This is a genomic window from Terrisporobacter hibernicus, assembly GCF_020809405.1.
In the GTDB taxonomy this organism is placed as follows: domain Bacteria; phylum Bacillota; class Clostridia; order Peptostreptococcales; family Peptostreptococcaceae; genus Terrisporobacter; species Terrisporobacter petrolearius.
Genome location: NZ_CP081135.1, coordinates 2,479,874 through 2,537,544, shown reverse-complemented (window position 1 = coordinate 2,537,544; position 57,671 = coordinate 2,479,874). Strand labels below are relative to the sequence as shown.

Here is a 57,671-nt window from a genome sequence, read left to right as displayed (position 1 = left end):
ATTTTTAAATTTATAATAATCTCCCTCTTCATCAAAGATAGGATTATTATTCACCGCCTCAATATAAGACTCTCCTATAATTTTTGCAATCTGCTTTTTCATAAGAGACGTTGATCCTGGAAGCATAGGTATAGCTCCTATATTAACTTTTTCAATACTATTGTAAAATTTATGTTCTTTGAACTTTTCTTCGTCACTACAAGGAAACATGACATAGGCTCCAAATGTACTGTACTTAAAATAGTCTTCTTTTTTATTTTCACTGACAATGGAATCTCTATATCTATGCATAACATTTATATCATCTTCCATCGGGCCTATTTGTCCATTATTGTCTACAAAAATCCTATATTTTGCATCAAAAATATAAACTCTATCCTTTGTTTTATCACCTTTCATGCAGATAACAGTATCTGGTCTTTGGTTTGTAGTAGGGAGTCCATAATATGCCTTATTGTACCAAAGTTCTAGTTTATTTCCCAAGAAATTTTCATAAATTAACTTTGACTGTTTATTATGTGCCACAGATAAGGTCAATCCATTGGAATTTACTTCTATCAATGAAGAGTTTTTAGGCTTATATCCTAGCTCTTTTATGATTGAATGTATTTTTAAATAACACCAAATTTCATATAAATTCCATAATTTTTTATTACTTATTTCATGTAAGCCTTCATAAATATCCAGTCCCTTTGACAGTAGATTATAATAAAAATAAACTTCTTTATAACCACTAGCCATTTTGAAAACTAGTGTCATAGATTCTTTATTTTTTATATCACTAATATCTCTAAAAAATCCATTTAGGTGATTGTTTAACTTATTTTCATACTTTGATAAAATTTCATAAGAAACATGATTTTTATTATACTTGTGAGCTATAGTATTTTTAGTTTCTCTAATTTTAATAAGTATTCTTTTTATCATATATTTTACATATTGATTTTCATAAATATCTAAAGTAGTTCTCTTTTTCACTTCTATAACATTTTGAGACTTATTTTTTCTAAGATATTTAATAGTTTCTTTTACATCAATTCTCTTACTTTTATTTCTATGCTTTAACTGAAACTCTTCAATTACATTATGCTTTGGATGCTTCTCAATCCTTCTAATAGACTTGTCCAAATTATCATAGATATTATGAAGAATAGCTATAAATTCAACACCTGTTTGCTTCTTAACATCAACAATATTAACTTTTGAAAAAGTCTTATCTAAATAATCAAATACCAAGGACTCAACTTCTTTATTAATATCCTCTAGTATGGCATTATAATCATTCATATAGTCTAACTTTGTGGGAAATACCTGTATTGTAAAAGACAACACATCTTTATTGTTTTTCCTTATATTAAAAGTAGAATAACCTATATCCCCATTAAACTTAAAAGATCCAAAGGCATTTCTCCCTCTGTAAGATATGTTTTCTCTTATTTCCTTACTATGATGATAAATTTCAAATTTCTCATTTGTGTTATTTTCTAAATATAGATTATAAATACCATCTTCAAAAAAACTTGGCATCATGAAATTACTCTGATTTTCTTCCAGTTCATTATAGCTATTTATTGTGTAAACTTTTAAGTTATCTAAATCAGTACTTACAGTAATTTGACCACTAATATTTTTATTGTTGTTGGTAGCATTATACTTTTTATTTTGGCTATTCCCATCAATAAACACTGTAAAATCAGACGTGTTTATTTGCAAAATATCATTTTTAATACCAGTAACTTGCATATCCATCATAATTGTATCCTTTTAGCATATATACTATTTTCTCAGCACTTTTTCTATATCTAACATTAGCAGACTGTAGGTAATTTTCTGCTTCCTCTATGTCAGAATCATTTAAGATTTCTTTTTCACAGATAAAGTTGAATAGATTTATTAAAATCTCTTTTATTGAATTTTCACTACCATTTATAGCTGGTAATACTTTTTGCATGATTTGATAGTCAAAAGCAACATCTTCAGATAATAAATCTACTTTTTTGTTTTCTATCATATAGAAGAGAATTTCATCTCTTACTCTGTATGCAAACTGCTTTTGAGACTTACTTAAAATATTATTAATCTCAATAATTTTTCTATTTATCTCTTTAGCATAATTCCTATATTGGGGCTCTATATCAACAGTTTTTAAGTAATTAGATTTTAGAAAGTCATTATAGATCTCAGATATTTCTTCAACTTCCTCACTTTCATTCTCAAATAAACTTTCTAAGCTTACATCTGAGAACTCAATTGTATTGGCTCTGTCTAAGACTTTTCTACTAAATTGAAATGTGGTATCATCCATGTTTACAGTTCCTATTAAATAAAGGTTTTCTGGAAGTTTTAACCTATCTTCATCTTCTATCTCATAGTCGTAGATTAGGCTATCAGTTACTATAATGTCTTCCTCTTTTCTTCTGCTCTCTATAACACTTAGGTAGTCGCTTAGATAGTACTCTACCCTTGCCAGATTCATTTCATCTAGACATATGAAGTAAGGCTTGTCCAAGTGCTGTGAGGCTTCTTCTATGATTTGTGTTAGCTTTCCTTTTATAAACTTACTTTCTAGGTTTTTGTAGCCTATTAATTCTGTACTGTCGTTCCAGTCAGGTCGTACGCTTATCATGTTGTATTGGTTGTTTTCCACTGTCGCTCCTAGAGCCTGAGCAAAGAGTCTTACTATTTTTGATTTTCCTGTACCACTTATTCCTGCTAGTATTACGAAAGGTTTTGTTTTTAGGGATAGATAAAAGTTAGAAATTAGTTCGCTTGAATAGATATAACCACAAGAAGCTATATAGTTTTCTATATATTTCATTATAAATTTTATATCTTGATCTAATTTCATAGTATTACTACCTTTATTTTTTATATGTCTGCATGTACAACTTTTAACCGTTCTTCCATCTAGTTTTTGACTATATATTTTCCCTCCAACTTCATATTCGAATATTGCACCACAATCTAAGCATTTTGCTTTTGCTGGATTAGATGGGCCGTTCCATTCAATAAATTCTATATTATTGCTACATTTTCTGGCTTTTAATTCTGCTTCTTCCTTAGTTACTTTCATTTTTCCTAATCTCTTTCATTATTAATTAATTTTTTGTACTATACTTAAATAAATTCTATCCTAAATTTATTTTCTTCCAAAAGTATTAGTTTCACTTTTGGTGGGTTATTTTTTCCCCATCTACCTTTATTATTTTTAATTAACCATTTTCCTATTTCTTTATTAATTATTTCACTGCATCCACCCCAAAAAGATCTTTTATTAATATTAACTTCAATAAAATTCTCTTCTCCTTCAAGAAGTATCTGTAAATATGTCCATTCTTTTTTTATGTATTTATCTCTATCTCTTTCATCAATTTTTATACCGTATCCAGCACCCGTTTCGTAATATTTACCATTATTCCATATAGTTCCTTTCATTATTCAATCCCACCTTTTATTAAATATAGTATTTTAATAAAATTAATAAGGCAACAATAAATATAAATCTTACCGTTGCCTTATTAATTTAATATTAAACATATTTTAAATTATTCAGTTCCTGTTTCATATCTCGTAGTATTTCATTATATCTACTTGTAACCACTCTTTCATAATACTGTTCATCAGACTCATCTTCTTTTTTATTATAATTAATATGAATTGGTGAAGGTATACAATGACCATATATAGATAACTGTCCTACATATTTAAAATATTCACTTTCATTTTTATCACTTATTATATTATTTGATATATTTGTAATTAATGTTCTATTCAGTGGCGAATTTAATATAAAACCTTGTTTTGATCTAATATCCTTCGATGATTGACCTATTTTTGTAGCCCCGCCTAATGGACATATATGATGATCCTGTACTTCTAATTTAATCTCTTTGTTTTTATTCTGAGATTTATAAGTTTTACCTGCAGCTATATCCCATGCATTTAAAATTAATGATTCTTCTAAAAAGTCTTTTGGTTGTTTACTTAATATATACTGTAGAATTCCATCATACATTGCATTAGGAATCTTACAGCTTAAACTCTTATATATTAAAGTATTCAAATCGGAATATTCCCCGGCATTTAATACATTTTTCTCTCTGTTTTTAAATGGATTTTTATCAGTTGTTATAAATGTATGAAGTTGTTTTATATCCTCAATGCATTGTTCGTTTTGATTTGCTCTATATGATCCTCCAAATAGAGAACTCCAATACCAATATTCTATTTTATTAATAACTCTATGATCATTCCAATATTCATCATTACGCAATATGTATGCGATTGGTAAAATCATTAACTCATATGGTAGTTTCGATTCTTTTATAATACCACATCTATACTGTAACAATGCACATGCTCTTAATAACGATTCTATTGTAATGTTTGTATTTGTATTAATTTTTTCATAATTAATATCTAAAATTTTATTTTTCTTAATATATTCTAAGGTTATTTGATCAATACCATTTTCATATTCAAAATATGAAAATATTGATAATAAATTTAGATATTGATTTTTAGTAAAATTGCATAACTCATTATCTTTGTTTAATTCCATATTTTTAGCAGTCCATTTATTACTATTTATACTATATAGTCCATTTGTTATAGAATTTGGAATATACATTTCCTTATTTATCTTTTTTAATATTCTATCAGTTAATGATTCTAAACCTTGATTATGAGCAGCTTTAGCTACTACTAAATCATATGTTGATAAAGCTGTTCCACCTTTATTAACTCTCTCAAATGTATAAATAGCTCTACTCATTTCTTCTTTTACCAATTGAATTATTGGTATTTCTTTTTCATTTATTTTATTTAAGAACTTTATAATGTCAGTTATCCAATCAATCTTTAAACTATTCCATAATTCACTTATTTCTTCATCATCACTATAATCTGGTATTACATCTCTAATATCTAGTTTTTTATCCTCAACTTCACTCATTAGCTCAGCTATTCTAGCATCAGCAATTTTTGTTAATGTTTTATAATGTAATGTAGAGCTTTCTTTTTCACCAGTTTTCATAATAATAGAATACAAAGCTACTTTTCCATCCATTGCTGCTTGATTACTAATAATATTTTTTCTTGCACTTACTTTTACATCGTTATTTTCATACCATTGATCTTTTTTATATTCTGGATGATACCATTTATCATAATCATTTTTATTTAATACTTTATATTCAACAAAATTAGATATTTCACTAGGTGTATAATTCAATAACTGTAAACTATCAAACTTTAGTTTTTTCCATCCAAATATATCTGACTCATTTTCTTTTGGTATAATCCTTAGAAACCATCTAGTTCGTAATTTAGGGTATAAACTATTAAATGTGCTTTCCCATGCATCAGGCTTGTCAAAAAAATCTATAAACATACTTTTAATTGTTGATAACCTTTGTTGTCCATCCAATAAATATAATGTGGAATCTCTTTTTCTCTCTTCAAATGGTTGCCTAACACATAATTCCTTTGTTGCAAAATATCCGCTTTCCCCATTTAGTATCAATAAACTACCTACAGGTATATCATATAAAATTGATACTAGTAATTCTTTTTGATTGTCTGGCCTTTCCCATACATATTCCCTTTGAAAGTTAGGAAGTAAAAGTTCATTTTCTTGGCTCTTCATTATTAAATCTTTAATAGTTGCTTTTGTATATTCCATATATCCCCCAATATATTGTGATTTTTAGTTTTTAATACTATTTATTTTCATATATAAACCCATTTAATAATCTTAAACATTCAGCTTTTTTATCTTCTGAAAGATCTGTAAATATGCTAACAATGCTCTCTATTTGTAAGTTGTTTACTCTATCTTCAATTTCTAATTTAAATTCATGATATAAACTTATTGTTTTTTCAGTAAGATACTCTGGAATACCTCTAGTCTCTTTGATCCATGAGAAACACTTTTCAGAAGTCCAATTTTCAATTTCACGTTGATCAAAGCTCAAATGCATATCTTTCCATTTTTTATTAAGTTTTTCAATTTTTTCTTGAATATCTTTTATATAACCATTTATTATATCTATAACACTCAATATCTGATCTTCCTCATATTCAATATATTTATCTTTTAATAATTCTGCGTCCTTTATTCTTTCATTAAGGCTTGATATCATTTCTATATCTTTTATATCATTTAAAATATTTTGTATGACTTCACCTGTACATTCAATATCAGCTCTGTCAGTTTCTCTTAATTTTTTTTCTAAAAGAGTTTTTATATCGACTAGAAGGTTATTCGCGTCCCTTATATTTTTTAATTCCAATGATCTATCTATAATATCCATAATACTATCTTGAATTTTATTAATGTATTTTTTAATTTCTTCTAACTTTATATTTATAGCAACTACAAAAGATTCTTTATCTCCTCTAACTATATAATTATTATCATTTATGGTATTAATATATTGTTTACCTTCTTTATCCCATGCTAGTAATTGTTCTTGAGAAGTATACTCACCTGGCTTTATTGTACCTAGAAACTTTTTAATATCCTCTTCCATTGACTGTCTCTTAGCTATTAGTTTTAAACTTTCTAACTCTTCCTCTAGATTTGTTCTAGTTTTTCTAGCCAGTTCTAAATATCCTAATTTATCTAAATCTTTTCTTAGGTTATTCATCCATCCTTCATATTTTGTCATTTGTCCGACACTTCTACATTTAGCTGTTGATAAGAATTTTTCATATCTAAATTCTATAAATTCTCTTCCTTTAGCTGCTAATTTATCAAATGTATCCATTTGCTTTTGATTATATTTATAAGGTAGTCCCTCTTCTATAATATTAGATTTTTCTTCACATTCTAATATTATAGGAGTTATATATTTAAAGTCTAGCTCCTCTATTCCTCTTTCTATGCTACCTTTCATTTTTGCTATTTCTCTTTCAACTTTGTTGTAAACTTGTTCTCCTTGGTTAACTATTCTTCTACAAGCTTCAACCTTTGCCTCAAATAGCTCTGGTGGCTCTTCCTCTGATAATAATGCCTCTAATTCTTTTTTAAGGACAATACAGTTACTTATATCTACATTCTTTTGTATCTTTTCACATATTAATTGGTATCTTAATAAATACTGATCTAAGTCAATTTTTTCTATTTTTGTATTTCTTAAATATTTGAAATCAAGTGTTTTTTCCTTATAGAAATTAGATGCCCAATCTATAGTTTTTATAGCTTTTCCATCTTGGAACACTTTAATCTCTATACTTTTAAATATAATATATACCGCTATAGCCAATGAGAATGAATAGTCATTTAATCCATAAGGTGCTTGTACATATTTTAAATATAAATCATATAACCTTACACTATCGTTAACTTCTAAATAACTGTCTATCTCGTCAAATAGGCTTTTTAGCTTAATATTTTGTGGTATAGTTATTTGATAATCATTATCTAGTACTCCCCATCCAAGTAATTTATTTTGTAAAACTATAGATAGTCTATTCTGTACCTCTTTATTTTGTATTTGGATCCATTGATAATTTAATTGATTTGATAATATGCCTTTTGATAATGTTGCGTGTATTTTTTTTGCTGACGCAACACTTTTTTTATCAAATCCATCAAATGGAAATGAAATAACCTTATTGTAAAGTGTATTAAATTTATTCCCACATAGTTGTTTTAATCTCATTAATGATTTTTCTACTCCAGAATGGCCTATTATCATTCTCCCTTTTATCATAGTTTCAAAAGAATTCTTTAATCCTTCCTCTGTTTTATTTATGAATGGATTTATAAATTTTGAAAATTTTATTTTTTCTTCTTCTGTAAATTTAGGTATTATACTCATATCTACTAACAGGTCAAAGAATTGATTATCTACATCATCTAATAAAACCCATACTATAGGATAGTTGTTTAATTTAAAACTAGAATATAGTTCTCTTAATTTATTAGTGCTATCTAAACCATAACTAGGATTATTATATATATAGATTAACCTTCCTTTAGGTTTATCTGGTGAAGTTGAGTTTTGTATATCTTTTATTAGGTTATCTACAAATACCTTATCAATTCTTTTAGCTGTAACTATATCTTGCTCATATAGCCACTCATTAGTTTTTATATTATTCTTTTGACCAAAATCAGTTTGAAAATTAGAGTTTAGACTAAGTTTCTCCTTTATATCATTGTTAAGAAGTATTTCTACATCAGGATTATTTATTGATAATTTTTTCTTCTTTGTAAACCTTTTAAAATCATTTATACCAGTTGCATCTTCTATAAAGTCAAACGTATTATTTTTTTCATCATATTCTATTACACCATAACTACGTTCTAATTCTTGTAATGCAGATTCAATAATATCAATTTTTATTCCTGTTACATATTTTAATGCTACTAATACGTCTTCTCTGTTAACTGTTTTGAACTTTCCTAATTTAAGTATTAATATCCCTGCTAGAACATCAATTTCTAATTTTGATAATTTTTCACTATATCTTATATATATCTTGTCATAAAGAGTGCAGTTTTCACTTTTTTGCCTTCCTTCATTTTCAGCTAATAATAACTCTTTAAAGAATTCACTCTTTATTATCTCAATTGGCATAACTTTTGGTAGTTCACCTAATTCCGTTAATTCCTTATTTTCAACAAGTTCAAAAGTTCCCAATAAAAAGTTTATTGCTGATCTTTGTTGATACCAATCAGATAGATAATTAAGCATCCAAGTACTAAGTGGACTAAATGGATATATTCCTTTCAAGATAACACCGTCAAATTTCTCCCAATTATTCCATACGCCTCTTGATTTTGATGACGGTAACCATTGAGATAAATTTTCAAACAATAATTTATTTTCTTGCAAATTTTTTTCTTTATTAAAACTATTTAATATATATTTATCATGCAAATGATTATCTTTTACCTTTATTAAATTTGCAAATATTGTTTCTAAATTAGATGACAAGTATATCTTTTCTCCAGCCTCGTACCTACCTATATATCTACTTATATTAGATGTTTTATTAACTCTAGATAAATATGTCTTTAAATCTGATTGTATAAATCCTACAAATACTATATTATTATTGCTATCCTGAACTACTTCAAATATTTGTTGTAAAGCTGAGTCACCTGCTCTATTTGGATAGTCTGAAGCATATTCTATATATCTACCAAACTCATCAAATAGTATTAATACTTTATTAAATGGGGCATTATCTCCACACATTTTATCAACAAGTTTACCTAAGACATCTGCTGAAGATACACCTTCATCCCATCTTATATAACTTCCTGTAACATAGTTGTATACTTCATTTATACAGTCAAATACTTCGTCCTTATATATATTTTCAAGTAAGTAATTTTTCAAATTAAGTACATTTATATTTAATTTCTTTGACTCTTCTTTAAACTCACTTTCAAAATTATCAAAGTTACGCTCTACAAATAATTGAGCAATGTTATATGCTTTAGTATATTCAGAGAACATTTCTTCACCATATCCATAACGTTTTAATACTCTCTTAGCTGTACTAAGTATTTCGTAGTTCAAATTAAAATCTTTCATCCCATTTAATACTATTACTAAATTAGGCTTAGTCGTTTTAGATTTTATACTATTTGCTATATTAATATCTGCTGAGCTTATATTTCTTAATATTTTATTATACGCTATACCATCTTGATTGCTAGAAAATAGTTTTCCTAAAGTTACTGCTAAATGTGACTTACCAGTACCATATCCAGCAATTGTTAGTAATATAGGATTTCCTTCTTCATCATACAATCTATTTGAAATCATTTCTGCATAACTACATGTATCCATCAACTTATGAGATTTAAATTCTACATCATCTTCTGTTACTCCAAAAAAATTAGGTCCATGAAATATGAAGTTTTCAGATATAATATCTGATTTTTCTTCACTATAATACCAATCTGTTTGAACTGCTCCACCAAAAACCACATCTTTTTTTAGAGATAGAATATCTTTAATCTTTGCCATTTTACCTACTCTCCCCACTAAGGATTATATTAACAACGAATATATACTATCAATTATATCTTCACTGTTTTTATTTATTATTATTGTTATTGGATTTAATTGTCTATTTAGATTTATTATGCTCAAATCATTTAGTTTTTCTAGTACCAATATAGACACTTCCTCATCCCATATGAATCCTTTTCCCCAAGAAATATCTTGTAATACTTCGTTTATAGTAAATTCTTTTCTTGTGTTATCTAATTTTTCTAATTCACTTATCAATGTATATGCATAAACATATATATTTTCATCATTATAAATATTTTTATTAAGCTTTATAATATTATCTTCTTGTTGTTCTTCTATATTAGCAAATTTTAAAGTTGCCATAGATTTTTCACTATTATAACAACTTCTAAAAGCTGTCAGTTTTATCTGTATTCCAAATTCTTCATACAAATCTTTTGTAATTAAACTTTCTTTTATCTCATTTCCATATCTTTCAGGAATTTCTCGAATTATCTTATTCCACATTATTGCTCCACAAGACTTAGACGTTAAAAAATAATTGCAAATAAGCTTGCTAATATCCTCTAAAAAATAAGGATCTTCACTTAATATTGTTCTTCCTAAATTAGTAGATTTAATTTTGTATCTTGCACTTTCCTTTTCAACATCTATTACATTCATAAACTTTGCATAATGTATGTGTGGCTCAACTTTCCCACTGCTAGTACCTGTTGGTATTCCAGTAATCTCCGATATTTCTTCTTTAGTTAAACCTTCATATTGGTCAGCTATTTGAATTATTTTCGCTATATATTCAAAATCAGGACAAAAAGATGCATGAAAATTTAGATTAGTACTTTGTTTTTTATCCATATATTTATCTCCACCTATCTTTTTAATACCCCCCTTGTTATGTAAACAAAGGGGGTATTGTTTTTTATTGTTTTACTTAACAATTTATATAGTCAATTATATCTTGAACTTCAAATTCATCAATAAAAGGTGATTTTGTTCTTATCAATGCAGAGGATTCTGCTGTTTTAACTAACATGTCTCCCTTACCCAGTAATGACTCAGCACCTTTTGTGTCAATAATTAAACTTGAAGCTGTAGAATCAGCTACTCTAAGAGCGATTCTTGCAGTTAAATTATTCCTTATTGTAGTAGTTATGATGTCTGCTCTAGGAGTTTGAGTACATATAATCATATGAATTCCTGCTGCTCTTGCTTTTTGAGATAATTGTTTAATTGCATGTTCTAGTTTATCTCTTACTTCCTTACTTTCTTCAATCATAGCTCCATATTCATCAAACACCATTAAGATTCTTTTTTCTTTAATCTCTGGATTTTTTTTATTGTAATCCGCTATATTTTTAACTTTATTTTGTCTAAATAATTTGTATCTTCTCTCCATTTCATCAACAAGATCCTGCAGTAACTGTACAGCTTCACTAGATTCTGTAGCTATGTGATTGTTTTTTGTATAAGGGCTTTCTTCAAACAATGTTAACTCAACTTGTTTTGGATCCACTAAGATCATCTCAACTTGATCAGGAGTATATATAGACATAATAGAAGCTAGCATTGAGTTTAAAAGTACACTCTTACCACTACCTGTTTGCCCAGCTATAAGTAAATGAGGTGTATTTGAATCACTCATGTCTATCACATTTGGGTTACCTAATATATCCTCTCCTAATGTAACATAAAACTTGTCACTATATTCCTCATACTCACTGCTTATTCTGTTAACTTTCTCTAATATATCACCCATTCTTATCATTTGTCTTTGGGATCTTACTATGTCTATGTTTACATATCCATCAGCTATAAATATAAAAGGCTTTTCATTTATTCCTAACCATAACTTCATATCTTCTGCATATTTTTCAATTTGATTAAAATCAACACCCATTCCTAAAGTTACTCTTATTCTAACTATATCAGGTCCTATAATATAATCATGTGGCATTATTTTTATTTTTTTTACTTCTAATCTATTTTTTAATTCACTAATTTTGATTTTAATACTTTTTTCTTCTTCCTCTGTTGATTTCTTATCTGATTTTTCAAGTAAATCAATTATTTGTGGATTTATTAATAATCCATTTTTATTGTGATTATTTTTGTTACCTATGTATTCTGGTTCTTGTCCTGGTCCTGGTTTTGGTTCTTTTAATTGTATATTTTCCCCAGGCTCTAAGTGATTAGTTTTCTCAACTTTATTATTTGTATGTTCTTTATTTATTTCTGTCTTACTACCATCAAATATTTTATTATCTTTTTCTAATTCTGCGTTATTACCTTCTTTGGATACACATTCTTCCGAACTTAAGCTAGGTACTAACATTTTTTTCACAGAGCTTTTACCAAAACTCTTGATGCATATATGATATTCATCTTCATTACAAAATTCTTCATCATACAAGTTCTCAGTTTCCGTATCTAACCAGTAAGTATACACATTATTTTCATAATGTATATTAAAGTTTCCTTCATTTATTAAGTCTAAGTTATCTACAATAAGTTTTAAATCATCATCATTTGTAATCTTATTATTGTAAGCTAAGATTCTATATAATTGATTAAACCAGAATCTCTTATCTACTGATTCACTGTCTCTACTCCATATTTTATTAAGTCTCTCATATCCCTCTATAACTTGATCTTTTGCCTTATTAACATGACTTAGATTTTCATTAGCTAATTTACATTCAATTATCTTAATATTTATATTTAACTCATTACTTTGATAAGAATTTGATTTTTTAGGAATTTCTACCAGTATGAAATCTGGTCTTAAACTTCCATTTTTATTTTTATCTAAATCTAATTGATTATCAAATAAATGGCTATGTGAATCTAAACTAATTATTTTTCTTATATAATAATTTTCATTATAAGAGTCGTTAAATATATTCTCAAAATTAGATGTCAATAAGTATGCTAAGAAGTTATTTATAGATTCATCGTTTGGATTGATTGCTTTTAAAATTTCGCTACCATCCAAATATCTTGCATTTGAAATACAATTTTCTGCTACTTCATTTATCTCACTAACTGTCCAGTTATTAAATTTAAGTCTTAACCTTTTTTTTAAAAAATTCTTTAAATCATCAAGATGACTTTTATTTGTTGATATAGCAGTATTCATTTCTCCAAAGTAACCATTACCTGTTGTAAATCCAATTATTTTATTATTTCGAAGGGATAATATTTGGGTATCTATATTTTCATCAAGCATAACTACCCAATTAGATTTTTCATGTAATACTTCTATCAATTCTTCTATTTTATTAGTTAATTCTACTTTTTTAACTACTCTATAACTTGCATCTTTAGCTATTGATGTCTGGACATAAGTAATAAGCTGAGCAAAGTTCATTTCACATTCAAACTGATTTTGACTTATGCAAACTTTTCTTTCTCTTTCTTCATTACAAGGTATTGGTAAATATACCGATGGGTATCTATTTTCTAGCGTTCTCTTAATATCTGCATTATTTATAGGGTCAGGACATATTTCTTTTAAATTTAAAATATCACTTACAAACATTAAATCTAAATCTACAATATTATCACTTAAATAATCATTAACATTAGTTATATTAGATACATCTAAATACTTTAGATATACTTTCACATCAACTCTATCATCTTCTGTAAACTTATTTTCAAGCCAAAACTTAATATAGTTCTTACCTGAACATGTATAATCTTCACTATATATAAATAAATTAATTTTACACTTATGATTATATTTTTCTAACTTTGAAATTACATCATGTAACCCTGTAATTATTATTTTATAGTCATTACAGTTAATAAACCCTACAGTTATACCATCTATTTTAGAAGGATATGTGTTTAAATAATCCCCTATAGTTTTTGATATGTATGATGAAATCGGATTACTTTGAATAATTTCTGAAGAATCTTCTTCAACTTCAAAATCTACTTTAACCGTTGAGCTTCTATAATTTTCAGTTGATTCTCCATACAACGAGTAAAACCCATAAGTCGATTTACAATCGACATATTTATTTGCATTCCCAACCATCATACTTGCACCTGATGTTATTGTTGATAGTTGATCATAACGGTCAAATTTATTTGTTACTAATCTCTTATTTATACATTTTGACGAATTACAAATATCACTATACATTTCTGCAAATCCATTTGCTAAGTAAGAATATCTAGTAGTAACCTTCTCTAACATTACAGGATGATACATAGGCATCATTGCCCCAATTATTGTATTAGAGTAAATTTGATCATTATTATGAATCATAAATGATTTAGAAAATGTATTAGCAAAATCATTATTTTTATGAGAACTTAAATCATTTATAATGCTTGGCATAGCCTTATTATATGCCATTATAAATTCACCTGCTAAAAGTTCCTGTTGGTTCTCGTTAAAGATTGTACTAAACAGACCATTTGTATAAATCTTATTCATTAATTTATTAAATTTTTTACCAACTTGTTCTACCATTATATAGGACTCTGTAGTTGATAGTTTTTTGTATTCTTCAAGTATATTCTTATAATTTATCTCTAAGTCTTTTATGGAATAAATAAATTCAGCTTCATTTTTAACTTCAAACGCTGAGTTTAACTTATGTGCAACTCCTATTGGTAAAAAGCTTTCTTGTTGTACTAGTTTTTCAAAAGAACCATATAAGAAATTAAGTGTATATATCCATAAATCAGTTTCTAGTATATTCCATTCGTATTCAAATTTATGAATTACATCTCCCACCTCTTCTGAACATAATGTATATTCCATTGAGATTTTAGATTTTTGTTCACCAGGTTTTGAACTTTTTAGTATACCTGAATTAATTAACTCTTTTGTATTTTTCAAATCAAAAGCATATATTTTATCTCCATCTATATTAAAAGAGTAAATTTCAGCTGATACATCACTATTAAATCTATTTATTAAGTTTTCTATATCTCCTAAAAATCTACACATTGATTTCCACTTAGTTTTTAGTTCATCCTTTTCAGCACTATCTGTTTTTGTATTAGCTAATCTTATTTTATTAACATTTATTTTAAATTTATCTATATTAAGTCTTTGTTCTTCACTTAAGCTACCTAATTCTATCAGTATAGGTAAAAACAGTGCTCTAAATGGATCTCCATATATCTTAGGTGTACTAGGATTCACTGTAGTTTTACCTACTTTCGAATTCATAATATCATTCAAAGTATTAAAATCACATTGTAACAACTTATCTTTTACTAAATTTAATTCTATTCCTTGTATATATTTTTTTAGATCTTCAATAACATCTTCATAGGAATTATATCCTGGAAATCTTAAATTAAATTCATTTTCTATTTCATATCTATTAAGATTATAGTAATTTTCAGCATCATCTTCTAATTTATTTAATTTTTTGTCAGTTTGAAATTTTGTAACTGAAGTCCTAAGAGCAAATTTATATGCTTTTTCTAGAATGTCTATTTTTTTATTTTCTTTGATAATATCCAACTTACTTAAAATTCCCTGTATATTAGGTATACTCCACCATGAATATAAGTTTTCAAATATTTCATTCACCAAGTCTAAAAATTTAATGTTTTTTGATAAATCATCAATAAAGTTGCTTAACTTTAATAAATCTTTTTGAACTATTTTAAATATATTTTTATATATATTATTAATTATTTTTGAATCTTCTTCATCTAACTTTATAGATGCAAGTTTAAATAATTGAGTATAGTTATCCTTAACAAATGATTCTACCACTTCCGGGTTAATTGTATAAAAATCTTCCAATCCACCTTGATCTTCTACTGCCTCTGTTCCCATTAAAAATATTACTGTATGATTATCTTGTAAGTTATTTGTGCTGAAATTTAAATTTCTCCATTTAGTAAGTCTTTCATCCTTAGAAATATAATCATTCTTTTTCATTTTTTCTAAAACTGATATATAGTTAGCATTAGTTTCCCAATACTTATACTTTTCATCAGATAATTTACCTATAAATCTAGTATTACATTCATTAAATTTAACGCTAAAGTATTCACATAGCTCTAAATATATTTGTGGCGTAACCATATTTTCTATTTTAATAAGTGTAAAGTTATCATTTCTGTTTATCTCTTTTTCAATTAATCCCCTAATTACTTGAACATACGACTGCATCTACTAATTCCTCCACTTTTTTATAAGGATTTTCAACTATCGACATTGCATCTGAAAGCTCTCTTAAAAATCCATTTTTTCTTAATAGATTTTGGAACTCTATTAAATTATAATTTAAGAATGAGACATCTTTAACATTACTTAAGTTATTATCATTTATATATTGGTAATACTCTTCCGCTCCTATTACAATACCAAAATGTTCATATAACTTTTTCAAAAATCTTTTTAGTGTTATTTTTGTTTCGGGCTCAACTAGTGATAATACTAAAAATCTTATTATCGAGTCATTCATAGCAAACCTCATATTTTCGCCTCTCAAAGGTATTACTAATCCAGTATCCTTACCTATTTTTCTTAATAACTTAAATGAATCTTCATTTGCTTTTTTCAATTTAGATAAATCTGATTTTTGTTTTTTATCTCTTCCCATTCCTATATCTACATTTCCAACTTCTTTATTCTTTAATAGTACCTTTGAAATAGATAATTCCATACAATCTTCAATATTTTTATATTCCTCAACAGCTAATTTCTTAATTTTATTATCTGTAGCTGATGTAGAAGGCACATGAATTAACCACATTGGATTACATTCTTCTACTTCATCTACTATACATTTAGATGATTCTACCATCATTCTTAATACTTGTACTACTATAGCCGTATTAAGTAAATCTATTTTTTCAAATTCTGAAGTTTCACTTATTAATAAATTATTTAATTCTTCTACTGTATATCTACTTCTTCTTTCATATCGTTTTGTTATCCATTTAGAATCAATTTCCTCTTGTAACTCTAATTCAATGTCTTTATTGCTATCTATATGACTTTTCAAAGTATCATACCATTTACTGTTAATCCAACTTGATATTACAGACATTTGAGGATAAGAGTTTATTAACCTGTTTATATTATTTTGTATATTATTTTTTAGCTTTTCATTATCTTTTAAGCCCTGCATTAAATGCAAATAATATACTTCCCCTCCTCTTGCCATAAAGTTATGTTCTTTAAATTCAAATCCACTATCTATTCCTCTGTCTACTTTTAAACTAAATTTGTTTTTATTTTCTTCCTCTGATTGTGTGAAATTTAAATTTTCTCTTTGTGATTTTTTCCCCATTGCTTCTGGAAAAATAGTTTCTTTGCATATTGGCATCATAGATTGAGCAAACCAACCTCTATTTTTAGTAACTGCCGAAAAACCGTAAAATAATTCTTGTATTATGTCTAAAATATCATCTTGATGATAATTTTTAGTTTTTATACTTTTTTTCAACTCGCTTCTTAGTTTTTCATAAGCATCTTTGTCCACATCAAACCTATTATCTAGTTTACTATTTTCAAAAAATATAAATCTTTTTAAACCTATATGAGGATTAACTTTGTATCCTAAAAATTTATTGTCATCATAATCAAACTTATCAAATCCACTTTCCCCATTTTGTTCCCCTATAAACATTAATAAAAATTCTAGCAGGTATTCTGGTACTGTTTGATCTTTTTTTATTCTTCTACCATATGTTTGAATTTGCAGGTTCTGCTTTATAAATGAATCTTTCTCATTCAACTTAATTTCCGGAAATATTTGTTGTATATTATTCATGAGCTCTCCCCCCCCTATCGTATTTCCATTTCATCATCTTCAATAATAAAGTTGATCTTATCTACACTATCTTTCTTTATTACTAACAATTTTATTTTTGGATTATTTTCACACTCATCTTCTTTATTATTTCTGTAATTTTTCAATAGTTTTGCCTTTAAATTATTTAAACCAAAAGTAAAACTAGGATTTAAACTCGTAAAAACTTCACCTTCACTTATTCTCATAAAATACTGATACATCTGGTATGTTAAACTTACTAAACTTTTACACATCTTAAATTTTATTTTAATTTCATATTGTTCAGTATTTTCTTTAAATGGTGAATATTTTAATTCATTTTTTATATTTATATCATCTTTAGGAACTTCTCCAAGTATTAATTGTACATTTTGTATATCATCTAGCTCCTTTTTAACCGTTAAGTATAAATTTTCTTGGTTTTTAGGATAAACTCCGACAAAAGTCTTATATAATCCTTCAAAGACAATATCTTCTAATCTAGCCTTTTCTTTATTAGATATTTTACTTTTTTTTCTTAATTTATAATAAGTATTAAATGCCTCTGAAAATACTTCATTCTTAAGTTTTTCAAACTCAACATCATCTAATTTACTAAATAATATATAAAATCTTCTTAATGATCTTCTTAACTTAGTTGCATTTTCACTGTTTATACCTAAATCTGATTGATGTGATTTTAATTGTTCTTCTAACACAAATTTTATTTTCTCATCAAACATATCGAAATCTTCACGAACAAATAATTGATAATCAGCAAATAATGCATTTTCATCCATTGCCACTTTGTTTAACTCTTTGATCGCTTTTATATTTAAACTTTCATTTATTCTCTTTACACCTTTGTAACCAAATAGTAGGTTTGGAAATGCGTAATCAAATACAGCATCATTTTTATATATAATACTTTTATTAATTTCCTCACAACTTAAGTTACCTGTTAGTGCAAATGATAAATGAGATAACATTTGTCTAATCGTTAATCTTGATTCATTTTCTTTAAACCAAACATAAATTTGTTCTAATATTACTGTAATTCTATCTAAATTTTCACTACATGTATAATAGTTGAATGCAATTGGACATTTAGTCTTAACCTCACAATTTTTACATTTTTCCCATAGTTCACTTTGTAATAAATTGTAAAGTATTTCTTTTACCAGGTATGTATTGTCTATATTAGCCATATTTACTGCTATAAAGCTACACTCTTCATCATCTATATTAACTTTAATAGGGTTAAGGCTGTTATTATCAAGTTCATTTAATATATTTACCTCTAAAGTTTCTGAATCTACTTCATCCATAATATTATCAAACGTGTTTATTAAAGGACCTGTATTAGAAATAAGCAAAGAAGAAACTCCTTTGTTTGGATACTTCAAAAATTTTTTAAGCATTTCTTTTTGTTTTTCTTCGTTTAATTCACTCATGTCTTTTACATAAAACAATTTATTGTTGTATAGTTCACTTTCACTAAGTGATTTTTTCCCACTATCAAAGTAGCCTAATTGATTTAATATTTGAATTAATATACTTGTCTTTCCATCTCCTGCATGTCCTGTTAAAATAACTGCTTTTGCATTTTCATTAAATAGCCTTTCGTATAGTACTTCCCCTAGTTTTCTATCTATTTTTATTTTGTCATAATATTTACTTAGTACTTGAGATTCGGCTAAAGCATTCTTATTACTACTATTAGCATTATTCATTGAATTAAGATATTCTATAAAATCATTTCCTATTTTACCCATATACATCAATTTCCCCCTTTAATTGCTATATTTCACATTCTAATTCACTTAGAGCTTCATCTAATTTTTCTATATCTTCTTCTGTTGTAAAATACCCTATACTAACCCTTATTGTTCCTTCCTCTCCACTATTGCTTATCTCATGTGCTAAAGGTGCGCAGTGCAAACCACTTCTCAATGCAATATTATACTCATCTGATAAAACTTGCGCCATTGAATCTACTGGATACCCCCTAAACTTAAACGAAACTATACCTATATGATTCTTACAAGGTATATAACTTTCAATAAAATCATATTTTTTTATAACTTGTACTAATTTTTCTGTAAGCTCAACTTCCCTATTTCTGATATTTTCTCTACCTATTTTTTGGTTCCATAATAATGCTTTATATAGACCAAATACTGAAAGTATATTCATACTTCCAGCTTCGTATCTTGTTGGTAAGCCTTTAGGCATATCCATATTAGCAGATTCAGTACCTGTTCCACCAAATATATATGGTTTTAATTCTATATTTTTGTTCATTATAAATCCTGCAATACCAAATGGTGCATATAATGTTTTATGACCTGCAAAAACAATAAAGTCAAATTTAAATCTAGTTAAATCTATCTCTTCTACACCTAATGATTGCGATGCATCTATAACATAAATAGGGTTGTATTTTTTAGATATTTCATACATTTCATTTATATCCGTAATATATCCAAATACATTACTAACATGGTTCACTATTATTAAATCTGGTTTATCTTTAGAAAAATCATATTTAATTTTTTCTATATCATAGCTCCACTTATCACTATTAAATTCTAAAAAATTTATTTTAACATCTTTATTTTTTGATACTTCATGAAGAGTTCTTAAAACTGCATTATGCTCAAATTTAGTAATATAAATGTTCTTTATATTACTATAATCAAGTCCAAACAATATTTGATTTAAAGCTATTGTTGATGAAGGCTCAAATATTGTTTCATATTCATATGTTGCATTTGCTAATTCTTTTATCATACATCTTGTTGATGTAACTATTCCATCTACATTTTCTGATGAATTACTTTTATTCCTTCCAACGTTAATACCTAATGTTTTATACATTTCAACCATATAGTTATATACTTCATTCGGTTTTGGAAATGTCGTAGCTGCATTATCTAAATATACACCGTCCATATTTTTCTCCTTACTTAAATGTGCTTTAATAATTCTAAGATAATATATTGTTTTTCTTCTCCTGAAACATATGATGAATAATCTTCTAATGTTTCTTTTAAATCTTCAAATAACATTTCTGCTCTATTACTTAATTCAATTTCTTGAGTTGCTGCAATTTCAAATTGACTTTGTAACTCATCATTTTGTTCATGAAACTCATCTATATCTTTTTTTAATTCTTTTAACTTTGATATAAATATTGTTGGAGTATCGTCATTCCAATCAGAAACATATATACCTAATAAACAATTAGATAATTTATTTAAATATGCTCCTAAATTATTTAAATCTTTATGATTATCTATCACATCTAGTAAGGATGTCATTAGATTATTTGTATATATACGATTTGCACTTAATCCATCTTTCCAATTACTTAAGCCGTTATTTACTGATACTTCCTCTTTTAAGTTGAATATTCGCTTTATATCTTTTTCTATATTCAAGCATACACTGTTTGTTAAATTATCTATTTTGCACTTAGTTACACTTAGTTTTTCTATTAATTCTTTGTAGCTATTAGTTTCAAAAATCATTAATAATTCTTCAAATAAGAATTTAATAGAATTTTCATTTAATGTTCTTAATTTATTTTTCAATTTAACATCAGCTTTTGATAGTTTTTCGTATTTTTCATCTCCTAAATAAACTCTTTTCGTATTTCTAGCATATTTGCTTAGATATAAAAACCATCTTTTTATGGCAATTATAATGTAGTTTAAGCTATCATATCTTTTATCATTTTCGTTAATGTACTCACTAAATATCTCTTGCAACTCATTTAAATACACTTCTTTTTCATGTGTAAATTCTTCTAATCTAATGCTATATTTTTCTGGGTTTTTATCTATATTTATTAATGTTTCAGAATTTAGTACTACTTCATTTCCATAATTAAATATAGATAAATATTTTTTATATTTGCTAAGTGAGTAAGCTAGTATTAAAGGTATAACACCTTTTTTCACCCCAAATTTTTCTGACTTAGATGTCATTAGTTCATAAAGTGATGACATATTTAATTCTGTGTTTAAAGCCTTTTTAATTTCTTTATCTATTTTTATTAACAAATAAGTAAAATTATCTGCTGGATTTTTGTCTAATACATTATAATCAAGTAAGTATGTTTCATCATTAACTTTACTTAAACCAACTCCAACTTTTAAAACTGCTCTCATTATTGTAGCTTCTAAACTACCTTTTCTAAATACAATTTCTTTACGTTCTGCATATTGAATAATTTGATCGATAACTTTAGTTCTTGAGCTAAGAACCACACTAGATGGCTCTGTCTTATTAATCATCTCATTATTTATAATAGGTGTTCTTTCATACACATTATCCATAATTTTAGAAACTAACTTTGATAAATCTCTCTTATTGTTTATTTTTTTTAATTTGTTTTGATAGTAAACTTCATTATTGTATCTCATTTGTAGTATTTTATTTAAATAATTAACTACATTATTCTCATATTGAGCTTCTAGTGAGTCAATTTCTGATTTTATAGTTGAATATAAATCTTTTTTGCTTTTTATTAACTTAATTGCATATAAATCTTTTATAATTTCTAGTTTTGGGCTATCAATAACATTTTTTATAAATATTACATCTAAGCTTTCATCTATACTTATAGGATTTTCAGTAATATATACTATTCCATCAGATGGTTCCTCATTTAAATCTTGTATTATATAATTGTTATTTTTATCTGAGCCTATAAATTTAATTTTAAAATAACGAATTATACAATTTCTATCATTATGACTTTTACTTTCAATAAATAAATTTTTGAAGTTATCATTTAAAAATTTATTTATATCAATACGTTTATTATTCTCTTTTATATTTTGAATTTCATTAAATACTTCAATATCATTGTTACTTGAAATATCGATAGCATCGCTTAGCTTTCTATGAATTAAATGATTTTCTTTTATAAGCTTTATTAATACTTCTTCACCTTTTTCTCCATATAATTGTTTTATTGACCTTATACCTGGCTTAAGTAGTGAGAAGTTATTTATCATTTGAATTATAGCTATAGATTTAATTACTTTAATTTCTAATTCGTCTTCTATATTTTGTAATACTATGTTTGTTCTTTTTAAAATTTTGTATATTTCATCACCTTTTCCAAGATTCTCAATACCCTCTTCAAAGAAATCAAATATTGCATCTAGCTTAACTTCTTCATTATGATTCGTAACATAATCTATAAGAGTATTGTTTTCATTTTTACATAAGAATGTAAATAATGTTCTTTCATTTTGTGCTACCCTTTCTGATATTCTTGGTAAACAGTATGATGCTATTGGATGTAGAGGATATGCTCCATTAATTATCCATTCTTTGTACTCTTCATCTGTTAAGTCTGTAAATAATCTTCTTAAATCATAATTATCAATTAGATTCATAAAATAATTCATATTAATAGATTTATATTTATTCCATTTTTTTTCGTCTTTTTTTATTGCATAAGATATTATCTCATATTGCTGATTAGAAAAATCATTATAATTTATCTCATCAAATCTTCCTTCTATACCCCTCCAATTATCAACATTACTTTTGTCTGCCTTATCAGTGTATTGTCCAATTGATTTATGAGATATCAACATCATTACAACTTTAGTATCATCTTTACTTCTATTACAAAACTCTGCAAAATCTTGTAATAGTTTGATATCTAGTACGTCATTTTTAGATACTAGATATTCAATATATTTTGAGAACTCATCATATAAAATAAATATCCCTTTGTATCCTTTTTCCTTTATTTTTTCACAAGTTTTTTCATATATTTTTATTGGGTGAATATCCATGTATGGTTTAAACTCTTCACCTGCAGTAAGTTGCATATATATTTTTTTAAATTTGTTGTAAGCATTTATATCATAATCATGTAATTTATTTTTAAACTCTTCGGCATCTTCTCCTAATATTTTCGTAAACTGGTTAAATGTTGTTTCATATTTGTCTTGCCATGCTTCTATCTTTTCAACTGCTTTTTCAAAATAGAAATCTAATCTTAAATCATCTATACCATTATTTATTAATGCATTTTTTAAACTGTAAACAAGTATGTCAGTAAAACTCTTATTATATGGTGTTGAATTTAAGATAACAGGTAAATATTTGTCTTGTGACTCGATAAAGTTTTGAGTTAAGTTATAAGCATTTTCACCTAATTCATTGCTTTTCTTTAAGAGTAATTTGTAATCTTCAGGATTTTTTTCCGAATTTGAAAGTAAATGAGCAATATATAGCGCTAAATGTGATTTGCCTTTTCCATATGGCCCTGTTAACAATTTTGCTTTGTTTTTGCTGTTGTCATTAAAAGTTTTTATAATTTCATTTATAATTTCAACTGATTTATATGTGACTATATATGAATTTGTTTTTGATCTATCTTTAAAATCTAAATTTAAATTAATAGATGATTTAATATCGTTATCTAATATTAAAATATCTTTTATCATATTCCTATCTCCCTATTCGTATATTTTTTCTAATTTGTCTATAGGACTATTTATGTCTGAAAGTGTAATATAATCTAATCCACCTGTTCTAACAGTCTTTATTAATCCTTCATTTTGTAATGAATCCATTAAATCCATCACTTCATAATCATTTAAGTTAAATATATTGCCTATACTTTTAGGTGATTCTATTATTTTCTTTATTTCTATATTGTTTTTTCCATTTGATAAATTAACAAGTATATAATAGGCTAAATAAATATTTATACTATTTTTATGAGTTTTTGTATAAATGTATTTTCCATTCCTACTATTTACAAAAGTTATCAATTCTAACTCAGCAAATGGACTTTCTATATTATCTTCAGGTGTTTTACCTGGCTTACTTATATAAGTATTTAATAAACAAGATATGTCATCATTAATACTTCTTTCAGCAACTTCTTTTTGATAAGTATTTAATATATATTCATTTAAACTATTAACTAAATTATCTTTGCTAAATTTGTTTCCTTTATATTCATTAAAGAACCAATACCAAGTAGTAGCCTGATCTTCATTAGTCGCTAAACTATAATGTAATAATTCCCAAGTTTCAATTTCTTCTAAATATGGATCTTTTCTCAATATCATTTCTGCAATTTCTGTTAATCTATAAATAGTTTGATTTCCTCTTCTTACTTTTCTTACTAAGTTCAAAGCTTCTAACCAATATTTTAAAGCTGCTACCATGTTGGTCCCTATACCAAATTCATCTGTAAGTGCACTACTTTTTTCTATAAATACTTCCTCATTTGCATTCACTTTAGTTAATCCCTTGTATATCCATCCTCTTCTTATATGAAAGCTTTGATGTCCCTTTATTTTCATTTATTCTTACACCTCATTTTTTGTATATAATATTTTACGTATATAGCACCCTCCAACAAAGTGGGTTACACATTCTAAACATCCACAACATTTTTTATCATTTATTGAATATCTACCATTTTTTATTTTTATAGCATCAAACTTGCATATGCTCTCACAAGCTAAACACTCCATACATAATTGAAATTTTGTAATTTGGCATTCTATTCTTTTTTCAAATAATGTGGGGTTTTTTTTGTCCATTATTACGACTTTTAATTTATTACTTCCATAATTACCTTCTATGCCTATAATAGGCTGAGATGTTCTTCTATCTAAAACTAAAACTTCATTTATTATCCTTCTACCACTTTCTTTGTCAATTTTTCCAAATGGTTTAAAAAGTTCATATAGGTCATCATCTATAGGTCTTTTTAAGTTATAAATTTTAGCATTTTCTTGAGTTGTACATACATCAGAAACGAGCTTAGTTCTACTTACATCTAATCCATTACCACCTTGTCTCGCTTTCCATCCACCCTCATCAACATAATCTTCTGGATCTGGTTTACCTATCTTAGTTGCAAATTCAACTAAAATATTTCTCCATTCTTCATATCTTTTAGGTTCATATAATTTACTCATATATTCAGACCATGAGCTATTATTAGGACAACACCAACAACCCACTCTTGAGTATCCCACTTTATATGCATCATTAATTAATACATCATTAGCTAATATATACAGCCAAACATCAATATCTTTCCAGTCTATAATAGGGCTAACTACCCTTTGCTTCGTTATTTTAGGACTTTCATAGTCCCTTTCATACTTACTTCTTGATACAGATTCACTTCTTCTTATCCCATAGAATGTTAAAATTTCTTTTTTCCTTTTAAATAATGCATCTATTTTTCTACTTATAGGTCCTGTTTTGAATATAGTACAACACCAACGCATTACCCTTGATGGCGGTCCAAAATTTTCTTTCGTTAACTCAACAAAATCTTTTTCATTATTTCTAACTGTTCTCATTAATAAATTTGGATGCGCCTTCTTATAGTTTTTTACATATTCATATGTTGAACTTAATTCTAAAGTTGTATCTCCAAATATGTGTATGATATCAGAACTAGCTAACCCTTTCATCACTACATCTGAAACAACAGTTGAATCTTTTCCACCACTAAAAGATACAAACATACTCTCAAAATCATAATCCTTAGATACTTCTTGCACATAGCTTATTGCTTCATCGCTTATTAAGCTTAATCTATACTTATTAGTTAATACAAATTTTTCTATGTAATTATTGAAATATTTGTATTTGTTTTTTGAACTATATTTTTCAATTATGCTTCTGATTTTATCTGGACTATTAGACACTATATCCTTTACCTTTAAATCTAATATTTTCCCATTAACAACATATTTGCTTCCTTTTATATTCCAAACATCATCTTTTATAAACTTTAATGGTTCTCCTATGGATGCTTCTAACATAAGTCTTTCTTCTGGATATACAGGTCTTGCATCTGTAGATATATATATTGCTTCATTATTACATATTGGACAACTATAATCAGCTGATTTTTCATTAATTAATACAGGTGTATTACATTGCTCGCAATAATAAACCATAACATCCTCTATTGTACTCATTCCATTCCTCCATTTATAATTACACTTTTAATACAATTATTATATCATTTATAATCATCATATTCTATTTTTATAATCAAGCAGTAAAAGCAACATTTTTATATATTATTTTTTATTTTTACATATAAAATATCATCATAATTTTTAATAAAACAAAATATAATTATTACCTATTGAAAATCATTATCTTTTCAGTTTTTATATTCTTCCTTCATACAAACTCCATAAGGCCTGTATCCATAAGCAATAGCTATCTTCTCCTCCTTAAATACTGAACATACTGCTCCTAAGCAATGTATCTTCGTGCTGATGGACAATCTAATTTACTATATATTTTTAATTTCTTATGGCCACCTCTAACGCCTGGTTCTTGTTACCAGTACTCTTGTCCGTTTCTATCTAATAATTTGTATATATAATTTAATACACCCTTATAAAGATATATCTTTCATATACAAGGCCTACACAAATTTGTGTACCCCTTAGCACTTAATACAATTACAAGCATGCTTCTTTGTCATAACTCCTCCCAATGTAATTCTTAATAAATTTGCAATAAACAATATACCATAAATTTTATAGATTATTTGTCATTTGATGTCGACATTTTTAAGAAATATACTCTTTTTTAACCACTAAATTTATCAATTTATTCATATCGAGTAGGAGCTAAATAATTATTTTATTTAGCGTACTCTCACACCACCGTGCGTACCGTTGGGTACACGGCGGTTAACTAAGATCACTATGTAGGTTATCATTTGAGCCACGTGTGGGCGAGCTACTTTAGAAAGTACATCCTTTATTAATGATATATCTGCTACATTATTTCGGATAGTGTTGGACTTTGTTTTGTATGGCAAACTTGTCCGTTTCTAATAGCCGCATATGTAGTTAACCGAGATTTTGCCGTAGGCTTCCTTCAGATTCCACCTCACGATTGACACCCTTGCCCTTAACTAGCAGTTCCCACTATGTCTGCCATTGTATGTTAATTATAAGGTATATCTTCCATTAAAATATTCATCATTTCTCTCCATTTTCTATAAATATCATGCCTTGTGCCTATGTTCCAAAAAACCTATACGCGCGCGCACACATATGCGCTATTTTTTCTTATTATTTTGTAGTTATTAAATAACTAGAAACTTTTATAGGCACACTAGGCACACACTCCTTCAAACACTGCTCTTTACTAACATCTAGCTTGTGCCTATGTCTGTGCCTATGCTGTGCCTATCTCCCAAGGCACAGTATTTCTGTCAAATTTTCTGTGCCTTGGTGTTCCTTGGTGTGCCTAACTGTGCCTTGGGTTTAAATTTCGCGTTTAATAAATGTTTTTTGGTGACCATATAAAACATATCTTATTTTCCCAGTTTTGTTTGACAATAATCTTTCCCAGCCACCTATACCATTTAACATACTCTCTAATTATTCCTTCCCTATCATCACATTCCAGAGCCTCTTTTTGAGCATCATAAGCCATGGCCGCTACTTCAACTGGCCAGAATCTTCTATTTCCTGTTATATCTCTTAGAAATCCACTTTCTGCATTAGTTGTTCCTACTATAATATTGCTTCTTGGGTGATTTTCCACAGTTATTCCATAGGCTTGGCGGATGCTCTTAATTAATTCATAAGGTATCTGTGTCTTAACAGCATCTGATAGAGCCATTATTAGTAAATGTGCTTTTTCTTCTAGTTTTTTGATTTTTTTAGTGAGCTCATATTTCCTAGCTTGAAATTCTTCCTTAGTTATTATTTCATCTTCATTCATCCATAGCTACTAATTTAAAAATAAAAAACTCGCTTCCCTTGAGCCACGTGTTGGCGAATCATTTTGCTATAGCTTTAAGCCACTGCGTGGGCGCTATGAAATTTCAGGCAAATCCGTTGCTCAAAAGTACATTTTTTACATTTTCTAAACGAATTGATAAAGCTTAATTCCAATTCTTATTAACAGCGCAAATCAAACTATAATTTCCTAACATGTAAAAAAGGCCGTAACAAAAATGTTACGGCCTTTAAAATACCAATCTAAAAAACTATATAATATTATATATCCCAAAATCCATCAATATCCCCATACATACCTTCACATCTATTCTAAACACTTTGCCAAACTAACACCTAAGCCTTAAACTATAATTGCCATAACTCCTTCAAATCATTGATTATTTGCATAGCTCTAACACTTTCATCACTATTGTCATTTTTATCAGGATGAAAATTTCTAGCCAAAGTCTTATATATTTTTTTCAATATTTTCTTATCATCTTCACCGTAATGGGAGTTTTCCCTAGAACTGTATTCGTAGTTACTACCCTGTTCTTCTTGGTAGCTACTTTTGTTAGAATTGTATTTGTAGTTACTATGATTTTTTCTTTGGTAACTACCTGTGAAGTAATCTTGCTCTTCATAGATCTGCTTTATTTTTTTTAGGTTTTCTGCATTTCTCAAATTTAAAAATACATCGTAGCAATAATCAAAATTACCTACTCCGTATTTATTTTCAAACTCTGCCTTAGCTTGTCTATACCTTTGCAAAATTTCCTCCACCTCCATAGAACACTTATACTCCTCAGTATCCTTGTATTCCTGGTTTATTTTTTCTTGTAGAGGGTTTAATTTGCAACATACCAAGCTATAAATTTCCTCACCTGTCATGTTTAGTTCTTGGGATAACTCATTTAATCTATCCTCCACAAAATCGTAGTACCCATAATCTACGAAATCGTAATACCCAATAGTACAAATGCTATATTGCCTTTTTTTCACCTTATTGTTTTCTCTGTAGCTGCTGTGCAATGTGACTTTGTATGCTGTTTTCACAGGTCGTTGAAATTTTTCATCGGAATGAGTGTAGGAGTAAAATTCCTGGTTATTGATTTTACAAGCGTTCACTACTAATCCCTTGCTCTTTCCTTTGCTGAAAGTTTTTCTCTCACGCTCTTGAACAACACAATACAATTCATCACATCCTTTGGGTTTATTTTTGTTGAGCAACATATTCGGTGCTCCTCTAGTTGGAAAAACAACTAATCAGCCTTTTCCATGATTAACGATACTTTGGAATAATTATCCAAAAATTAAATCATATTTTTAAGTTAATTATAATCTACTTTTCCAAAAAGTCTAGTAATATTTCATAGTTTTTTTAAATTAATCACATACTTACCTAGAAAATCTTTTTTATCTAAAATCTTTGTCTATATCTTTATCTATCTCTTTATCTATCTCTATCTCTTACTCTATCTCTTACTCTATCTCTTACTCTATCTCTAGCGTTTCATTTTTGTTACATAGCGTTACATGGTGTTTCAAAAATGTTACATAGCGTTACATGGTGTTTCATTAGCGTTACATAGTGTTTCAAAAATATAAATCGAGTTTTTCCCAGGGAATATCTCATGCATATTTTTTTTAACAAATGAAAAATTTACATTATTAATATAGTATTTTAAGTTTTTGTGATTAATTAATGTATTTTTTTCTACTATCTTTCTACATTTTTTATGTTTTTTAAACTTAAAAAGGCCATCACAAAATGTGACGACCTAAAAATATCCTAAACTCTATCCTACTTCCACACCCTTTTTGCACCTATTAGCTCCTGAACATAACCATATAAAGAAACAGGTGACATTACTATTTGGTAGCAAAGTATAAATATAAAAAATCCTAGAGTGTTTTTTCTTACTTTAAGATTTAAGTTTTTAAATACAACGTGAGCTTGGTAATAATACAATATATAAAAACTTACCAGTGTTAGAGGAAATACAAGTAACATCATAGGTCCTACTATATAGTATTTTTGGAAGAATACTGCTAATATTACCCCTGGTATCCAGAAGAATGTATAGCTAAGATCCATATATGGTATAAACAAATCTATGCCTGTCAAAAATTTATAATATATAGAAGGTTGTTGCCATGGTTTTACTTCTCTTAACCCCTCTATCATTCCTCTTGCCCAACGAGAACGTTGCTTTGCAAAGTGAGATAGCTTTGTTGGAACATCTGTAAATGCCACTGCATGAGGTTCAAAGTAAACTCTGTAACCTTGCTTTAATATTTTCCAAGTTAGCACAATATCTTCTCCAATTGCATCAGACCAGCCACCTACATTTTGCACTACAGATGTTTTGTATAATGAAAATGCCCCTTGGGCAACTAGTGTACCTTGGTACAATCCTTGCATCCTCTTAATAGATGCAATACTTAAAAAATAATCCCATTCTTGTATTTTTGCTAATAAATTTTCTCTACTATTTCTTACTAACATGGAACCTGCAACGGCGCAAACATCATCTGGTGCTGAGTTAGCTCTAGAAATCAAGTAATTTACTGCCTTATTATGAATAAGAGTATCTGCATCAAGTGTGATTACATACTTAGTCTTTACATATTTTAGTCCATGATTTAGAGCGTTGAACTTTCCTGGAGTATTTTCATGTAGGAGTAAAATATCCATGTTCATCTCTTTCTTTGCTCTTTCCACTTGGGCACATGTGTTATCATTGGAATTGTTGTTTATTACTATGGTATGAATTTTACCCTTGTATTCTTGCTCTTTTATATATTTCAATGTGTTAAAAATACCCGCCTCTTCATTGTAGGCAGCCACCAAAATAGTTACCTCATCTTCAGGATAAGTTACTTTAAACTTAGGCTGTTTATCTAAAAGCAAACTGGATACTAAAAATGCATTCATAAATCCTGGAACATAGGCTATTCCTGCTATAATAAATACTGCTAAAAAAACTGAGGACGTTACCTCAGATAAGTCCAAAATCCATTGCTTAGACACATAATAGGAGAAAATCACCCATAATATACTTATGACTAAACTTATAATGAATTTATATTTAATAGGTACATATAATCTTGTTTTAGTTGACTCTTCATGTTTTTCAACTATATTGGACAGCTTAATATCATTTTCCATAATCCGTCAAATTCCCCCCTTATGTCTAATTTAACTCTACAATAATAGCATATAATTTTTAATATTCATAATGTAGCTTTTACCAGTAAAAAATTCGCTTCGCTCATATCGCCAACGAGATGCCTTCGCTACCGCTTCAGGCAACTCCGTTGCTCAAAGTTCACTTTTTTACACTTCTTAAATGTATTGATAATACTTCTATCTAAAAATGTTCTATATTCAAAAGAATATTATAGTATCCTAGTAAGTAAAAAAGACTCCTAAGAGCCTTTTTTTGATTATTTATTGTTGTATCCATCTACTACCACGTCTATTTTACCTGTTTCAGGAGAAATTACTAATCCATGTATAATAATGTCATTTGGTACTAGAGGATGATTTTTTATAAGACTAACACTATCTTCTATAGACTGTTCCACTGATTCAAACCCGTGCAACCATCCCTTTACATTTATTCCTGCATTTGAAAGGGTGTCTATAGTTTCGTTAGGTATACCTCTATCTAATACTTTATTTAATAAATCATCTGTATCTAAATTACACATACCACATCCATGGTGCCCTACTACCAATACCTCTTCCACATCAAATTCGTATATAGCTACTACTATACTTCTCATAATACTTCCAAATGGATGCATTATTGCTGCTCCAGCATTTTTCACTATTTTTGCATCTCCATTTCTAAGATTCATGGACTTTGGTAACAAATCTGTCAATCTAGTATCCATACATGATAGTATTACAACCTTTTTGTCAGGTCTACTGGATGTTTCATATTGTTTATATTCTTGGTTTTTTACAAATTCTTCATTGTATTTCAATATTTCATCTAACTTTCCACGGCTTGCTATCATAATATTATCCTCCTATGGAATACATCTTGCCTATACTTTTACTCACAACTGTAGAGCTCTTTTTAAATGACAAGATTCACATTCATAATTATATAATTTCGTAATATTATATCTTATTTTTTGCTGTATTTCTACAATTAAATAATACAATTTCCTAACATGTAAAAAGGGCATTACAACTGTAATACCCTTAAATCATATATTTTAATCTTCAAAAACAGTATTTTCTGTTTTCCATTGTAACATTTTTATATAAAGCCAGAATCCATATATTCCTAAAGTAATAATAGTAAGTATTAACCATTTTATATAGTGTAAAAATAAACTTCCTCCACTACCTATAAATCTAAGTCTTCTTCCTTCAATTACTGTATGTTTAGCTTCCCATCTATATTTTATACACATAGCCCAAGGTGCAGCTATTCCAAATGTAAAGACTGTTACAGCCCATGCTAATATATTAACTCCTATAAGCCCTAGAAGTCCACCTTCAAATCTTGATCTCATATTGTCACTCCTATCATTAGTTTTTTACTTGTAGATAATATATTTTATCATACTAACTAATTATGTAAATAGTTATTTTTAGTCACAAGTACATAAAAAAGCTGACTTCTGTTTAAATTAGAAATCAGCTTTTAATGGCTCCTTAGCCATGTATTTATCTTAGAATTTTCTTATATTAATTTTTAAATTATAATACTGGGTTTAGTATTTTTCCAGTTCTATCAAATATATCTAGTCCTTGTTGTTTTAACCAGAATGGTATGTCTATTAATACCCAGTTTTCACATAATTTGTCATCTATTCTGTAATAAACATCAACAACTTGCATATCTGCTCTTATTTCTCCTCCTGGAAGTCCTAAGAATCCACCAATTGGAGTGTTTGATAAGTTTGGCCATCCAAAGAAGCAAGCAAAGTTACCTTCAGCAAATCTACATACATGTCCGTTGAATTTTTTATCCTTTAAGTTGTTTCTAAATGGTAATTGATGTTGCATTTGGTATCTTGGTATAGTGTAAGATGCGCCTATTCCAGCTGGTCCGTACCATATCATATCTTTTGACCATGATTTTTCTAACACTTCTGGAGGGCATCCCATAGCTCCACTGTCATTTAATGCTGATAAATCATCAACCATTTTGTTAACTAGTGCTAAAGTCTTTACTCCTTCTTCTTCTGGAGCATCTTCAAATAATAATCCATCGTGGTTTCTTGGTCCTGGATATACAAAGTATTGTCCTGTAGAAGGTGGTAATGGATAAGCACCAGCTTGTTGCATAAATCCTATTAAGTCTACGAATAAACCAGTTTGAGTTATTTTACCTTCTTCAACACAAGTAAATTCAGCATATCTTAAAGATATCATTTTTCCAGTATGTCTTACTCCTAGGAAATCTTCATCGAATAATCCCATGAAGTGACCCATACTCATTGTCCATGTTTCTCCACTTATTTCATTAGTACCACCTATGAAAATATCTTGTCTTCTTTGTAAATGTTTAACTGATTGCATTAATGGATTCCAGAAGTTTTCTACACAAGCTTGTGCACCTTCTTGAACTCTAAAAGGATAAACACCTCTCCATAAGTAGTTTTCTGATGTAAATTGTTTTATAGTTTCAACTCTATTTTCAACAGTTGATTTTTCTAATGCTTCAAAGTATTCTCTAGTTATTTTTTTAGCTTCTTGATATTTACTCATAATCAAATCCTCCAAAATTAATTCTTTTGTTTTTATTTTTAAACTATTTATTTAGATAAAATCAGTAATATTACAAACTGTAATAGGAAAAATCCTAATAATATAACACCATATTTATCTATTTTAAAAGGAAGTAAACTTATTCCATTTTCATAAGTTTCTTCTTCTTCTATCATTTTTTTTCTGTAGCCTAATAATGTATATTGGGCTGCATTTTTAGGCAACTTGTCCTTTATTAAACAGCTTGCTATATATCCAAATACCACAGTTGCTATAGTTCCCACTGCTGAGTTCCACATCCACGTAAACCCTGCAACCTTTCCAAATATAAGTACAAATACAAATCCTAGTATTGAGCCTATAGCTGTCCCTTTATCATTTGCTTTTTTTGTAAGCATAGCCAATAAAAACACACCACATGATGGCCCACTTATATAAGAAATATAATTTCCTATAACAGCTAAAATTGATTGTGTAGTTCCGGAAAAGGCAATTATAGTAACTACGCATATAAGGATTCCCCACAATAGAGATATAAACATAGATGTTTTTAAACTTGCTTCCCTACCTTTACTTATATATCTTTCATATATGTCTTTTACAAATACTGTTGACATGGAGTTTAGTATGGAGCTTACACTAGACATGGCTGCTGAAAACAACCCTGCTAAAAGTAATCCTATTAGGCCTGCAGGTAAACCGCTTATAAATTCCACCATTACATCATTTGAGTTTGCGAATTCTTTTCCTCCAAACTGGATAAATAGCAATGACCCAAGCATAATAAATATAAAGTATAAGGTGTTCATAATTATCCCACTTATAACAATAGATTTTTTTAAATCTTTAATAGATTTTGCTGTGTTCATCCTTTGTACTTGAGTTTGGTCAAAAGAAAAGTATCTAGACCACATTACAACTCCACCCAAAAGTGCTACCCACACTCCATTTTCATTAATTAGGGATGTACTTAGTGAAAAATCTATAGCATTTAATTTTCCTACTGCTTTAGCTGCTTCTATACTTTCAAAGAAACCTATTTGGCTACTTGAAAATACATAGATTAATCCACCTATAATACCTCCCCATATAACTACCATCTGTACTGCATCTGTCCATATAACAGCCTTTATTCCACCAATCAATGTGTATAAAATTACTATTAAAGTTATAATAGGTATTATTATGTGTATACTTATGCCAGTAAATCTATTTAAAACTAATGCTGGTATAAATACCATAGAACTAACTTGTATTAAGGAGTTGGCTATAAATGTTAAAACTACAATTAACCTAGTTTTGCTACCAAGCCTTAACTCTACATATTCATATATAGAAGTAAGTTTTAATTTATACAGCATAGGAATAAATATTGTTATACTAATAAACAAACTTAGAGGCACAGCTATATTTTGCATAAATGGCAATAATCCATTTTCATATCCCCATCCAGGTCCTCCAACAAAAGCATTGCAACTAATCATTGTAGCAGCAACAGATAGTCCAACAGGTAACCATGACATGGATCTGCCTGCTAAGAAATAATCCTCTTGGTTTTTGTTGTCTTTTCCTAAAAAATATCCCATGAAAAGCATTGCTACCATGTACCCTATTACTATAGCTATATCAATTTTTGATAATAACAAATAAAATGCTCCTTTCTGTATAAATTATTGTATTAAGTTCAATCTATTAAAATTAAGTTTTATACTTAAACTATTTGTTTTTGTAACTAAGCTATTTTATTTTCATTGTTTGGATCATAACCTTTGTACATCTTCCCTGTTTTTAATGTCTCAGGTAATGTGAACCATATTAAAGCTGCCCCTGCAAATATTATTGGAGCTCCCCACATAGCTACTTGTAAGCTGGCCATATTTCCAACAAAAACAACTATTGATGGAGCAAATAATGATATTATTCTTCCTCCGTGGAACAAAGATGCCCCCATACTTCTTAAGTGTTCTGGGAACATTTCTGTAAAATATCCACCCCATATAGATGCTGAGTTTAGACCTACACCATATAGAAACCCTAATACTGATAGTAAAACTACATTAGTTGGAGCTACAAAGTATAGACATAACATAACTGCTGATAAAATAAATCCAAAAGCATTTATTTTTCTACCAAATTTATCAGCAAGTACTCCCCATACATATCCACCAATTAATTGTCCTGAAGATGCAGCTGATATAAGTATTCCCATAGTTGCTAAATCAAACATTCTAACATCTTTTAAATAAACTGTTACAAATCCATTGAAGAATTGATAACCCATAAAGTTTAATCCAGATAATAAAATACAGCATATTGTAAATCTAGCATATCTCTTACTAAACATTTCTCCCCAAGTACCTTTTTTTACTTGAGTATTAGTATTATTTTCTACCTTTTCACTTGAACCATATGGTAAAACTTTTCTATCGTCTGCCACAAAGAATACCATACACACAGCAGCTATTATTGGTGGAATTCCACCTATCCACATAAGAGTTTCCCAACCATCAGTACCAACTATACCACCTAAGTTAGCCATAACTATTGTTGCTATTGGGAATAATATAGATGCAATAGCCACTACTTTTCCTCTTACTTTTGGCTTGAATAAGCCTACCATTGTAGAAACTGCAACTGTATAGTATCCACCTAAAGATATTCCTATTACAAATCTCATTGCCATCCATATTTCAAATGATTGAAAAGTCATATTAATTATTGTACATATTCCATTTATTAAAGTTATTACAATTAACGTTTTCTTTCTGCCTATGTTTTCTGCAAACCAGGCACATGCAAATGCTCCTATTAATGCTCCTAATGATTGAGCAGTGTAAAATAATGCAGTTTGTTCCATGGTCATTCCATAGTGTTCAACTAAGAATGGTCTTACATAGTCTATTACCGAAAAATTATAGCAATAGAAGAAGTAACCTACTAATATTGTTATATAAGCTATAACTCTTTTACTCATTGCTATTTCGCTCATATGAATTCTATTAGCGTTGTTAAGATTTGTTGAATTTGTCATAATTTCCTCCCTAATTTTTAATATATGTATAAGTAAACTATTTTACTTATTCACTTTAATATAATTCCACTTGGACTACGTATTCCAAAATATCATAAAATTAATACTAACTAACATACAAATATCAGTTAATATCAATTTGTCGGAATTCGTATTCCCTATCACTAAAAAAAATTATTCACCACTATCTCTAGTAGACTTTCTAACAATTATTTCTGTGCTAACCTTTTCGATTATCTCTCTTGGATCAGTTTGGTTTATTAGTTTAAACAAAGCATCTACTGTTTTATCTATTAGTAATTCAACTGGTTGATGTATAGTAGTTAAGTCGTAAGATTTCCAAGACGCTTGTGGAATATCATCAAACCCTATTATGGCAACATCTTGTGGTATTTTAAGATTTGACTCATTTCTTATGGCATCCATAACACCCATAGCGATAACATCACTTACACAAAATATTCCATCAGGTATATTTTTTCTTTGTAGCAATTTTAACCCTATTTCATATCCTGCTTCATAAGTGTAGTCACAGTTTTCCTCTATAATATACTCTATACCATGCTTTTTCAGTTCTTCATAAAAGCCTTGTTTTCTTTCATGTATAGTAAATGCACTTTTTCTATAAGTTATATATGCAATATTTTTATGTCCTGTATCAACTAATAATTTAGCTGCCATACGTCCACTTTCCATATTATCACTATATATACAACTTATATCATTATACTTTTTGTAAACATTAAACAAAACTGTTGGTAAATGTTTTCCAGTGAACTTATCAGCCATTTCTACTGAAAGTGCAGAAGATGTAATAACGACTCCATCTACCTGGTATTGCATTACCTTGTCTATTATGTCTTGGATATCTTCTTGCTCTTCCAATGTAAACACCAAGGGTTGAGCACCATTTTGTTGTAATTTAGCTGTAAGCCCATTTATTATCTTAGAGTAAAATGGACCTATGGGATTGGCTACTACAACTCCAACCATATTAGTTTTTCTACTTACTAAACCTCTAGCAATAATATTAGGTTTATATCCTAATTTTCTTCCAGCTTCTAATACTGCTTCTTTTATTTCTGCTTTAACTTCTCTATCTGAATTAGGATTAAAAACTCTAGATACAGTTGATTGAGAGACTCCTGCAAGTTTAGCCACATCTTTTGATGTAACTCTTTTATTATTTATCATATAATCATTCTCTTTCTTTGGAAATCGTATGCCATATTTACAATATTAATTTATCACACTATTTTACGAATGTAAATACTTTTTTTATCATTAAATAACATTTCTTTTCTTTATAAAACTTCCATTAAGTAAACCATCAAACTATTGATTTGCATTAACATATTTTAGTAGTAATCGTTTTTATTTCAAAAATAGAAGATATAAATAATATAGAAAGACTTTAGAAAGGTTTTAGAAAGGTTAATTTATTAAACTTATGAAACGACTGAAAGGAGAAGATACATGAAAAAACTTTCGAAATATAATTATTTAATGATTTTATAATATACCAAGTATTGTAAAAAAATAAAAAGTCGTTTATATATTAAAAAAACTGTAAAAACTATGTAAATGAAATTAAAAAGGAGAAAATAATATGAAAAAAAGTGATTTTTTTAGATTTGAAAACAAGAATGATGACTTCCCATTTTATAATGGAATTCCAATGAATTTTACAGCATTGCAAAGCTGGTTTCTTTTAATAGTATCTATTGGAAGTGTTGTATTTTTTGAAGTGGGAGCTAGTTTTTTACCAAAATTTATGCATCCATTCATAAATATAATTATTCCATTAGGTGCTTTTGCTCTTGTTGTTAAATCTAATTGGACTAAGATTTTTAGAAAAATTTATTTTAAAGATATTTTATTAGTGTTTGGAGTGTTAATAGTAAATTTAATAGTTAGCATAATATCTGGGCTTATACTAACGAAGTTTGCTGGAGCAGCAGCTAATCCAGCTGTAGGTTCTCTTAATGGAAACTCAACTTTTGAAAATATAATATTTATGGCTAAATTAATACCTATGCTTTTTGGAGAAGAATTAATTACTATTATTCCATTTTTAGTTATTTTACAATTTGGGACTAAAACTCTAAAACTTTCTAGAAAACAAGCAGTAACTATGGCTTGGATTTTATCTGCTATTATTTTTGGGGCAGTACACTTAAAAACATATAATTGGAATATTATTCAAGCTGTTATAGGAATTGGTATGGCTAGATTAGTACTTACATTCCCATATATAAAAACTAAAAATATTTGGATTTCAACATTTGTACATGTATTAAATGATTGGTGTTTATTTTTACCTGGATTATTTTTTTAACAAATTAAAAACTCAAAAAATAGCTACATATATTTTATGTAGCTATTTTAGCATGCAAAATATGAGTCGCCTAAAAATTTAAGCAACTCATACACAAATTATACTCTAACTATATAATTTTCTTTTCTTTCTTCTGCTTGTGGATACTCACAGTCTCTATATCCAAGAACACAGTTGCCTACTCCCACGTAGTCACCCTTAATTCCCCACTCTTTAAGTAAGTCCTGACCTCTTTCACTTTCAAATACTTCCTTTGCTCTGTGAATCCAGCAAGAGTCTACACCAACTGCATGAGCTGCATTCATAAGATTTCCCATTACAAGAGATCCATCTTCCACATATGTAGGTATGCATCCTCTATCAGCAAATACAACTACAACAGTTGGTGCTCCATAGAAAGGGTCTGTATCTGTGTCTGTTCCTATAACATCAGCATTCATCTTAGATAATTCTTTAATTGTTTTTTCATCTTGCACAACTACCATGATTGGTGATTGTTGGCCCATTCCTGTTGGTGCATAAGTTCCTGCTTCTAATATTAGGTTTAACTGTTCATCAGTAATTTGTTCTTTTTTATATTGTCTTATACTTCTTCTTTCTTTTAATGTTTTTAATGTTTCATTCATAATTGGTTCCCCTTTCATAATAAACTTTATTCTATAAATAATCTTAGCTCATTAAAGATATTTTTACAGTAAAAAACATATTGATTATTTCTATCAATATGTTTTTTAAAAAGATACAATTTATAAATTTTATTAGGTAAAATTATTATTATGTTATCTAGCAAAATATCGGTACAACACTTTGGTAAATGGAGGTATGTTTTTCTGTATCCTATTTGTTGAGTTTCCTCTTTCATACTCCATCTCTATTTCCATACAATTTCTTGCATAATTAATTAATTCTACAGGCGTAACATTAATTCCTGTTCTATAATTAAATAATTTTGCCATAAGTTCAAAAGCTTCCTCACTATTTACAGTTGCAAAGGATGAGAATATACAAAATCCTAAGTTCTCAAGGACAAATATCTGAGCATACAATAAGTCCATGTCTGAAATATTATTTAATTCATCACTAAATTTATTTATAGATACCTTAAAATCCTCTTCATCGTCAATTGCTTTTCTGTCTAAGAAGGAAACTAAATTTTTCTTTTCTGAAAATAGGTTGCTTATTCCATATGTACGAGAAGCAACTACTCGTCCTATAACTGTGCCCTTGTCAATTTCATCTAGAAGATATAGTATCTCCTCTTTGCCCCAAGGTAGTCCTGTTGCTTCAAAATACATTTTGCTGGCAGTTACAAACTCTGTACCTACTATTCCTAATTCATAAGCTTCATTTCTTAATGTTTTTGTATATTCATAGTCATCTATTCCATAGGATGATTTTAGAGCTTCATGGACTTCACTCTCGTCTGGTGAAGAATACACTTGGCCATCATTCATAGAGTGTCTATTTAAACATCCAATTACACACATAGGTGCACAACAGAAATTAACTTTTTTATTAGTTTTACAAGTATTTTCTTTCTTAGTTTTTTTCTTATCTACTTCTGTTTCCTTCATACTAGCTAATACTTTTTCTTTATCTTTCAGCAATCTTATTAATGTTACAGAACCATAGGCTGGTAATGCTCCACCACAAATTTCATTATTTATTATTAGCTTTGCAAAATCTTTGCCTGTACTTAGGAACTTTTCTTCCTCAATACATTCTCTGTGAAGAGATTTTTTCCCTGTTACTACTACTCCACGAAGTCCTTTACTTCCAAAAACATCCCCAAATCCGCTTCTTGGACAATGATACTCTGGCTCTCCATCTGGATAGGTACACACAAAAGTACTAAGAGACATTTGCATATCAGCAGTTTTGCCCACTGCAATAATTCCAGCATTAGAACCAAACTTTTCTTTTAATTTTTTCATCATAGAAGAAGTTTTTGTATTTTCTAATTCTGGCATATTTAGTATTTCTACACCTTTATCACTTATATGTAAAATAGCATTTTTTTCCTTGGACTCACCTTTTACTACTAATGCGGCTATGGATAAAGACCCCATTTTTTGTGGCAAATTTCCCGTAGTATTACTAAGTTGAATACCTTCATTTTTATCTTTTTTAGTCATTATCATCAACCTACATGAGCTTGCCACCTTACATCCTGTAAATAGGCCTGGAACAAAGGCTATGGCATTTTCAGGTGAGTATCTTCCTGCTTCTGATGGTACTGTTTTTTTTATTAGATCTAATGCTAATCCACGACCATAGTGACCATAGGATTTTACATTATAATCTTGTGAAGTCACTGCTTTTGTTGTTAAATCAACAACTAATATTTTTTCCATCCTATACCTCTTTTACTACGTAATAACGATTTTTATATTCTATAATTTCTATGTCCTCATAAATTACAGACAACTTTCTTTTTATGTCTTCCTTGGATTCTTTCCTACATTCTATAGCCTCTATAATAGTTCCATCTTTTAATAATAAAATTTCATCACAATATGTTAGTGCATAGTTTGGATCATGAAGTGTAATTAAGCCACATGCATTGTTGTTTTCTATAACTTCACGAATTCTATTTAAAATTAAATGATGATTTGGAAAATCCAAGGCACTATCTGGTTCATCAAAAAACATTATGGGTGCATTTTGCACAATAGCTCTAGCTAATATGGCTAGTTGTTGCTGACCTCCACTAAGTGTAAGATAATCACTTTCTGCTTTTTCTTCCAATCCTAAAGTTCCTAATACTTTCTTAGCGTATTGTTTTTGTTTTGAAGATGGTGATTGCATAAATTTTAGATGTGGATTAAATCCCATGGACACCACATCTAATGTTGATATATTATAAGTAAAATTACTTCTTTGAGGCACATAGCTAATATATGTAGCTCTCTTTTTTTCATTTAAACTTCTCACGTCCACTCCAAGAGCATGACATTTATCTGATTTTGAAGATATCAATCCACAAATAGCTTTTAACATGGTTGTTTTTCCTGTTCCATTTAAACCAAGAAGAGCTGTTAGTCTATTACTTTTTAAATTTAAATTAACTCCTTTTACAATTTCCTCTTCTCCATAGGAAACTCGTAAATTTTTAATTTCAAATAATGTTTCTTTCATATCATCGTCCCTGCTTATAAAGTAAATATACTAAGAATGGAACACCTATGGCTGATGTTAATATACTTATTGGAATTTCACTACCTGCCAAACTTCTTGCTAAACAATCAGCAAATAATAAAATAATTCCTCCAATAATTCCACTTAAAATACATGTGCTAAAGTCGCTCTTTTTCAATAACATTCTAGCAATATGCGGAGATACTAAACCTATAAAACTGATTACTCCCGTAACACAGACTGTAGATGCAACTAGTAATGTGGAATTTAGAAGCACTAAGCAGCGTACAAATCCTACTCTTACACCTAGCATTTTCGCTTCATCATCATCCAAAGATAATAAGTTTATTTGCCATCTTAATAAAATAATTCCTATTAGTCCTATTAAAAACACTGGCAATACCCATTGTAACTTGGAGGAAGTAATATTAGAAAAACTCCCCATAGTCCAATAGTCTATGGTTGCCAGTTGTTTTTCTGGATCTGCAAAGTACTTCATTGTCATTATTGTGGCGTCTGCCATTGCTTTGATTGCAATACCAGCTAGGATATACGTTGCTGAGCTTCGTTGTTTTATTAAACGTGACAAACCTATAACTGCTAATACAGCTATTAACCCTCCAGCAAAGGAGCTAAATATAGAAGCAAGTATGCCTCCTTGGAAGCATACTATTGCTATGGCTGCACCAGCATTGGCACCAGATGAAACTCCGATTAGATCTGGCGCTGCCAATGCATTTTTAAATATTGTTTGATATATGGCACCAGACATACTAAGTCCTATACCTGCCAACAAAGCCATAATTATTCTAGGTAATCTCAAGTTTAAGAAAACTTTTATGGACATTTCATCAACACTTCCACCACTTATTATATTTACTATTTCATTTATACTAATTGAGTATTTTCCTACTGTTAAAGATATAATAAATGTGAATATTAATATGATTATACTTCCAATAAATATTTTTCTAGACTTATTCTTCATATTCAAAATTATTTTGTAACTAATTCTTTATCAATATCTACTTTGTAGAATTCTTTGTAGAAACTAGCTGCATCATTTTTGAAATCATCAAATGAATATCCTTCTTCATCTATTATACTTGCTAACCACATTGAACCTAATACACATGATGGTACTGGAGAATCCCAAGCTTCAAAATCACTTGGCATTTCATATACAGCCTTATTTTTAACTGCATTAAGATTTGCAAATTGTGGATCTTTTAAAACATCTTCTTTTGTGAATTCTGCTTCTGGTATTATAACTATCATATCTGGATTATATTTTAATAATTGTTCATATGATATTTTTGCCCATTGGTCATCAGTTAAATCTTTTGCCACATTTACTCCACCAGCTTTTTCTATAACGCTATTTTGATACATTTTGCCAGATGCTACAGTTAATATATCGCTTGTTCCTGCTAAATAAACACTTGGTTTTTCTTTTGAATCTTTTGTAAGTTTTTCTAATTTGGCATATTGTTCATCGTAATATGATAATAATTTCTTAGCTTTTTCTGTAGTTCCAGTAGCAGTAGCTACCATTTCTATTGATTCTTTTAATAGTTTTTCATTTTCTGGATTAATAACTATAACTGTTATTCCTGCATCCGAAAGTGTTTTTGCTTGTTCTGTTAATTTTTTAGGTAAAATTACTAAATCTGGTTTAAGAGCTATACATCCTTCTAAGTCAAAATCTTTAGCAGTTCCCACCTTTGGTAATTCTAATAATTCCTTTGCTGCTAATTTGTATAAAGGTCTTTTTTCAGCTTTAGATTCTATTCCTACTAGCTTGTCATTTAAACCTAATGATACTAACATTGATGTTGATATATAATACCCACTTACTATTTTTTCATAATTGCCTGTTACTTTTACTTCTCTACCTGCATGATCTGTGATTGTTACTTCCTTTGGTTGGCTTTTCTCTTGTGTATTAGTATTACTACACCCTACCAACATAGTAGTCATCATCATAACTACTAAAATAATTGATATTAACTTTTTGATTTTCATTTTCCCCTCCACTATACATTTTTTTACATTTTTTGCTACCTAAGGTATAGTCAAATTGTATCATGGTAATTAGAGGAAGTTAAATCGAAATAAGTTATAAGTTAGCATCATATATAGATTTTTCAAATACTCTTTCCATTAGAACTCTACCACACAGCAACATGGCCATCGCATCTTTTTTCTGTGGCACAAACATAAGACCCCTTTTCATCATTTTTTAATAAAATCTGTCCCTTACCCATATTTGTAAAGTCCTCCATTACTGTAATGTGGTGACCTTTTTTCATAAGACCTTTCACAATTTCTTCATTAATATCACTTTCAACTTCAATCTCTTTGTCTTTTATCCATTGCCAACGTGGGGCATCTAAAGCTTCTTGTGGATTCATATGAAAATCAATCAAATTAGTAAGAACTTGCAACTGGCCCTGAGGTTGCATAAAGGCCCCCATTACTCCAAAAGCCCCTACCGCCTCATTATCCTTGCATAAAAATCCTGGAATAATTGTGTGATATGGTTTCTTAAATGGTTTTACCACGTTAACGTGATTTTTATTTAGACTAAAGTTGTTACCTCTATTGTGAAGGGCTATTCCTGTGTTTGGAACTACTAGCCCTGACCCAAATTCTGTGTAATTACTTTGTATATAAGACACCATGTTTCCTTCACTGTCACCACTACACAAATATACAGTTCCTGGTGAATAAGGATCTCCACATATAGGTTTGACAGCCTTATCTCCTATTAAACTTCTTCTTTTATTTGCATAATCTTCATTTAATAATTCTTCAACTTTTACTTTCATTTCTTTTATATCTGTTACATAAGTTTTGCTATCAGCAAAGGCAAGCTTTAAACTTTCTATAATTTTATGATAATTATCTACATGTTCTTTATCCCTATGTAAATTAAGTCCTTTTAATATATTTAAAGCCATAAGCACTGTTATTCCATGACCATTTGGTGGTATCTCAAAAACATTGTACCCTTTGTACTCTGTACTAATAGGCTTTACCCACTGGGGATAAAATTTCTCCAAATCACTTTTTCTAATAAATCCATTGTATTTTCTAGAGAACTCATCTATTTTATCTGCCAAACTTCCTCTATAAAAACTTTCGCTGTTGCTTCTTCCTATTTCCTCAAGAGTTTGTGCCATTGCTTCACACTTAAAGATTTCTCCAGCCTTAGGCCCTCTTCCCATTTTCCCAAAAGTTTCAAACCAGTACTTATACTCTTCACCTTTCAAGTTTTCTTCGTATTCATCATAAACTTTCTGCCACAAATTTGATACAGTTTGTCCCACAGCATATCCATTTCTAGCATAGTTTATGGCACTTTCCAAACATTCTAACAAACTTAACTTTCCGTACTTTTTGCTAAGTTCTCCCCATGCAGCAGGTATTCCAGGAACTGTTACTGCCCCAAATCCATACTTAGGCATAGAGTCCATTCCTTCATATTCTTCCAACTTCATTTTCTCTGGTGCAAATCCACTGGAATTTAATCCATAAAGCTTCTTCTCTTTCTGGATCCACACTAGTGCATAAGCGTCTCCACCTATTCCACATCCTGTAGGTTCCACAACTGTAAGGCAAGCAGCCGTAGCTATGGCTGCATCTACTGCATTGCCACCTTTTTTCAAAATTTCTAAGCCTGCTTGAGCTGCAATTGGTGTTGATGTTGCTACTGCTCCATTTTTTCCATAGACTACATTTCTTATGGAATTATATTTATTTTTCTTTGAACTAAAATTCATATCTACAAGCACCCCCTTTCATAATTTAAGCAACATATACAATATATCCTCTAAAAATATTTTTCTATAAAAAATTTGCTTCGCTCATATCGCCAACGAGATGCCTTCGCTACCGCTTCAGGCAACGACCTTGCTTAAAAACACATTTTTTACATTTTCTAAATGAATTAATAATACTTAATTTCAGAGCTTATCAACAGCGAAAATCGAACTATAATTTCCTAATATGTAAAAAAGAGAATCTTTCGATTCTCTTTTTATTTATATATTTATATATTTATATATTTATATATTTATAGGGGGGGTAATTAATTATGGTATTAACTTCTTTAATTTTTCTATATCAAAATCTTCGTCATAATCTACGCCGTCAAACTCAAATCCGTTTAGTTGCATAAATTCTTTTTCAAATACATCTACTGCTGTTATATCTTTAAAGTTTTCTGGTGTTATTCTATCTAATATTTCTTTTACTTTTTGTTGAACCTCTTCTTTCATTTCCCAAGAGTCTGGTCTTAGCATACCTTTTTCATCATATTCTCTTTTGTTTCCATAAAGCATATCTTTGAAAAATCTGTACTTGTGCATTATTGGAGTTTCATGAGTTTCTTCTTCTAACATTACTTTATATAATGCACTTGCGTACATTGGAAGTATTGGTATTACAGCACTTGCTTTAGTAGTTACTGCCTTACTTACACAAACAACACTTTCTCCATTTACTTCTTTTTTTAATAATTCATCTAATTTTTTAGAAGTTTCTTCAGCATGACGCTTAGCTCTTCCTAGAGTTCCTCCACCATAGAATGGTTGAGTTATTTCAGGCCCAATATATGAGAATAATGTAGTTTTAAATTCATCAGATAATACTCCTGCTTTTAATAATTCATTTATCCAGATTTCCCAGTCTTCTCCACCCATTACTTTTATAGAACTTTGTATTTCTTCTTGCGTTGCTGGTTCTACAGTTTGTGTAAATATTTCTCCTTTTTCAAGGTTTATACTGTATCCTGTAACAGGCTCACCTATTGGTTTTATGCAAGATGCAAAAGTTTCTCCTGTACTTGGAACTGTTCTACGAGGAGATGCTAAACTATATACTAATAAATCTATTTCTCCACCAAATTCTGTTTTTATATAATCTATAACTTGGTCTCTCATTTGATCAGAGAAAGCATCACCTATAAAGTTCTTAGCTATTAAACCTTCTTTTTCTGCAGCTTCTTTAAAATATATATTGTTAAACCAACCTGCAGTAGCCATTTTTTCCTCACTTACTACTCCTCTTTCAAAAGAAACACCTATAGTATCAGCTCCAGATCCAAATGCTAATGCTATACGAGATGATAATCCATAGCTTGAAGATGCTCCTAGTATTAATACTTTTTTAGGTCCTTCAAATTTTCCTTTTTCTTTAATATATTCTATTTGTTTTTGTACTCCTACTTTGCATCCTTGTGGATGAGCTGCTCTTGCTACATTGCCTACTAATTTAGCTTCTATTTTCATCTTATTCTCTCCTTTATTGATTAAATTTTTATTATTATTTATGTATAGTAATTTATAGATATACTACTTTGGTGGTATTACTGTTGCAGTTCCTTCTATAACAACTTCTCCCTCTTGGTTGTAACAAGTTGTTTTTATTTTAGCTATATAAAACTTTCCTTTATCTTCTATTTCTATAATTTCAGCTTCTGCTGTAATTGTATCTCCTATTTTTACAGGTGATTTGAATTTTAAATTTTGACCTAAATATATAGAACCTGGTCCTGGTAATTTCGTCCCTAGTACTGCTGATATAAGTCCTGCTCCTAACATTCCATGTGCTATACGAGTTTTAAACATAGTATTTTTTGCATATTCTTCGTTTGTATGAGCTGGGTTTAAGTCTCCTGTTATTCCTGCAAATCCATATACATCATATTCTGATATGGTTTTACTTACAAATTCTTTTTGTCCTATGAACATATCTTCTACTGTCTTCCCTTTTATTTCATTTCCTAGATTAAGCATTTTACACTCTCCATAATATTATTTTAATTTAACTTACATACGAATTTGTTAAAATAATAACTACACTTATATATTACATAATTTATGAAATTCTGTATAATACATATTATTTATGAATGTCATTCCTTAAAGTTATATATTTACTATTATTGGAAATAACTTTTTACACAATAAAAATAGAGAGCATATAAGTTATATGCTCTCTATTTTTATTGTATATTCACAACCTTAAATTAAGTTGTTATTTTTAATTTATTTTTTTCAAATAGTATAAATATTGCTCCTAATACTGCACATATACATAAGATTGTAGAAGCCACAAATGTTGCTTTTAGTCCTATTGCAGTTGCTGTCATTGGCCCTATTACAGCTCCAAGACCATATATTGCAAATATTATTCCATAATTAACTCCAAGATTTTTTGTTCCATAATAATCTGACATTATTGTTGGGAATATTGTTAACATTCCACCATAACTTATTGCCATAAATCCTAAAACCACAAAATATATTGTACCTTCTAAATTTCCAAATGCACTATATGCCATAGATGCAGTCATCATAATATATATTACAATTGCTGATTTTTCTCTTCCTAATTTATCTGAAAGAACTCCCCATAAAAGCCTTCCACCTGCATTAAATAAAGATATTACTGCTACTGCGTTTGCTGCACTTTCTGGAGTTATTTTGGCATACTCAACTCCTATATCTTTTGCTAAACCTATAACAGTTAAACATGCTGTTCCCCCAAATAAATACATCATTGCTAATACATAGAACTTAACTCCTTTTAGCATTTCCAAAGGTTCTACATCTCTAGTATTATTTAGAGATTTAACTTGAGTTTTAGATTCTATAACCTCTGGATTTTTAAGAAATTGAGCTGCTACAATGGCCATTACTACATATATTATTCCTAAATATAAAAACGATCCTGGTACACCATTGTTTTCTATAAAGTACATTGCTATAGGTTTAAATACTAACCCAGACAAACCAAATGCACTTACAGCAAGACCTGTTACAAATCCTTTTTTATCAGGGAACCACTTAACACAAGTTGCTACTGGGCAAACATAAACAAATCCAGCTCCAATTCCACCTATGATACCATAGTAAAGATATAATTGCCAAACTTCTGTAACTGTACTTGAAAGTAATACACCTGCACCAAATAGTATACTCCCTATTGTAGCTATTTTTCTGGGTCCATACTTATCTTGTAACCTTCCTCCAAATATTGCTGAAAATGTAAAACAAAGTATCATAATTGAAAATGTAAATACTACAGAACTTTTCTTCCACCCAAATGTATCTATAAAAGGTGAATTAAATAAACTCCACATAAATATCGTTCCCATTACTAACTGAATTACTAAAGATGCAATCAAGACTGAAAATCCTCTATTTTGCTTCATATACGACTCCTTTTGTTGTCTATTTTTTTATTTTAATTATTTGAAAACATTTTCCAAAGAGCTATTTTTTAACAAATTCGTATGTTTGTTTAATTAAAGTATAGCAACTAATTTAAATATTTAAAAATACATTTAAATCATACTTTTTATAACTTTAAGTTATATCTACTATATAAAAAGTAGCCCAAAGGCTACTTTTTATGAGGATCCTATAAATTGTGTGAATTATGCGAAAACTAATCCCATAGGTTCATCTAGGAATATTTTTTCATCCATTAATTTCATATCCTTTGGTATTATAGGCTCAAAATCCATTTGTTTTAATATATCATTTTGTAAATCTACACCTGGTGCTATTTCTGTAAGAACTAAGCCTTCTTTTCTAAGCTCAAATACTGCTCTTTCTGTTATGTATATTACTTTTTTGTTGTTTTCTTTTGACACATTTCCACTAAATGTTATTTGTTCAACTGCATCTATGAATTTTTTATTTTTTCCTTCTTGAATTATTTCAAGTTTTCCATTGCTAGCTTTAACTTTAAGTCCTCCAGCAGAAAATGCTCCACAAAATACTATTTCTCTTGAATTTTGAGTTATATTTATAAATCCTCCACATCCGGCTATTTTAGGTCCGAATTTTGACACATTTATATTACCTTCTTTGTCACATTGCGCTAAACCTAAAAATGTCATGTCAATGCCTCCACCATCATAAAAATCGAACATTGATGGTTGATCTATTATAGCTTCCGGACTTATTGAAGCCCCAAAATCAAGCCCACCTGCTGGTGTACCACCTATTGCTCCTGGTTCTACCGTTGGTGTAAATAAATGATCTTGACCTTCTTCTCTAAGAACTTGTGCTATTACCTCTGGTACACCGATTCCATAGTTTAGTATATTTTTTGAAGAATCTAAAAGCATAGCAGCCCTTCTAGCTATAACCTTACGTTCATTTAATGGATATACATTCTTATCTATATCAACTGCTATATCGTTTCTAACAAATGTCTCATTATATTGAGTTCCAAAAGTTTGCATATGATTTTCAATATTTTCAACAACTACAACATAGTCTACTAATATATGAGGTATTTTTACATCTTTTGGATTAATAGTTCCGTTCTTAACCTTTTTTTCAACTTGAACTATTACTATTCCACCACTATTTTTAGCATTCATAGCCATAGCTTGTGCTTCTAGTGTAAGTGGTTCTTTAGAAAATCCTATATTACCTTTTTCATCAGCTTCTGTTCCTTTTATTATTGCAACATCCATTTTTTGTGTTTTGTATGCTAGATAAGTTTTACCATCAAAAGTTACCTTTTCTACTATATCTTCTTTTGTAACTTCATTTAACTTTCCACCTTCTATATCTGGATCTACAAAAGTTCCCATACCTACATGAGTTATTGTTCTTGGTTTTCCTGCAGCACTATCTCTTATTAATTGAGATATAACACCTTGAGGTAAGTTATACGCTTCAACTTTATTGGCTGCAACTAATGGTTGGAATTTTGGAGCTAACCCCCAGTGCCCTCCAATTATTCTTTTTACTAAATTTTCGTGAGCATAGTGGTTTAACCCTCTATCTTTTCCATCTCCTATTCCTGCAGAATATATTAATGTTAAATCTTTTGGTTTACCTTCATTCAAAAAATGCTTTGCTACTTCTAAATGAATCTCTTCAGCTACTCCAGTTCCAACAAATCCCCCAACACCAATTGCACATCCATCATTTATTAATGCTGGTACTTGTGATGCTTTTATAAACTCAACCTTTTTGCACATTTCATTTTCTCCTATTCACCAAATAATATATGTCTATCTTTTATTAATTACTTTGCAAGTTTTATTACTATAGCTGTCCCCATTCCTCCACCTATACAAAGTGAGGCTAATCCATAATTCAAATCTCTTTTCTTCATTTCATGAACAAGAGTTGTTATTATACGTCCTCCTGATGCTCCTAAAGGATGACCTAGTGCTATTGCTCCACCATTTACATTCATACGTTCTTCAAACCAAGTATCATCAACATTGTGCTTTTCTTTTAGCTCTGTTATAACACCTAGTGCTTGAGCTGCAAACGCTTCGTTCAACTCTAATAGTTCCATATTTTTTAATTCTAAACCACTATCTTCTATTGCATTGTTTATTGCAGGTACTGGACCTAACCCCATAACCGAAGGATCTACTCCACCTTGCCCTACTGATACTATTTCAGCCATTGGTGTTAAATTATATTCTTTAATTGCTTTTTCTGAAGCTATAAGTAAAATAGCTGCACCATCATTTATTCCAGAAGCATTTCCTGCTGTTACACTTCCATCTGCTTTAAATGCTGGTCTCAAAGTTGAAAGTTTTTCTAAACTCGTATTTCTATTTGGGTATTCATCTTTTGAAAACTCTATAGTTTCTTTTCTATTTTTAACTTTTATTGGGACTATTTCGTCTTTAAACCTATTTGAATCAACTGCTGCTATAGCTTTTTCCTGAGATCTTATAGCAAGTTTATCTTGAGCTTCTCTTGACAGTGAATATTTCTCTACTATATTTTCTGCTGTCATACCCATATGATAATTATTAAATACATCTGTAAGACCATCACTTAATAAAGTATCTTTTAATTGAATACTACCCATTTTATTTCCTTGGCGTGTTTTTCCATCTACTGTAAATGCAGCTTGGCTCATTACCTCAACTCCACCTGCAATTACTAAGTTTGCCATGCCAGATTTTATTTGGCCGTATGCAGTCATTACAGACTTCATACCACTTCCACACAATATGTTTATTGCATATGCTGGTACTTCAGCTGGAATTCCTCCTGCTATTGCTGCTTGTCTTCCCAGGTTTTGTCCATGTCCTGCTGACAATACATTTCCAAGTACTACTTCATCTATTTTTTTAGGATCTATTTTAGTTTCTTCTATTACAGCTTTTATAACTTGACCTGCAAGTTCTGCTGGTGATAATGTTGAAATCGTTCCTAGGAATTTTCCTAATGCACTTCTTTTTGCTTCTACTATATATACTTTTGACATAATAATTTATCTCCGTCTTAATTTTTGATTTATTACATAAATTGAAATTATAATCTTAATCCGCCAGTTACTTCTAATACGTGTCCATTTACAAAACTAGATTCATCACTTGCTAAAAATAATACTGCATTAGCTATTTCTTGTGGTTCTGCCAATCTCTTTAATGCTGTTTTTTCACGAATAGGTGCTAAAACCTTTTCTGGAACTGTACTCATCATATCTGTGTTAACATATCCTGGAGCTATTACATTAGTTCTAACTGCTGCTCCTTTACGAGTAAATTCTTTCGCCCATGTATAACTCATTCCTATAACTCCTGCTTTAGTTGCAGCATAGTTAGTTTGACCAATGTTTCCATATATTCCAACTACTGATGATATGTTTATTATTGAACCTTTTCCTACTTCCATCATTATTGGTGCTATACCTTGAGTTAAGTTAAACACTCCTTTTAGGTTTACATTTATAACTGCATCCCAAGCACTTTCTTCCATTTTTTGAACTAATGCATCTCTTGTTATACCTGCATTATTTACTAATACATCTACTTGACCAAATTCTACTTTTACTTCTTCCACAAATTTATTTATCGCTTCACGATCAGTAACGTTTAGTATTACATTTTTTATATTTGGAGAACTATCTGCTCCCATAACCATATCAACAGATATTACTGCTTTTGCACCTTCTCTTACAAAAGTATCTACTATTTGACGTCCTATACCGTTTGCTCCTCCTGTTACTATAGCTACTTTGCCTTCCATTCTTTTCATATTTATACCTCCCCATATTTTATGTAATTATATTTTTAAGTTTTATATGCAATCTTTATCTGATTACATTTTCAGTATAAAACCTTGTATAAAATAAATGAAATACATTTAATTTATGCAGGTTATGAATTTTTGTTATGCTTGATAGCTATTTTTGTTATTTTTTTAACATTGTTAAATAAAAAAAACTCTAAAATATAGAAAATAGTTTCTATTTTTAGAGTTGTGATTTATTTTTTATTCAATTCTTTACTTTCTTCTTCACATATTTTTACAAATTCTTTCATAGCGTAAGATATATATCTATCTTTTTTCAATATAATAGCTATTTCCCATGGTATTTTCACGTCTTCTAATACTACTCTCCTAATATTATCATCTTTAAATCTATGTACTATAGGTTCTGGTAATATAGCTATGCCTTGATTTAATGATACCATCTCTGCTACAAAGTCCCATTGAGAGCTTTCAAATGCTATCTTTGTCTCAAATCCGTTTTCACGACATAATCTTTTTAATGTATCATAAAGCATATATCTTTTATTTAATGTTATAAAATTTTCTTCTTTCAAGTCTTTTACTGTAACCTTATTTAAGTTAACTAATTTATTATCTTTATGAGCAATTAAAACATTCTCAGATTCTATCATTTTTATAACATTTAATCCTTCTGATTTAGTTGGCAATATAACTATTCCTATATCTAACTCCGAAGTTTTAACCTTATCTCTAATTGAGTTTGCTCCTTCTTCTATGACTATAAAATCTATGTTTGGATATTTCTTTTTGAACTTAGCAATTATTGAGGTAAAATATACAGTCCCTATAACTGGGGGTATTCCAACAACTAATCTACCTTTTGTACAATTTATGCTACAGTTTAGCTGATCTAATTCTTCATTTATATTGTTTAATGCGTTCTTACTATTTTCAAAGAATATTTCACCTTGATCTGTAAGTTTAAATTGTTTAGCTGCTCTATCAATAAGAGAAACACCCAAATCTAATTCTAAATTTTTTATAACTTTACTAAGAGCTGGTTGTGATAAATGCAAATTATTTGCTGCTTTTGTAAAATTTCTTTCTTTTGCAACTTCAACAAAATATGCTATATGCCTGATATTCATTTTTAACCCCTTTTTATTATAAATATATTTATTACTATAATTTTGAAATTGTTTTCCTAGTTTATTTTATTATAAATGATATGTACACCTATATAAAATATCTTTTTTTTATTACCTTTATAACTTTTTTTCATACTAAAAATAGATTACTCATATTACCTTAACTTTTTCTTTATTACCATCAGATTATTGGCACTAAATGCCTTATTTCTAAGTGATACTTTTTTCTAAGTAGTTGACAAAATTTTTAAATCATTTACAATTAACTTAAAAGTTAAAAATGCTAGGGGTGCCTTTATTGGCTGAGAGGTTTTGCCGACCCTTGTACCTGATCTGGATAATACCAGCGGAGGAAAGCTATATACACTTTATCTCTCATAAAGAGTATGGAGATTAAATTTGATTATATATGCTATGCCTACGGGTATAGCATTTTTTTACTTACAAATATATTTTGAGCAACAGATAAATACATTTTGAGCAAGGTCGTTTCCTGAAGCGGTAGCGAAGGTAACTCGTTGGCGACATGAAGTATAGCGCCCACACAGTGGCTTAAGCGAAGCGAATTTTATGTATTTATATATGTAATTATAAAAAGGAGGAATAATAATGGTTATAGCAGACGTGGCAGTAATGCCTCTTAGACCTTATACAGGTGAGGATGAAATGTACAAAGTAGTAGATGCTTGCATCGAAAAAGTAAAGGAAAGTGGTCTTAAGTATGAAATCGGTGCCATGAGTACAACATTTGAAGGGGAATTTGATGAAGTTTTTGACTTAATAAAAGTAATGCACAAAATACCCTTTCAACTAGGATGCGAAAGAGTCATCACAGTTGCTAGGGTTGACGAAAAAGCTGGAGGCCTAACAATTGAGAACAAACTTAGAAATCACAGATAAAATCAAAAATTATATTTATCCACTTATAACGTTTATAAGTATTTTATTATTATGGCAGTTTATTGTGGTAAGTAATGATATACCTCAATATATTATGCCTGCACCAAGCAAAATAATAAAAGTTTTTAGCACAGATTTTGCAAACTTGCAAATGCATGCTTTAGTTACTTTAAATGAATCTGTTTTAGGATTTATTTATTCCATATTATTGGCAATAACAATAGGTACTCTTATGGACTTTGTTCCATTTATAAAAAAGTGTTTCTATCCTATAATGCTAGTATCTCAAATGATACCAACAATTACTATAGCTCCACTACTTATAATATGGTTTGGATTTGATTCATTACCAAAAATAATCATGGTTATGATTACTTGTTTCTTCCCCATATTAGTAAATTTTGTGGATGGTATGGAAAATATAGATAAAGACTATATAAATTTATTCAAAACTATGGATGCCAGCAAACTAAATACATTTATTCATTTAAAACTTCCCATGTCTTTGGAAAGCTTATTTACAGGCTTAAAAATTTCAGCTACTTATGCCTTTGTTGCTGCAACAGTTGCAGAGTGGCTTGGTGGAAGTGTAGGACTTGGTGTTTATATGGTAAGAGCAAAGAGTGCATATGCTTTGGACAAAGTATTTGCATCTACAATTTTAGTAATAATCTTTAGTTTAATATTTGTAATGGGTATAAATATTTTGAAGAAAATAATATTAAAACATAAGTACAAAGGAGAGTAAGATGAAGTTTAAAAAAAGCATATCATTAATGACGGCTGCACTACTTACTATAGGTTTAGTGACAGGTTGCTCAAAGAAAAGTACTGAAAAAAAAGAAGGAAACTCAGATTTACAAAAGGTTACTGTAGTTCTTGACTGGACTCCAAACACTAACCATACAGGATTATACGTTGCTTTAGATAAAGGATATTACAAAGAACAAGGTTTAGATGTGGAAATAATTCAACCATCTGATGGTACTGCTACTACTATAGTTGCCACAGGAAAAGCTGATTTTGGTGTAAGTTATCAAGAAGATGTTACTTATGCAAAAACTAGTGAAGATCCACTTCCAATAAAATCTATAGCTACAATTATTCAACACAATACTTCTGGGTTTGCATCTCCAGCAAACAAAAAAATTAAAACTGTAAAAGATTTTGAAAATAAAACTTACGGTGGATGGGGATCAGAATCAGAAAAAGCTACTTTAAATGCTATTATGACTAACAACGGTGCTGATTTTAGCAAAATCAAAATAGTAGATATAGGAAAAGATGATTTCTTCACAGCTACTAAAGGTGACATAGATATAGCAAATATTTTTGAAGGTTGGACAGGTGTGGAGGCAAAACTTCGTGGTGAAGATATAAACTTTGTAGCTACTAAGGATTTAGACAAAAGATTAGACTACTACACTCCTCTTTTAATAACTAGTGACAAAATAATAAATGAAAATCCAGACCTTGCTAAGAAGTTTTTAGCTGCAACAAGCAAAGGATACGAGGATTGTGTAAAAACACCTGAAGAAAGTGCAAAAATATTATTAAAACATGCTCCTGAAATAAACGAAGACTTAGCTATTGAAAGTCAAAAGTATTTAGCTGATAAATATATAGATGACGCTTCTAAATGGGGCGAAATGAAAGATAGTGTTTGGAATAATTACACTGACTTCATGAAAGAATATAAATTAATAAACAAGGATATGAAAGCAAGTGATGCATATACAAATGAATTCTTACCAAACTAATAAAAAGATTGTTATTAGTAATTTATCAAAAAAATACAAAGATAAGCTTATTTTAAAAGATATTGATT

Annotated in this window: 40 protein-coding genes and 1 riboswitch (2 of these 41 running past the window's edge); of the genes, 5 read left to right on the top strand and 35 right to left on the bottom strand. The window is 28.9% G+C overall.

What is annotated here, in order from left to right:
* The 22 genes from JW646_RS12385 to JW646_RS12280 form a co-directional block, all read right to left on the bottom strand.
* A protein-coding gene (locus JW646_RS12385) for a DUF2357 domain-containing protein (RefSeq protein ID WP_228415335.1) crosses the window boundary here: on the bottom strand, positions 1-1,752 show its 5' portion. Its footprint begins 558 nt before the window's first position; the window shows 1,752 of its 2,310 coding nt (coding positions 1-1,752); its start codon is at positions 1,750-1,752; the stop codon falls past the left edge of the window.
* Positions 1,724-3,073 carry an McrB family protein gene (locus JW646_RS12380; RefSeq protein WP_228415334.1) on the bottom strand — a complete coding sequence of 450 codons (1,350 nt, stop codon included), beginning with the start codon at positions 3,071-3,073 and terminating at the stop codon, positions 1,724-1,726. The genes JW646_RS12385 and JW646_RS12380 overlap by 29 nt, the downstream gene beginning before the upstream one ends.
* Before the next feature lie 44 nt (positions 3,074-3,117).
* Positions 3,118-3,435: a hypothetical protein gene (locus JW646_RS12375; protein WP_228415333.1), complete on the bottom strand. Its 318-nt coding sequence runs from the start codon at positions 3,433-3,435 to the stop codon at positions 3,118-3,120.
* Positions 3,436-3,529: 94 nt separating this feature from the next.
* On the bottom strand, positions 3,530-5,683 hold the full coding sequence (locus JW646_RS12370; protein ID WP_228415332.1) for a DUF262 domain-containing protein: 2,154 nt from the start codon (positions 5,681-5,683) through the stop codon (positions 3,530-3,532).
* 37 nt (positions 5,684-5,720) lie between these two features.
* Positions 5,721-9,992 (bottom strand): hypothetical protein, encoded by a 4,272-nt coding sequence (locus JW646_RS12365; RefSeq protein ID WP_228415331.1) that lies wholly within the window; start codon positions 9,990-9,992, stop codon positions 5,721-5,723.
* Between the two features lie 24 nt (positions 9,993-10,016).
* The gene (locus tag JW646_RS12360) at positions 10,017-10,856 is read right to left on the bottom strand and encodes a hypothetical protein (RefSeq protein WP_228415330.1); all 840 of its coding nucleotides are present in this window, start codon (positions 10,854-10,856) and stop codon (positions 10,017-10,019) included.
* Between the two features lie 76 nt (positions 10,857-10,932).
* The gene (locus JW646_RS12355) at positions 10,933-16,152 is read right to left on the bottom strand and encodes a DNA translocase FtsK (protein ID WP_228415329.1); all 5,220 of its coding nucleotides are present in this window, start codon (positions 16,150-16,152) and stop codon (positions 10,933-10,935) included.
* A complete protein-coding gene (locus tag JW646_RS12350; protein WP_228415328.1) occupies positions 16,127-17,761 on the bottom strand; it encodes a hypothetical protein in 1,635 nt (544 codons plus the stop codon). The genes JW646_RS12355 and JW646_RS12350 overlap by 26 nt, the downstream gene beginning before the upstream one ends.
* A gap of 14 nt (positions 17,762-17,775) precedes the next feature.
* On the bottom strand, positions 17,776-19,536 hold the full coding sequence (locus JW646_RS12345) for a hypothetical protein (RefSeq protein ID WP_228415327.1): 1,761 nt from the start codon (positions 19,534-19,536) through the stop codon (positions 17,776-17,778).
* Between the two features lie 25 nt (positions 19,537-19,561).
* Positions 19,562-20,716 (bottom strand): aminotransferase class V-fold PLP-dependent enzyme, encoded by a 1,155-nt coding sequence (locus tag JW646_RS12340; RefSeq protein WP_228415326.1) that lies wholly within the window; start codon positions 20,714-20,716, stop codon positions 19,562-19,564.
* Positions 20,717-20,730: 14 nt separating this feature from the next.
* Positions 20,731-24,240 (bottom strand): hypothetical protein, encoded by a 3,510-nt coding sequence (locus JW646_RS12335; RefSeq protein ID WP_228415325.1) that lies wholly within the window; start codon positions 24,238-24,240, stop codon positions 20,731-20,733.
* Between the two features lie 12 nt (positions 24,241-24,252).
* The gene (locus JW646_RS12330; RefSeq protein ID WP_228415324.1) at positions 24,253-25,110 is read right to left on the bottom strand and encodes a DUF4007 family protein; all 858 of its coding nucleotides are present in this window, start codon (positions 25,108-25,110) and stop codon (positions 24,253-24,255) included.
* 6 nt (positions 25,111-25,116) lie between these two features.
* Positions 25,117-26,754: a phosphoadenosine phosphosulfate reductase domain-containing protein gene (locus JW646_RS12325; RefSeq protein ID WP_228415323.1), complete on the bottom strand. Its 1,638-nt coding sequence runs from the start codon at positions 26,752-26,754 to the stop codon at positions 25,117-25,119.
* A gap of 1,327 nt (positions 26,755-28,081) precedes the next feature.
* Positions 28,082-28,531: a VapE domain-containing protein gene (locus JW646_RS20230; protein WP_331478017.1), complete on the bottom strand. Its 450-nt coding sequence runs from the start codon at positions 28,529-28,531 to the stop codon at positions 28,082-28,084.
* Positions 28,532-28,896: 365 nt separating this feature from the next.
* Positions 28,897-29,763: a J domain-containing protein gene (locus JW646_RS12315; RefSeq protein WP_228415322.1), complete on the bottom strand. Its 867-nt coding sequence runs from the start codon at positions 29,761-29,763 to the stop codon at positions 28,897-28,899.
* Between the two features lie 571 nt (positions 29,764-30,334).
* Positions 30,335-31,702, bottom strand: coding sequence for a glycosyltransferase (locus tag JW646_RS12310; protein WP_228415321.1), 1,368 nt, complete (start codon positions 31,700-31,702; stop codon positions 30,335-30,337).
* Positions 31,703-31,980: 278 nt separating this feature from the next.
* Positions 31,981-32,559, bottom strand: a complete 579-nt coding sequence (locus JW646_RS12305) for a beta-class carbonic anhydrase (RefSeq protein WP_228415320.1) — start codon at positions 32,557-32,559, stop codon at positions 31,981-31,983.
* A gap of 204 nt (positions 32,560-32,763) precedes the next feature.
* Positions 32,764-33,066 (bottom strand): YjgN family protein, encoded by a 303-nt coding sequence (locus JW646_RS12300; protein WP_074914445.1) that lies wholly within the window; start codon positions 33,064-33,066, stop codon positions 32,764-32,766.
* 187 nt (positions 33,067-33,253) lie between these two features.
* Entirely contained in the window at positions 33,254-34,267 is a 1,014-nt protein-coding gene (locus JW646_RS12295) for a nuclear transport factor 2 family protein (protein WP_228415319.1), read from the bottom strand.
* A gap of 47 nt (positions 34,268-34,314) precedes the next feature.
* Entirely contained in the window at positions 34,315-35,913 is a 1,599-nt protein-coding gene (locus tag JW646_RS12290; protein ID WP_228415318.1) for a sodium:solute symporter family transporter, read from the bottom strand.
* 86 nt (positions 35,914-35,999) lie between these two features.
* On the bottom strand, positions 36,000-37,298 hold the full coding sequence (locus JW646_RS12285) for an MFS transporter (protein ID WP_228415317.1): 1,299 nt from the start codon (positions 37,296-37,298) through the stop codon (positions 36,000-36,002).
* Positions 37,299-37,472: 174 nt separating this feature from the next.
* A complete protein-coding gene (locus tag JW646_RS12280) occupies positions 37,473-38,492 on the bottom strand; it encodes a LacI family DNA-binding transcriptional regulator (protein WP_228415316.1) in 1,020 nt (339 codons plus the stop codon).
* A 415-nt stretch (positions 38,493-38,907) separates the two neighbouring features.
* On the opposite strand from JW646_RS12280, the gene JW646_RS12275 reads away from it, so the two are divergent.
* Positions 38,908-39,636 carry a CPBP family intramembrane glutamic endopeptidase gene (locus JW646_RS12275; protein WP_228415315.1) on the top strand — a complete coding sequence of 243 codons (729 nt, stop codon included), beginning with the start codon at positions 38,908-38,910 and terminating at the stop codon, positions 39,634-39,636.
* Between the two features lie 98 nt (positions 39,637-39,734).
* Here the strand turns inward: JW646_RS12275 and JW646_RS12270 are convergent, their stop codons facing one another.
* The 13 genes from JW646_RS12270 to JW646_RS12210 form a co-directional block, all read right to left on the bottom strand.
* Entirely contained in the window at positions 39,735-40,262 is a 528-nt protein-coding gene (locus JW646_RS12270) for a nitroreductase (RefSeq protein WP_228415314.1), read from the bottom strand.
* A 153-nt stretch (positions 40,263-40,415) separates the two neighbouring features.
* The gene (locus JW646_RS12265; RefSeq protein WP_228415313.1) at positions 40,416-41,990 is read right to left on the bottom strand and encodes an aldehyde ferredoxin oxidoreductase N-terminal domain-containing protein; all 1,575 of its coding nucleotides are present in this window, start codon (positions 41,988-41,990) and stop codon (positions 40,416-40,418) included.
* 1 nt (position 41,991) lies between these two features.
* The gene (locus JW646_RS12260) at positions 41,992-42,774 is read right to left on the bottom strand and encodes an ABC transporter ATP-binding protein (RefSeq protein WP_228415312.1); all 783 of its coding nucleotides are present in this window, start codon (positions 42,772-42,774) and stop codon (positions 41,992-41,994) included.
* 1 nt (position 42,775) lies between these two features.
* Positions 42,776-43,762: a FecCD family ABC transporter permease gene (locus JW646_RS12255; RefSeq protein WP_148555987.1), complete on the bottom strand. Its 987-nt coding sequence runs from the start codon at positions 43,760-43,762 to the stop codon at positions 42,776-42,778.
* A gap of 8 nt (positions 43,763-43,770) precedes the next feature.
* Positions 43,771-44,799: an ABC transporter substrate-binding protein gene (locus tag JW646_RS12250; protein ID WP_228415311.1), complete on the bottom strand. Its 1,029-nt coding sequence runs from the start codon at positions 44,797-44,799 to the stop codon at positions 43,771-43,773.
* Positions 44,800-44,945: 146 nt separating this feature from the next.
* Positions 44,946-46,559: a gamma-glutamyltransferase gene (gene ggt, locus JW646_RS12245; protein WP_228415310.1), complete on the bottom strand. Its 1,614-nt coding sequence runs from the start codon at positions 46,557-46,559 to the stop codon at positions 44,946-44,948.
* Between the two features lie 312 nt (positions 46,560-46,871).
* Positions 46,872-48,068 (bottom strand): enoyl-ACP reductase FabV, encoded by a 1,197-nt coding sequence (gene fabV, locus JW646_RS12240; RefSeq protein WP_228415309.1) that lies wholly within the window; start codon positions 48,066-48,068, stop codon positions 46,872-46,874.
* 63 nt (positions 48,069-48,131) lie between these two features.
* Positions 48,132-48,575 carry a MaoC family dehydratase gene (locus tag JW646_RS12235; protein ID WP_206924370.1) on the bottom strand — a complete coding sequence of 148 codons (444 nt, stop codon included), beginning with the start codon at positions 48,573-48,575 and terminating at the stop codon, positions 48,132-48,134.
* Positions 48,576-48,808: 233 nt separating this feature from the next.
* Positions 48,809-49,996, bottom strand: a complete 1,188-nt coding sequence (locus tag JW646_RS12230) for an L-lactate MFS transporter (RefSeq protein WP_228415308.1) — start codon at positions 49,994-49,996, stop codon at positions 48,809-48,811.
* A gap of 225 nt (positions 49,997-50,221) precedes the next feature.
* On the bottom strand, positions 50,222-51,787 hold the full coding sequence (locus JW646_RS12225; protein ID WP_148555982.1) for an acyl CoA:acetate/3-ketoacid CoA transferase: 1,566 nt from the start codon (positions 51,785-51,787) through the stop codon (positions 50,222-50,224).
* 47 nt (positions 51,788-51,834) lie between these two features.
* On the bottom strand, positions 51,835-53,043 hold the full coding sequence (locus tag JW646_RS12220; protein ID WP_228415307.1) for an acetyl-CoA C-acetyltransferase: 1,209 nt from the start codon (positions 53,041-53,043) through the stop codon (positions 51,835-51,837).
* Between the two features lie 47 nt (positions 53,044-53,090).
* A complete protein-coding gene (locus JW646_RS12215; RefSeq protein WP_228415306.1) occupies positions 53,091-53,816 on the bottom strand; it encodes an SDR family oxidoreductase in 726 nt (241 codons plus the stop codon).
* A gap of 230 nt (positions 53,817-54,046) precedes the next feature.
* Positions 54,047-54,943, bottom strand: a complete 897-nt coding sequence (locus JW646_RS12210; protein ID WP_148555979.1) for a LysR family transcriptional regulator — start codon at positions 54,941-54,943, stop codon at positions 54,047-54,049.
* A 275-nt stretch (positions 54,944-55,218) separates the two neighbouring features.
* Positions 55,219-55,315: riboswitch (TPP riboswitch) on the top strand.
* A gap of 237 nt (positions 55,316-55,552) precedes the next feature.
* Here JW646_RS12210 and JW646_RS12205 point away from each other — a divergent pair.
* The 4 genes in view from JW646_RS12205 to JW646_RS12190 are tightly spaced (at most 1 nt apart) and all read left to right on the top strand, a layout consistent with a single transcriptional unit that may run on beyond the window.
* Complete coding sequence (locus tag JW646_RS12205; RefSeq protein WP_148555978.1) at positions 55,553-55,843, top strand: MTH1187 family thiamine-binding protein; 291 nt, start codon at positions 55,553-55,555, stop codon at positions 55,841-55,843.
* On the top strand, positions 55,815-56,591 hold the full coding sequence (locus tag JW646_RS12200; RefSeq protein ID WP_148555977.1) for an ABC transporter permease: 777 nt from the start codon (positions 55,815-55,817) through the stop codon (positions 56,589-56,591). Before JW646_RS12205 ends, JW646_RS12200 begins: the two co-directional genes overlap by 29 nt.
* Before the next feature lies 1 nt (position 56,592).
* Positions 56,593-57,603 (top strand): ABC transporter substrate-binding protein, encoded by a 1,011-nt coding sequence (locus tag JW646_RS12195; RefSeq protein WP_148555976.1) that lies wholly within the window; start codon positions 56,593-56,595, stop codon positions 57,601-57,603.
* Positions 57,584-57,671, top strand: the 5' portion of a protein-coding gene (locus tag JW646_RS12190) for an ABC transporter ATP-binding protein (protein ID WP_228415305.1). It continues 632 nt past the right edge of the window; only the first 88 of its 720 coding nucleotides appear in the window; the start codon lies at positions 57,584-57,586; its stop codon lies off the right edge, out of view. Before JW646_RS12195 ends, JW646_RS12190 begins: the two co-directional genes overlap by 20 nt.

Coding starts and splice junctions, on each gene's coding strand:
- JW646_RS12235 (WP_206924370.1), bottom strand. CDS start 48,575: ATGCTTAATCTAGGAAATGAAATAAAAGGGAAGACAGTAGAAGATATG.
- JW646_RS12345 (WP_228415327.1), bottom strand. CDS start 19,536: ATGGGTAAAATAGGAAATGATTTTATAGAATATCTTAATTCAATGAAT.
- JW646_RS12300 (WP_074914445.1), bottom strand. CDS start 33,066: ATGAGATCAAGATTTGAAGGTGGACTTCTAGGGCTTATAGGAGTTAAT.
- JW646_RS12280 (WP_228415316.1), bottom strand. CDS start 38,492: ATGATAAATAATAAAAGAGTTACATCAAAAGATGTGGCTAAACTTGCA.
- JW646_RS12325 (WP_228415323.1), bottom strand. CDS start 26,754: ATGAGTACAATAGAGGATGTTATGGTTTATTATTGCGAGCAATGTAAT.
- JW646_RS12275 (WP_228415315.1), top strand. CDS start 38,908: ATGAAAAAAAGTGATTTTTTTAGATTTGAAAACAAGAATGATGACTTC.
- JW646_RS12365 (WP_228415331.1), bottom strand. CDS start 9,992: ATGGCAAAGATTAAAGATATTCTATCTCTAAAAAAAGATGTGGTTTTT.
- JW646_RS12295 (WP_228415319.1), bottom strand. CDS start 34,267: ATGAGTAAATATCAAGAAGCTAAAAAAATAACTAGAGAATACTTTGAA.
- JW646_RS12380 (WP_228415334.1), bottom strand. CDS start 3,073: ATGAAAGTAACTAAGGAAGAAGCAGAATTAAAAGCCAGAAAATGTAGC.
- JW646_RS12255 (WP_148555987.1), bottom strand. CDS start 43,762: ATGAAGAATAAGTCTAGAAAAATATTTATTGGAAGTATAATCATATTA.
- JW646_RS12205 (WP_148555978.1), top strand. CDS start 55,553: ATGGTTATAGCAGACGTGGCAGTAATGCCTCTTAGACCTTATACAGGT.
- JW646_RS12305 (WP_228415320.1), bottom strand. CDS start 32,559: ATGATAGCAAGCCGTGGAAAGTTAGATGAAATATTGAAATACAATGAA.
- JW646_RS12260 (WP_228415312.1), bottom strand. CDS start 42,774: ATGAAAGAAACATTATTTGAAATTAAAAATTTACGAGTTTCCTATGGA.
- fabV (WP_228415309.1), bottom strand. CDS start 48,068: ATGAAAATAGAAGCTAAATTAGTAGGCAATGTAGCAAGAGCAGCTCAT.
- JW646_RS12370 (WP_228415332.1), bottom strand. CDS start 5,683: ATGGAATATACAAAAGCAACTATTAAAGATTTAATAATGAAGAGCCAA.
- JW646_RS12195 (WP_148555976.1), top strand. CDS start 56,593: ATGAAGTTTAAAAAAAGCATATCATTAATGACGGCTGCACTACTTACT.
- JW646_RS12355 (WP_228415329.1), bottom strand. CDS start 16,152: ATGCAGTCGTATGTTCAAGTAATTAGGGGATTAATTGAAAAAGAGATA.
- JW646_RS12310 (WP_228415321.1), bottom strand. CDS start 31,702: ATGGAAAATGATATTAAGCTGTCCAATATAGTTGAAAAACATGAAGAG.
- JW646_RS12340 (WP_228415326.1), bottom strand. CDS start 20,716: ATGGACGGTGTATATTTAGATAATGCAGCTACGACATTTCCAAAACCG.
- JW646_RS12270 (WP_228415314.1), bottom strand. CDS start 40,262: ATGAATGAAACATTAAAAACATTAAAAGAAAGAAGAAGTATAAGACAA.
- JW646_RS12335 (WP_228415325.1), bottom strand. CDS start 24,240: ATGATAAAAGATATTTTAATATTAGATAACGATATTAAATCATCTATT.
- JW646_RS12285 (WP_228415317.1), bottom strand. CDS start 37,298: ATGACAAATTCAACAAATCTTAACAACGCTAATAGAATTCATATGAGC.
- JW646_RS12215 (WP_228415306.1), bottom strand. CDS start 53,816: ATGAAAAGAATGGAAGGCAAAGTAGCTATAGTAACAGGAGGAGCAAAC.
- ggt (WP_228415310.1), bottom strand. CDS start 46,559: ATGAATTTTAGTTCAAAGAAAAATAAATATAATTCCATAAGAAATGTA.
- JW646_RS12375 (WP_228415333.1), bottom strand. CDS start 3,435: ATGAAAGGAACTATATGGAATAATGGTAAATATTACGAAACGGGTGCT.
- JW646_RS12350 (WP_228415328.1), bottom strand. CDS start 17,761: ATGAATAATATACAACAAATATTTCCGGAAATTAAGTTGAATGAGAAA.
- JW646_RS12330 (WP_228415324.1), bottom strand. CDS start 25,110: ATGAAAATAAAGGGACATCAAAGCTTTCATATAAGAAGAGGATGGATA.
- JW646_RS12230 (WP_228415308.1), bottom strand. CDS start 49,996: ATGAAGCAAAATAGAGGATTTTCAGTCTTGATTGCATCTTTAGTAATT.
- JW646_RS12265 (WP_228415313.1), bottom strand. CDS start 41,990: ATGGAAAAAATATTAGTTGTTGATTTAACAACAAAAGCAGTGACTTCA.
- JW646_RS12225 (WP_148555982.1), bottom strand. CDS start 51,787: ATGTGCAAAAAGGTTGAGTTTATAAAAGCATCACAAGTACCAGCATTA.
- JW646_RS12220 (WP_228415307.1), bottom strand. CDS start 53,043: ATGTCAAAAGTATATATAGTAGAAGCAAAAAGAAGTGCATTAGGAAAA.
- JW646_RS12250 (WP_228415311.1), bottom strand. CDS start 44,799: ATGAAAATCAAAAAGTTAATATCAATTATTTTAGTAGTTATGATGATG.
- JW646_RS20230 (WP_331478017.1), bottom strand. CDS start 28,531: ATGAATGAAGATGAAATAATAACTAAGGAAGAATTTCAAGCTAGGAAA.
- JW646_RS12315 (WP_228415322.1), bottom strand. CDS start 29,763: ATGTTGCTCAACAAAAATAAACCCAAAGGATGTGATGAATTGTATTGT.
- JW646_RS12360 (WP_228415330.1), bottom strand. CDS start 10,856: ATGGATAAAAAACAAAGTACTAATCTAAATTTTCATGCATCTTTTTGT.
- JW646_RS12210 (WP_148555979.1), bottom strand. CDS start 54,943: ATGAATATCAGGCATATAGCATATTTTGTTGAAGTTGCAAAAGAAAGA.